The sequence below is a fragment of the Nocardia sp. SSK8 genome, assembly GCF_037034205.1.
Taxonomy (GTDB): domain Bacteria; phylum Actinomycetota; class Actinomycetes; order Mycobacteriales; family Mycobacteriaceae; genus Nocardia.
On record NZ_JBAGKD010000010.1, the window covers coordinates 115,343 to 172,132 of the forward strand.

The window sequence follows — 56,790 nt, forward strand, 5'->3', positions numbered from 1 at the left end:
GTCGGTCTGGTGCGCGTCGAACTTCTCCGGCTTGCGCACGGCCTGCGCGCTGTTGGCGGCCATCGGCATGCGGCCGGAGGAAACCTGGAAGTAGACCGCGGCCTCGCCGACACCGATCAGGCTCGGACCACGATCGGCGACACCCTGCAGGTTGGCACCGTGGCAGGTGATGCAGGAGGTGTCGTAGAGCTGCTTGCCCTCGCGGATCAGCGCGGAGGTGTCCTCGTGCGCGGTGGCGACCTGGGGCTCGGGGGTGAGCGCGGTGGCCAGGAAGCCGGCTCCGACCAGGCCGACCATCAGCGCGAGAGCACCCGCGATACGACGGCGGGCGCGACGCTGCTTACGCGTCTTGGCAGCCTGACCGGTGCCGGGGCCAGCGGGCTCTGGGGCCGACGGGGGAGATGAACTCATCTGTGTCCCTTTGGAGTAGACGGAACCGACTTGTGCAAATGCTGTGCGCCCGCGCGCTAGCGGACGAAGTAGATCGTGGCGAACAGCCCGATCCACACGATGTCGACGAAGTGCCAGTAGTAGGACACCACGATGGCGGCGGTGGCCTGGGCCGGGGTGAACTTGCTCAGCGAGGTGCGGATGAGCAGGAACACGAACGCGATCAGACCGCCGATGACGTGCAGACCGTGGAAGCCGGTGGTGATGTAGAAAACCGAGCCGTAAGAGCTGCCGGCGATCGAGGTTCCCTCGTGCACCAGGTGGTAGTACTCGTAGCCCTGGCCGAAGACGAAGAACGCGCCCATCAGCAGAGTGATCACGTACCAGCGGCGCAGGCCGAACACGTCGCCCTTCTCCGCGGCGAACACACCCATCTGGCACGTGAACGACGAAGCGACCAGCACGGCCGTCACCGGGACGGCGAGCTTCATGTTCAGCTCGGTCGGCTCCGGGGGCCAGTTGCCGTGCGCCTGCGCGCGCGCAACGAAGTACATGGCGAAGAGGCCGGCGAAGAACATCAGCTCGCTCGACAGCCAGATGATGGTTCCGACGCTGACCATGTTGGGCCGGTTCAGCGAATGCACACGCTGAGTAATGGCCGATCCTGGGGTGCCTACTGCGGTCGTCACGGGGTAAGTATGACTCTTCGTAGTACGACAGCTGTACCCGGGTACGAAAGTTTGTCGCGGGAATCGGAAAACCCACGTACAGAGGGGGTCCGGAACCGCCGTCGGCGTGTTGGCGGCTACCCCGCGACGACCCATTGTGACAGCGTTGGATGTGGAGAAGCTGAGACGAAGGAGGCGGCGATGGTCGTGGTGCGGATGTGGCGCAGGTTGTTCGGGGGACAGACCGAGTCGCTGGACCCGGCGCGGCCGGATCTGGTGGTGGTGGCGTCGAGCTTCGACGACGCCGAGTCGGCGTCCAGTGCCCTGGACCGGGCCGTCGAGCTCGATCGCGAGGCCGAGGCAGTGCTGCGTCATCACCTGCGCCTGCCCGCCGAACAGGTCGACGCCGCCGCCGAGATCGCCGGATACGACGGCTACCAGCGCGCCGACAGCGACCGCCCGGCCACCGGCGACCTCGTCCCGGTGCTGTTGCAGCGGGTGCAACAGCTCGATCCACTGAGCTGTTCGCAGGAACGCTCCCGGATGGCCGGGCTGGCCCAGCGCCACGACGGCGTCGCCGACGGCTGGGACGCGCTGCAGCCACCGCGCTCGGCACCGTAAACTCGCCTCCGGCGCAAATGTCCTTGCGCCAGCCCGGTGCGCCCGATCAGAGTTGCGTGCTGTGTCGTCGAACGGAGATGCGGAGCAGATGAGCGTGCGCAGCTGGCCCCAGGTCCTCGGAACCCTCGCCGACGGTGGCGACCTGGCCGCGGACGACACCACCTGGGTGATCGACGAGATCTTCACCGACAACGCCACCGCCGCCCAGATCGCCGCCTTCGGCGTCGCCATGAAGATCAAGGGCCCCACCCCCGCCGAACTGGGCGGCATGGTCGCGGGCATGCTCGGGCACGCGCGGCTGGTGCACGTCGACGGCGACGCGGTCGACATCGTCGGCACCGGCGGCGACCGCTCCGGTTCGGTCAATATCTCCACCATGTCCTCGGTGGTGGTGGCGGCCAGTGGGGTGCCGGTGGTCAAGCACGGCAACCGGGCGGCCTCGTCCAAGGCGGGCGGCGCCGATGTGCTCGAGGCGCTGGGCGTGAAGCTGGCGCTGGGCCCGGAATCGGTGGCGCGCTCGGTGCGCGAGGCCGGGATCGGCTTCTGCTTCGCCCCGCTGTTCCACTCCGGGCTGCGGTTCGCCGGTCCGGCGCGCAAGGAGATCGGCATCCCGACCGTGTTCAACGTGCTCGGCCCGCTCACCAACCCGGCCCAGCCGCGCGCCGGGCTGATCGGCTGCGCGTTCGCCGACCTGGCGCCGGTCATCGCGGGGGTGTTCGCCGAGCGCGGCGCGAGTGCGCTGGTGGTGCGTGGGCGCGACGGGCTCGACGAGATCACCACCTCCGATCGCACCGATGTGTGGATCGTCAGCGGCGGGCACGTCCGCCAGACCGTGCTGGACCCGACCACCCTGGGTATCCCCCGGGTGGATCTGGACGCCCTGCGCGGTGGTGACGCCCAGGAGAACGCGCGCATCGCGCGGGAGGTGTTCGCCGGGGCGCCCGGTGCGGTGCGCGACGCGGTGCTGCTGAACTCGGCCGCGGCGATCGTGGCCTACGACCTGTCGCGCGGGGTCGGCGACGCCGAGCTGGATCTGGACGCCGCGCTGCGCGCCGGGATCGAGCGCGCCGCCGCCGCGGTGGACAGCGGCGCGGCGGCGAAACTGCTGGGCACCTGGTCGGAGCTGACCCAGCTGCTCGACGAGGCCTGAGGCCGCGAAAGCCTCACTCCCCCAGCGAGAATCCGGCCTCCACATCGGCGCTGGAGTAGGACTTGAAGGCGATGTGGGTGGTGGTGCGGACGACGCCGGGCACCTTGTCGATGCCCGCGGTGACGACCTCGGCGATGCGCTCGTGGTCGCGCACCCGCACGATCGCGATCAGGTCCACGTCGCCCGCGCAGGAGTACACCTCGGCGACTCCGGCGGTGTCGGCGAGCGCCTGCGCGGTTTCGGGGATGCGAGAGTTCTCGGCCTGGATCAGCACGATCGCGGTAATCATGGGATCAGCCTAGAACTTCGTGCCGCTCGGTGGCCGCTTTGAACCGGCGCATCAGCTCGTAGCTCTTCACACCCGGCGCCGTTTCCACCGAACTGGACACGTCCACGCCGTAGGGGCGGTGCCGGGCGATGGTCTCGGCGACATTGTCCGCGTCGAGCCCCCCGGCCAGCACGACCTTGCCCGGCAGCGCGCGCACCCACTCCGGGAACTCCTCGAAGATCCCCGAGCCCGCGCTGGCGTCGTAGAAGAAGTATTCGCTGGTCTGTCCCGGTTCCGGGGGCGTCGAGGAGCAGAACGCCAGATTCGGCAGCTCGGCCCACCGATACAGCTGCACCACATCGAACGCGTCGGCCACCTCGGCCACCTCCCCCGGCTCCAGCGCCACCGCGAAGGTGGTGATCCGCCCCCGCGCGTACTCGGCCAGCGCCCTGGCTTGCTCCGGCGTGCGATACCGCTTGCTCTTGGTGGTGACCATGACCCCGATCGCCGAGTACCCGAGCTCCACGGCCCAGTCGATCTGCTCCTCGGTGGTCAGCCCACACACCTTCACGAACATCCGCCGTCGCACCCTTTCGTCCACACCATCCGCCACGATCCCGCGACATCCCCCATGATCCCGGATTCCTCCCCGCACGCCTCGGGCAGGCTCGACGCGCGCACACCGCGCGTTCCGGTCCGCCGGTGGCGGCGCCGGGTTTCGCCGACGAGTTCGTGGCGAGCGATGTATCGCACGGCGGACGCGGTGGGCGCACACCATGGCTTTCGCGTTCGGCCCACAATGTCGCCGCCCGGCGCCGCCGGGCACGCCGAGCCCGCAGTGGTCGGCGCGCGGTGTGTGTGCCGGTCAGCGCTCGGCGAGCGTGTTCCTCGCCTTCGGCGCGCAGTCGGTACTGGGGCGCGCAGTCGGTACTGGTCAGCGCTCGGCGAGGTATTCCTCGGCCTCGGTGCGCGCGGTGGCCGCGGCGCGGGCTCGTTGAGCCCAGGCGGCCCAGCGCGCGGCGCCGTGCCGGGGTTCGTAGTAGCCCTCGCTGACCCTGACGATGCGGGCGCCGGGGCTGGTGAGCGCACGCGCGATCACACCGGCTTCCTCGGGCGAGGCGCCACGCAACGGGGGCATGTCGTCCTCGGCGGGGTAGGTCAGGGCACCGCCGTCGAACAGCGCGACCGCCGCATCGGGAAGGGGCGGTGCGACCGCGCCGGGCGGGTGGGTGCCTGCTTCGGCGGGTGAGTCGGCGGCGGGTGTCGCGTCGCCCAGGTCGGGGACGACGGTTTCGGCGGCGGCGACGATCTGGTCGACGACGGCCATGGGTGGGGTGCCGCGGCGGGCGGTGCCCGCGGCGGCGAGGCGGCCGTGGCGGATGACCGAGAACTCCCAGCCGCCCGCGCCGTCGGGCAGGGCGACGATCAGTTCGGCGAGGCGGGCCAGGGCGGCCAGGCGCTGGGTGCGGTGCAGCGTGGTGACGAGGGTGGCGGTGCGGTCGCGCAGGCGGGCGGCGGCTTCGAAATGCTCGGCGGTGGAATGGGTTTCGATGCGGGCGAGCATGGCGCGCAGCAGGGTGTCGGAGCGGCCGGTGAGCAGGTCACGGACGGCGTCGACGGCGGGGCGGTAGCCGGGTGGGTCCAGGTCGCCGTCGGGGCGGGCCGCGGGGCAGCCGCCGACGGCGGCGGGTGGACAACTGTGACGGGCGCCGCGGGCCAGACGCGTGAGGCAGGTGCGCAGCCCGGCGAACTCGGCGATCGTCGCCCCCACATCGAGGGCGTCGGCGCGAGAGGTGAACGGCCCCAACGCTGTTCGGGCGGGTGCGCGCACGGTGGTGAACCGGGGGAACGGTTCGTCGGTGAGGGTGAGCCACCAGCCGCGGCGCGGGAACTTCGAGCGGCGGTTATAGGGCGGGGCGTGCGCGGCGAGCAGACGTAGCTCGCGCACGCCCGCTTCCAGGCCGTGCGCGCACACCACGTGATCGACCCGATTGGCCAGTGCCACCATCTCTTTCATGCGGCCGCGGGTCTCCGAGCCGGTGAAGTAGGTGCGGACGCGGCGGCGCAGATTCACCGCGGTCCCTATATAGAGGACTTCGTCGGACGGGCCGCGGAACAGATACACTCCGGGCGCGGCGGGCAGGTCGGCGGCGAAGGTGCGTTTGGCGCGCTGGGTACCGGTGACGCCGGGCAGGTAGTCGAGCAGCTCGGTCAGGCTGTGCACGCCCTGATTTCCGACGCGGGCGATGAGCGCGTGCAGGACGTCGACGGTGGCGCGGGCGTCGTCGAGGGCACGGTGGGTGGGCGTGGTCGAGGCACCGAGCACTCGCGCCAGCACACCGAGCCGGGCCGAGGGCGCCTCGTCCTTGGTGAGCACCCGGCGGGCCAGTTTCACCGTGCACAGCACCTGCGGATTCGGCCACTCGAGCTCCTGGCGCGCCGCGGCCGCCTTCAGGAAGGCGGTGTCGAAGCGGGCATTGTGCGCCACCAGCACCGCCCCGGCCGCGAACTCGAGAAACCCCGGCAGCACCGCCTCGATCCGCGGCGCCTCGTACACCATGGCCGTGGTGATCCCGGTGATCTGCACGATCGCGGGCGGAATCGCGAACCCCGGATTCACCAGGGTCGCGAACTCCCCCAGCACCTCTCCCCCGCGCACCTTCACCGCCCCGATCTCGGTGATCGAGTCCCCCTCCGGGCTGGTCCCGGTGGTTTCCAGGTCGACAACGACGAACGTGGTGTCGTAGAGCGGGGTCTCCAGTTCGTCGAAGGCCAGCTGACGGGCGGCAGCCGGAAGTACGGGCTCGGGCACGCCCGGCAGCGTAGGCCGGGGGTCCGACACACTCGCGCGAACTCAGCGATAGACCGGTGGCGTCCAGTTCGGTGGGGTGAGGCGGGGATACCCGCTCGGCCACGGGTGCCCGGTCGGCCAGGGATGCGCGGGGAAGGTGCGCGGCAACGGGACCGGGGACAGCGGCGGATAGTAGGAGGGCAGGGTGCGCGAGGTCGGACCGGTCGACGGCGAATCCCGGTCCGTGTTCCCGCCGACCCCCGCGACCACGAGCGCGAGGATCAGCGCGATGCCGATGGCGGCCCAGAACCCATTGCCCGCACCGGACCTCGGCGTGCCCAGGTACTCCGCGCGCCAGGCGTGGTCGCGCGCGGGCACGGGCGGCATCGGCGGATACTCGACCGCCGCCGCGGGTACCGGCGGCGGCGTCCGAGCGGCAGACGGTGGCGTTGGCGTCCGAGCGGCAGGTGGCGGCGTCGGCTTCGGCGGCGGAGGGGCCGGTGGCGGAGGGGCCGGTGGCGGCGTCGGCCGCTCCCGCGCCGCCGGGAACGCGTGCTCCCGCGCGTAGTCGGGGAACTTCGCCAGCAGCGACCGGACATCCGGACCGTAGGACGGGTCGAGCTCGGCAGCCCGCCGCAACCACGGCCCGGCCTCGGCCCAGCGCCGCCGCTGCACGGCGTGATTGCCGAGCAGGTACAGCGCCTGGACGTTGTCCGGGTCCAGCCGCAGCGCCTCCTCGATCGCCGCGCGGCCCGCCGCGGCCCGCTTCGAGCGCACCTTGGTGTCCTGCCACAGCACCCGGCCCCGCACCACGTGCAGCACCGCCAGCTCCGGTTCGAGTTCGAGGGCGGTGTCGATGGCGGCCAGCGCGGCCTCCCGATCGCGGTGGGTGAGAACGATCGCGAGGACCCGATAGCTCTCGGCCGACCAGGAATCCAGCTCGACACCGCGCTCGGCCGCGCGCACCGCCGCCTCCTCGTGGCGCAGGGCGGCCTCGCGATCCGATTCGTACAGGTCGGCGAGCAGCCCGTGTTCGCTCATCGCCAGCAGCGTCCAGGCGAAGACGTTGTCCGGGTCCAGGCGCAGCGCGGTGCGCGCGGAGTCGGCGGCGGTGGCGTTCTCGCCGGAACGCAGCCAGGAGTAGGCGAGCTGGGCGTGGGCGTCGCTGTTGTCGGGCTCGGCGGCCAGCAGCGGCGCCAGTTCAGCCCGGGCGGCGTCGAACCGGCCCAGGTCGATCAGGGTGGCGGCCCGGTCGAGATGTCGTTCGCTCATCGACGTGCGGTCAGCGCTGCTTCATCCGCTTCAGGTACCGGGCCAGGTCGTCATAGCTGCCGTCACCGTTGGCGAATTCCACCACATTGCGCGCGGATTCGAACCAGGCGCCGGTGCTCGGGCGCACCTGGGCCAGGGTGGCGTCCAGGTCGGGCATGCCGATCGGGCGCACCTGGCCGGTCCGCACGGAGTCGGCCATGGCCAGCTGGGTGGCCGCGGTGCACACGTGCGCGAGGTCGGCGCCGGACAGGCCGTCGGTGCGCGCGGCCAGGGCGGCCAGGTCGATGCCAGCCACCGGGCGGTCGCGCAGGTGGTAGTGCAGGATCGCCTGGCGCGCGGCGACGTCGGGCAGGCCGACGAAGATCATCCGGTCGAACCGGCCCGGCCTGCGCAGGGCCACGTCGACGTCCCACGGGTGGTTGGTGGCGCCGAGCACGAAGACGCCCTCGTTGCCGCGGGTGGCCGAATCCAGTTCGGTGAGCAGCTGGTTGACCACGGTGCGCATGGTCGAGGAGGCCTGCATCTGGCTGCGCTTGTGGCCGAGCGCGTCGACCTCGTCGAGGAACAGCACGCACGGGGCGTTGCGCCGGGCCATCTCGAAGACGCTGTGCACATTGCGTTCGCTGGCACCCGTATAGATATCGAGGATGTCGGTGATCTCGATCGGATAGAAGTTGGCGCCCAGCTCGCCCGCGACCGCCGAGGCCAGGAAGGTCTTGCCGCAGCCGGGCGGACCGTAGAGCAGCAGGCCGCCGCGCGCGGAGGTGCCGTAGGCGGCGGCCAGTTCGGGATTGCGCAGCGGGCCGAACAGGGTGAGGTCGAGCTGCTGCTTCACCTCGGCCATGCCACCCACATCGGCCAGGCGCAGGGTGGGGCGCGCGACGGTGGCGGCGTCGTCGTCGGTGACGAATTCGGTGGGCGCGGCGTCGACGAAGGCGGGGGCGATGATGTCACCGACCTGGTCCTCGGCGGCCGCCCAGTCGAAGCCGGTCGGCGCCTGCGCCGAGGAGACCACCGGCGTCGCGGGCGTCCCCGACAGGGCCGCCGTGCAGCGGGTCATCAGGCCCAGGACCTGCGCGTTGCCCGGTTCGGCGGCCAGCGCGATCCCGCAGTGCGCCAACCCGTCCGCGTAGCGCTCCCGCTCGAGGAGCAGCTCGATCACGCACACCCGCAGGGCGAGCACGCCCGGACTGCGCTCGAGCATGGTGAGCATGTCGGCCAGTACCTGATCGTCGGCCACTGTTTCCCCCTTCGAACTGCGATCTTTCCGCCCGTACCCTAACCGCCGCAACGTTTTTGCCGCCAGCGCGGGCGCTCGCGCGGGGGCCGCCGCCGCGTCCCCGGCCACCAGGCGTTTCGCCGCGCCGACGACTCCGCCCGGCGGCCATTCGCGGTGAGTGTTTCGTTCCGATGCGAACAAAATGACCGCGAGCATCGGTGAATGCGACCGGGCTCACAGTTTGCCGATCATCACATGACCGGAGCCGAAACGATCGGGTAAGCGGGGTTACCAGTCTCGGCATGCTGAAAGGCGCGGCGCGCCCGACATGTTGACGGTCGGCCAACGAGGTGTCATGCATGTCATCGATCACTGGCGACCTGGCACTTCACCCCCGGATGCCCCCGAAACCACCGGCACCGAGCCCGGGCGACGCGCCGGGTAGCAGCCCGGAAGCTCGCCGGAATCGACCTGGCGTTATCGTTTCGTGATTGGTGTGACGCAGCTCGCAGACATTCCACGGTTGGTCGACCGAATTCCGGTTACGGACGCTTGTCCGACTTTACAAACCACCGTGATGCCTTCGTAACCTTTTCGAGACCTCACGGAGTCCGCCGCATCGGAAACGACCGCAGCGCGATGAAGCCCGCCGAGTCATACGGACCCGGCGTCGTGGGGCAGATTGGAAGTACCCGCATCATGGCGACCAACACCGTCAAGCGTCAGGCGCAGCGAGCCGTTGCCGCCGGAGCCGTCGGCGCTGCCACCATCGGCGCGTTCCTCCTGCCGGCCGCCCCCGCGTCGGCGACGCCCGTGACCGTGCCCGGCATCGGCACCTTCGAGGTGCCCAACGAGATCCCGCTGCCCCAGGGTGTCCCCGGCATCGAGATCCCGGCCGCGCCGCAGACCTTCACCGCGCCGCGCGCCACCGCCGCCGACATCGCCCTCGACGCGGCGATGAGCAAGATCGGCTCCCCCTACGTCTACGGCGCCGCGGGCCCGAACGCCTTCGACTGCTCGGGTCTGGTCCAGTGGTCCTACGCGCAGGCCGGTGTCGACGTGCCGCGCACCAGCGGCGCCCAGCTCGGCGCGGGCACCCCGGTCTCCTTCGAGGACCTGCAGCCCGGCGACATGGTGTCGTTCTACGGCGGCGGCCACTCGGGTCTGTACGCGGGCGACGGCAATGTCGTGCACGCCTCCACCTCGGGCACCCCGGTGCAGCTGGCGCCGATCTCCTCGATGCCGTTCGCGGGCGCGCGCCGCTTCTGATCGACCGGACACGGTGCGCTGTTCGCGGGGAAGGGCGCACCGTGACCCCTCCGTGGCCTACTGGACACGGCCATAGGCGGTTCCGTAACCTGATCGAGACCTTCGTGGCAGACGCGGCGATCGAGCTCGGGTAATGCACGGCAGCCAGACATATCGACAGAACGGGGCACGGGGCACTGTGACGGCACACCACCGCAATTCGCGCGTAGCGCGTGGCTTCGCAGCAGTCCTGTCCGGCGCGGTCGTGGTGTGCGCCGCCTACAGCGCGGGCCCCTCGCTCGCCGATCCGATCGCCCTGCCGACCACGGCCACCGACGCCATCGCCCGGATGGTCGACCTCTCCCGCCAGGCCGAGCAGCTCAACCAGGCCGCGCTCAACGCCCAGACCGATCTGGACGCCAAGCTCGCGGTCCAGCAGGGCGCCGACGCGGAGCTCGCCGCGGCCACCACGGTCGCCGACGCGGCCCGCGCCGAGGTGCGCACGTTCCAGCCGATGATCGACCGCACCGCGATCGCCACCTACACCGGCGCGCGCACCGACCGCATGTTCGCGGTGCTGTCGAGCAATTCCCCCCAGCAGCTGCTGGACAAGATGTCGACGCTGGACGTGATCGCCCAGCAGACCGCCGATCAGGTGCGCGGGTTCAAGAAGGCCGTCGACGCGGCGACCGCGGCCGAGACGGTCGCCCGCACCGCCGCCGACGCCGCGCACACCGCCACCCAGGCCGCCGCGGCCGTGCGCGCCGATGTCGACCGCAAGCTGCGCGATCTGAGCACCGCCACCACCGAGGTCGTCCAGGCCTGGGGCGCGCTGTCCACGCGCGACAAGTCCACCCTGGCCGGTTCGCCGTTCCCGCCCGGTTTCGACCGGGACTCGCTGCTGGCGGGCCTGGTTCCCGGCAGCGGCACCAGCGCGCTGGCCGCCGCGCTCACCCGCATCGGCGATCCCTATGTCTGGGGCGCCACCGGCCCCGACCAGTTCGACTGCTCCGGCCTCGTGCAGTGGGCCTTCAAGCAGGTCGGCAAGGACGTACCGCGCACCAGTTCCCAGCAGGCGAACTTCGGCACCCCGGTGTCCCGGGACGATCTGCAGCCCGGCGACGTGGTGCTGTTCTATCCCGACATCTCGCACGTCGGCATCTACGCGGGCAACGGAATGATGGTGCACGCCTCCACCTTCGGCGTTCCGGTGGCCGTGGCCCCGATCGATACCACCCCGTACCACTCGGCCCGGCGATACTGAGCCGCCGGTGACCACCTCGTCTCGCGCCGGGCTGCGCTCCTGGTTCGCGGCCAACGGCCGCCTCGAGTTCTGCCTGACCCTCGCCTCGATCACCCTGCTGACCGGCGCCTGCGTCGCCCTGGTGCTGGTGCCCCGGCACGTCGGCCCCTTGCAGCTGGCCACCGACGAGGCCGAGGTACTCGACACCACCGAGGGCCTCGACGATCCGCGCCTGACCCCGGTCCGCCAGGATCTGCAGCCCTTCGGCCCGATCCTGGTGCGCCGCGTCCCGGTCGCCGGTTCGCCCGACGCGCTGCTGGTCGCCCACGCCGGGCACCGCGCCGATCTGGCCACCCTCGAACACGACCTCGGACCCGCGATCGACGCGGTCAGCGACGTGTGGGGCACCGACTGGAACCGCGCCCCGGTGATCGTGGTGGCGGGCAGCCCCGCCGAGTTCACCGCGCTGACCAGGTCGGCGGGCACCCCCGCCGCGGCCGACGTGGCCGCGGTCTCGCTGACCGGTTCCTATCCCCCGGGCGCCCGCCCCACCGACCAGCGCATCGTGTTCAACCCCGACGCGCGCCGCCGCGTCGGCGACGAGGGCCTGGCCACCCTGCTGCGCCACGAACTCACCCATGTCGCCACCCGCGCGGTCACCGGGGACGGTGCCCCGCTGTGGCTGCTGGAGGGCTACGCCGAATACGTCGCCCAGCGCGACCAGGGCAACACCTTCTCCCAGATCGCGCCGACGCTGACCACCCGGCTGCGCGCGAACACCCTGCCCACCGAGCTGCTCGACGACACCGCCTTCACCGGTACCGACGCCGCCTACGCCTACGAGGCCGCCTGGAGCGCCTGCGCCTTCCTGGCCGATCGCTTCGGCACCGACCGCCTCACCACTCTGTACCAGCGCCTGGCCGGTGGCCCGCAATCCGCCGCCGCGCAGGACACCGCCTTCACCTCCGTGCTCGGGATCTCGCACGCCGAGCTGCTCGACGGGTGGCGCGCGTGGTTACGCGCCCGCGCCGTCTGACCCCCGCGCGAGTCACACCGTGACACTCACCCACTAGGTTGTGCACTTATGGCCCGAACTCTGCTGGTTACCAACGATTTCCCGCCTAGGCCGGGCGGAATCCAGTCGTATCTGCAGGCGCTGTCGCTGCAGCTCCCGCCCGAGGACCTGGTGGTCTACGCGCCGCGCTGGCGCGGGGACAGCCACGAGAAGTTCGACGCCGCCCAGAAGTTCCGGGTGGTGCGCCACCCCACGACGCTGATGCTGCCCACCCCGGCGGTGGTCCGGCGGGCCCGCGCGCTGCTGCGCGAACACGAGTGCGACACCGTGTGGTTCGGCGCCGCGGCTCCGCTGGCGGTGATGGCGCCCGCGCTGCGCCGCGCCGGGGCCGACCGCATCCTGGCCAGCACCCACGGCCACGAGGTCGGCTGGTCGATGCTGCCGGGCGCGCGCCAGGTGCTGCGCTCGATCGGCGAGCACACCGACGTGGTCACCTACGTCAGCAAGTACACCCGAGGCCGCTTCGCCTCGGCGTTCGGCCCGCGCGCCGCGCTCGAGCATCTGCCGCCCGGCGTCGACCCGGGCGAGTTCCGCCCCGACCCGGCGGCACGCGCCGAACTCCGCGCCCGCTACGGCCTGGGTGACCGGCCCACCGTGCTGTGCCTGTCGCGGCTGGTCCCGCGCAAGGGCCAGGACATGCTGATCGTGGCCATGACCGAGATCCGCGAGCGGGTCGACGGCGCGGTCCTGGTGATCGCGGGCGGCGGCCCCTACGAGGCACGCCTGCGCGCGCTGGCCGAGGCGCTCGGCGTCACCGACAGTGTCGTCTTCACCGGCCGGGTGCCCTCGGGCGAGCTGGCCGCCCACCACACCATCGCCGACGTGTTCGCCATGCCGTGCCGCACCCGCGGCGCCGGGCTGGACGTGGAGGGCCTTGGCATCGTCTTCCTGGAGGCCTCCGCGACCGGGGTGCCGGTGGTGGCGGGCGATTCCGGCGGCGCCCCGGAGACCGTGCGCGAGGGCGAGACCGGCACCGTCGTGCCGGGCCGCTCGGTGCAGGCGATCACCGAGGCGCTGGTCGAGCTGCTCACCGACCGCGACCGGGCCGCCGAGATGGGCGCCGCGGGCCGCGCGTGGGTGCGGCGGAACTGGCACTGGGACCGCCAGGGCGCCCGCCTGCGGGAGCTGCTGCGGTGACACCCCGGCCCGCACCGGTGTGGCGTCCACTACGCTCAGCGAGGTGAGCAGTATCCAGGTCGCAGATCAGACCTTCCTCGCCGCGCCGCCCGCCGACATCGCCGACGTGCTGGCCGCCGCGAACAACTGGCGCCGCTGGTGGCCCGACCTGCGCCTCGACGTGCGCGAGGACCGCGGCGACAAAGGCATCCGCTGGACCGTGGCCGGTCCGCTGACCGGCACCATGGAGGTGTGGCTGGAGGCCGTCCCCGAGGGCGCGATCCTGCACTACTTCCTGCACGCCGAGCCCGCGAAGCCGCTGCCGCCGCGCGCGCTGGCCGCCGCGAACCGGGCCCGCCGGGTGGCGGGCAAGGACATGTCGTTCGAACTCAAGGCCAGGCTCGAGGCCGGTCGTCCCGCGGGTGTCGCGCCCGCGCACGCCACGGCGTCCTGACCCGCACGACCCGCACGAAAGGAACTGCGTTCTGTCATGGCCGACCGGACCCAGCGATCGATCGTCGTCGAAGCACCGGCCCAGCAGGTGATGGCTGTCATCGCCGATCTGGAGTCCTACCCCGAGTGGGTGGCCGCCGCGCAGTCGGTGGAGGTACTCGACCGTGATCCCGACGGCCGGGCGGTGACCGCCCGGTTCGTCCTGGACGCGGGCGTGGTCAAGGACACCTACGTGCTCAGCTACACCTGGCGCCCGGACGGCCGCGCGGTGCGCTGGCGGCTGCTCGAGGGCGATCTGCAGAAGGCCCAGGACGGCAGCTACGAGCTGCGCGAACGCCCCGACGGCAGCACCGAGGTCGTCTACGAACTCACCGTCGATCTGAACATCCCGATGATCGGCATGTTCAAACGCAAAGCCGAGAAGGTCATCACCGACACGGCGCTGAAGGAACTGAAGAAGCGAGTCGAGGGCTGAGCGCCCCGGGCGGTACCCGCGTCGAGCTGTTCGTCGGCAAGGGCGGCGTCGGCAAGACGACCCTGGCCTGCGCGAGCGGGATGAGCTACGCGCGCGCCGGGCAGCGGGTGCTGATCGCCTCGCTGGACCAGGCCCATTCGCTCGGCGACGCGCTCGGCTTCCGGTTCCCGCACGATCCCGGCACGGTGGCGGGCGTGGCCCGGGTGCTGCCCGGGCTCGAGGTGATCGAGATCGATTCCCTGGCCCTGCTCGAGGACCGCTTCCGCGAGGTGGTGCGGATGCTGCGGCAGGGCGGGCAGCACGACCACGGCATCGACCTCACCGCGCTGGACCCGGCCGAGCTCACCGGCCTGCCCGGCGTGCAGGAACTGCTCATGCTGGTCGAGATCGCCCAGTTCACCGAGGAGGACGACTGGGACGTCATCGTGGTGGACTGCCCGCCCTCGGCCGACATGCTGCGCATCGTCACCGCGCCCGACACCCTGCTCAACTATCTGGAGCGGATCTGGCCCCGGCACGAGCGCACCATGAGCGCCATCGGCCCCGACCTGCGCAAGGCGGTGCTCGCGGCCACCGTGGAACGGATCGTCAAGGCGGTGACGCAGGTTCGCGATCTGCTCGCCGACCGCGCCCGCACCAGCGCCCGGCTGATCACCGGCCCCGAGCAGGTGGCCGTGGCCGAGTCGCGGCGGGTACATTCGGCGGCCGCGCTGTTGGGTCTGCGGCTGGACGCGGTGGTGGTCAACAAGGTGCTGCCCGCGGTGCCGCCGCCCGGCGAACACGCCCACCCGGCCGTGTACTGGTACCTCAATCGCCGCGCCGAACAGCTCGAGGTGGTGGCGCGGCTGCACGAGCAGCTCACCGACGTCCCGATCCTGCTCGCCCCGCACGCGGGCGCGGAACCCGTGGGCACGAACGCGCTCTCGGCGTTCTCCTACGGGGTCGACACGCTGCCCGGCCCGCACGCACGAAGCGCGGATTCGGGCGAACCGATGGTTCGATGGGAGTCGGGCTCCGGGGTCGACTCCGTGTACGCGATGCGGATGCGGCTGCCGGTGGTCGATCCCGGCACTTTGCGGCTGGGCCGAGTGGAGGACGATCTGATCGTGGGAGCCGACGGGGTGCGCACCCGGGTACGCCTGGCACCGGTGCTGCAGCGCTGCACGGTGGCCGCCGCCGCGCTCGAGGACGGTCAGCTGGTGGTCCGCTTCCGGCCCGATCCGCGGGTGTGGCCCGCCGATCCGAACTACACGAAGGCCACCGCAGATGACCAGTGACAGGCAATCCGATCGCCACGGCCAGCACCAGGACGGTTTCGCGGAGTTCACCGAGGAGCTGCGGCTGCTTGCCGAGGTTCTGCTGGCCCGGGTCGAACCCGTGCTGCGCCGCACCGCCGCCGACGGCCAGGCCGACCTGGGTGGCTGCGCCTGGTGCCCGGTCTGCGCGGCCGCGGCCCTGGTCCGCGGCGACCACCACGACGTCGTCGCCGCCCTCGCCGACCACGGCACCGCCATGGTGACGGTCCTGCGCGAGGCCCTGGCGGGCGTCCCCGTCGACCCGCTGCTCCCCCCGGAGTGGCTGGATCACGCGGCAGGCCACCCGAATCCGGGCCAGAGCGGTGCCGCCACCGACACGCAGGCAGCGCACGACACCCGGGCCAGCGGCGACCACGACCCGGGAAGCACTCCCCGCGCCGAACCGGCGGGCCGATCCCGCGTCCGCTGGGACGGCGCCCGCAAGGACGCCACCGCGACCCCGCGACCCCGCCGCGTCGACGAATTCCCCGCACCGCGCGGGCGGAACGCCACCCCGCGCACCCCCGGCGTTCCCCCGATCCCGCCCGAGAGCGGCCCGATCCCGACGACGGCCGCGCACACCGACGAGTCCGCGACCACCACCCCGCGCGGCACCGGCGAACGTCATAGGTCCGCCCGTACCCCCCGCGCGCCGTACGTCGACATCCCGGTGACGATCCGGGGATGACCGGGCGGATCGACCCCCAGCACCTGCTCACGGTCGGGATCGACGTGGGCGGCACCAATATCCGCGCCTCGGTGGTCGACGCCGAGGGCGAGGTGCTCGACACCGTGCAGGCACCCACCCCGCACGCGGCCCGCGCGCTCGAGGACGCCATCGACCGCGCGGTCCGCGATCTGGCCCGCAGGCACCCGATCGCCGCGGTCGGCCTTGCCGTGGCCGGGTTCATCTCCGAGGACCGCTCCACGGTCCGCTTCGCCCCGCACCTGCCGTGGCGCGACGCCCCCGTCGCCCAGCGGCTCACCGCCCGCCTCGGCCTGCCGGTGCTGCTCGAACACGACGCGAACGCCGCGGGCTGGGCCGAATACCGGTTCGGCGCCGCCGCGGGCGGGCACACCGTGGTGCTGATCGCCATCGGCACCGGCATCGGCGCGGCCCTGCTCATCGACGGACAGCTCTACCGCGGCAGCCACGGCGTCGCCCCCGAACTGGGCCACCTGCAGGTGGTGCCCGCGGGCCGGGCCTGCCCGTGCGGCAAACGCGGCTGCTGGGAGCGCTACTGCAGCGGCACCGCCCTGGCCGACACCGCGATCGAACTGCTGGCCACCGACCCCGTGCGCTCGGTGCTGGCCCAGGACGTCCTGCGCGACCCCGGCTCGCTCACCGGCCGCCGGGTGGCAGGCGCCGCCCACGACGGCGACCCCCTCGCGGTGCGGGTGATGGCCGATTTCGCCCGCTGGCTGGGTCTGGGCCTGGCCTTCGTCAGCGATATCTTCGACCCCGATCTCGTCGTGATCGCCGGGGGCGTGAGCAGCTCGGCACCGCTGTTCCTCGACGAGGCCCGCGAGCACTACGCGAGCGCGGTCACCGGCGCCGGGCACCGGCCGCTGGCCCGGCTGCGCACCACCCAGCTCGGCGAGGCCGCGGGCATGATCGGCGCGGCCGAACTGGCCAGGGCGGCGATCGGCGCGCCGGTCGCGGGAACCAGCGGGAGATGAGCGTCACAACCATGCGCGGCGGCTACCGTCCTGGGTTGGTTGTGACCTTCGACCAGCGGTAAAGTCGATTCCCGACGGCGCTGCACCCCCCCATATCCGGTCCCCGAGGAAAGGACGCCATGTTCTACTGGCTGCTCAAGTTCATCTTCCCGGGACCGTTCATGCACCTGTACAACCGGCCCGTGGTGGAGGGCGTCGAGAACATCCCGGCCGACGGACCGGCCATCATGGCGGGCAACCACCTGTCCTTCTCCGACTGGCTGTTCGCGCCGCTGCTGAGCCCGCGCCGGATCAACTACCTGGCCAAGGCGGAGTACTTCAACACCCCCGGCGTGAAGGGCCGCCTGCAGAAGTTCTTCTTCAGCGGCACCGGCCAGTTCCCGATCGACCGCAGCGGCGCCTCGGCCGCCGAGGACGCGCTCAACGCCGCCCGCAAGCTGCTCGACGAGGGCCGCCTGGTCGGCCTGTACCCGGAGGGCACCCGCTCCCCCGACGGCCGCCTCTACAAGGGCAAGACCGGCATGGCCCGGCTCGCCCTGGAGACCGGCGTGCCGGTCATCCCGGTGGCCGTCATCGGCACCGACAAGGTGAGCCCGCCCGGACCGTTCACGTGGCGCCGTCAGCGCGTCACCCTCAAGTTCGGTGCCCCGCTGGACTTCTCGCGCTACGAGGGCATGAGCGGCAACCGCTTCGTCGAGCGCGCCGTCACCGACGAGGTGATGTACGAGCTGATGCGCCTGACCGGCCAGGAATACGTCGACGTGTACGCGCACAGCCTCAAGAAGGGCGTCAAGCCCAGCGACCGTCAGCTCGACGCCACCCGCATCCCCGACACCGCCGCGGGCTGACAAGCGAACCTTAAGCGGCATCGGTCAGACTGCTCGGCATGTTCAAGCAATTACTGGCCGCGGCCGGCGTCGGTGGTGCCGAGGTCGATACCGAATTGTGCACGCCCGGTGTACAACCCGGGGGACGCGTCGAGGGTGTGATCCGGCTGCGCGGCGGCCGGGCCGACCAGGCGATCGAGCGGGTATCGGTCGAGTTCAGCACCCGGGTGGAACGCGAATACGGCGACGGTGAGGAACACATCACCGAGCACGGCTTCGGCCGCACCCCGGTCGCGGGCGCGTTCACCCTGGGCGCGGGCCAGGTGACCGAATTCCGGTTCGCCGCACCGGTTCCGCTGGAAACCCCGATCACCTTCTTCGACGGCAGGCACCTGCCCGGCGCCGCGGTGGCCGTGCGCACCGCGGTCGACATCCACGGCGCCGTCGACCGCAGCGACACCGACCCGATCGGCATCGGTGCCCTGCCCGCCCAGCACGTCGTCCTCGATGCCGTGCGGCGCATGGGTTTTCCGCTGCTGCGCACCGATGTCGAGGCAGGCGGCATCCGCGGCCTGCCGCAGCGGCTGCCGTTCTACCAGGAGATCGAGTTCGGCCGCTCCCCGCACTTCCCCCGGGTGAACCAGCTCGAGGTCACCTTCGTGGCCGCCGAACACGGTGTGCACGTGGTGCTGGAGGCCGATATCGAGGGCGGCTGGTTCCGCGAGGACCGCGACGGCATCGGCATGTTCCTGGTCGAGCACGCGCGCGCGGGCAGCCAGGACTGGACCGCCGAGATCCACCGCACCCTGCACGGAATCGGCGCCCTGGGCTGAGTTCGGGCCGCTGACCCACGACAGGCCGCCCACCCGATTGGTAGCCTGCACAGGGCACGACGCCGACGGGCGGGCAGCCACACAGGTGGCTGGCGTCGGCGCGAGGGTGAGGTGGACATGGTCGGTCGCGATCCCGAGGGCCGGGTGATGCCGTTCACCCGGTCGGCGCCGCCACGGCGCATCGGTCATCCGCCCACCGGCCAGGTCGCGCGCAGTGCCCGGCTGGCCGCGGTCCCGGTCGCCTACGCGGGCCGCCGGATCGCCGGTTTCGGCAAGAAGGTGGCGGGCCGCGCGCCCGACGAGGTCGACCGCGATATCCGCGCCCGCACCGCCGAACACCTGTTCCAGGTCCTGGGCGAACTCAAGGGTTGTGTGGCCAAACTCGGCCAGCTGCTCGGCCTGCTCGAACTCGGGCTCGGCCCCGACCTGGCCGAACCGTACCGGCTGGCGCTTGCCCGCCTGCACGATTCGGCCCCGGCCATGCTGCCCGGCGCGGTACACACCGAGCTGGCCACCCACCTCGGTCCCGACTGGCGTTCGCTGTTCCTGGATTTCGAAGACCGCGCCTCCGCGGCGGCCTCGGTGGGCCAGGTGCACCGGGCCCGCTGGCACGACGGCACCCCCGTCGCGGTGAAGGTGATGTACCCCGGCGCCCGGCGCGCGGTGCTCGCCGACCTGCAGGCCCTGCGCCGGGCCACCCCGCTGTTCGCCGCGCTGCTGCCCGGCGCCGACACCCGCCCGGTGATCGAGGCGCTGTGCGAGGAGATCCACGCCGAACTCGACTACGCCCGCGAGGCCGCCAACCAGCGCGCCTTCGCTGCCGCTTTCGCCGACGACCCCGATGTGGTGCTGAGCCGGGTGATCGCCCAGCGCGGGGACGTGCTGGTCACCGAATGGCTCGACGGAGTCCCGCTGTCGAAGCTGATCCTGCGCGGCGAGGCCGCCGAACTCGACCGGCTCGGCGTGCTCATCCTGCGCTTCCTGTTCTCCGCCCCCGCCCGCGCGGCCCACCTCTACGGCGACCCGCACCCCGGCAACTTCCTGCGCATGCCCGACGGCAGGCTCGGCGTGGTCGATTTCGGCGCCTGCATGCCGTGGCCCACCGCCTTCCTCGACGTCGCCGGTGACGTGGGCGCCGCCGTGATCGCCGACTCCCCCGCCGATCTCGAGGCCGCCATGCGCCGCCACGGTTTCGTCGCCCCCGGCCGCGAACTCGACATCGCCACCGTGGCCGCCCGCCTGCAACCGGTCCGCGAGGCCCTCCTCGCCCCCACCTATCCGCTCTCCGGCGACTGGCTGCGCAAACAGGTCCGCCTGGCCACCGATCTGCGGCTGTCGAATGTGTTGCGCCAGCTCACCATGCCGCCGGACCACACGCCCATCCTGCGCTCGTTCCTCGGCGGGATCGCGGTGCTGTGCCAGCTGCAGACCGCGGTGCCGCTGCGCGCCGAGTGCACCCGCTGGTATCCGGAAACCGCGGCCGCCGCGGGACTCTGAGCTGTCGGACAGCGTTCACCCGCTGTTGCCGCCGCGACGGCCGCGCGTTGACTCCCGCGCTGCACGGTGGCGGGTATGGCAGGTTCGGCTTTCCCCGTGTCCCGGCGCACCGTGCTGCGCGCCGCCGCCCTCGGTCTGGTGACCGCGCCCGCGCTCGTGGCCTGCGGTCGCGGCGACGGCCCCGCGCTGGTCCGCGACCGGCCCACCCTCACCCACGGCATCGCCACCGGCGATCCGCGCGGCGACGGTGCCCTGATCTGGGCCCGCGCCGACCGCCCCGCCACCATGATCGTGGAGACCTCGGCCACCGAATCCTTCGCCGAAGTACGCCGTTTCACCGGCCCGCTGCTCACCCCCGCCGCCGACGGCACCGGGCGGCTGCGCGTCGACGGCCTGCCCGCCGGGCAACTCGTGCACTACCGCGTCCATCTGGAGGGCGAGAACGGCGTCACCTCCGAGCCGCTGTCCGGTGTCTTCCGCACCGCGCCCACCGCGCCCGCCGACATCCGCCTGCACTGGTCCGGGGACGTGGCGGGCCAGGGCTTCGGCATCAACCCTGATCTCGGCGGCATGACCGTGTTCACCACCATGGCCGAGCGCGACCCGCACCTGTTCCTGCACTCCGGCGACTGCGTCTACGCCGACAACGCGCTGGCCGAGTCGGTGACGCTGCCCGACGGCCGGATCTGGCGCAATCGCACCGCCGAGGCCAAGAACGCCCCTGCCGAGACCCTCGACCAGTTCCGCGGCAACTACGCCTACAACCTCACCGATGACAACTACCGCCGCTTCAACGCCGCGGTCGCCCAGGTGGTCCAGTGGGACGACCACGAGACCACCAACAACTGGTCACCGGGCGGCACCGTCGCCGCGAGCAAGAACTACACCGAACGCGATATGGACATCCTGGCCACCCGCTCGTGGCAGGCGTTCCACGAATGGATGCCGCTGGCCCCGGCCGAGGCCGTCGACGGCCGCCTCTACCGCAAGATCTCCTACGGCCCGCTGCTGGACGTGTTCGTCCTGGACATGCGCGCCTACAAGGACGTCAACGGGCCCAACACCGGCCCCGGCGGGCAGATCTTCGGCCCCGCCCAGACCCGCTGGCTCATCGAGGGCCTGCGGGATTCGCGGGCCACCTGGAAGATCGTCGCCGCCGATCTGCCGCTGGGCCTGATCGTCCCCGACGGCGACACCGCCTTCGAGGGCCCGGCCAATGCCGCCCCCGGCGCGCCATCGGGCCGGGAAACCGAAGTGGCCCAGGTGCTCTCCGCGATCAAGGCGAACAAGGTCCGCGATGTCGTCTGGCTCACCGCCGACGTGCACTACACCGCCGCGCACCACTACTCCCCGGCCCGGGCGGCCTTCACCGATTTCGACGAGTTCTGGGAGTTCGTCTCCGGCCCGCTCAACGCGGGCGCCTTCGGCCCCAACGACCTCGACCCCACCTTCGGGCCCGAGGCGGTGTTCGTGCACGCGCCGCCGGAACCCAACACCTCCCCGCTCGATCCGGACTACCAGCATTTCGGCGAGGTCCGCATCGACGGGGCCTCCGCCGTGCTGACCGTGGATCTGTGCGACGCGACCGGAAAAGTCCTGTTCAGCAAGCAACTCGCGCCCGCGGGGAAATAGGTGCGAAGTACCCTGCGCAAGAATGGCCCGGCTGTGGTTAGCTATGCGGTCATGGGCACGCCGCACACCGTCATCTCCGAAGAATATCTCCCCACCGACACCGCGGATGTCGTTCGCACTGTACGCGATTCGCGTGATCGTTCGGAACGGTTGACGGTGCGTGGCGGCGAACAAACCGACGAGTCCTTCGGATTGGCCGATCAGCGCGGGGTGCTGTCGCTGCGCAAGATGAACTCGGTGCTCGACATCAACCTGGGCAGGCGCACCGTGCGGGTGCAGGCGGGGGCCAAGCTGTCCGAGATCGACCGCAGGCTCGCCGCGCACGGTCTCGGCCTGCCCGTGGTGGGCGATCACCGCGACATCACCGCGGGCGGGTTCGCCTCGGTCGGCGGCGTGAGCACCGCCTCGCACCGCTACGGCATGTTCATCGACCAGATCGTGGATCTGGAGTACGTCGACCCCGACGGCCGGATCGGCACCTGCGGGCGCGGCCATCACACCGAGCGTTTCCAGCGCATCCTGGGTGCGGGCGGGCGCGCGGGCATCATCACCGCCCTGACCCTGGACGTGGTCGAGGTCGACAAGGACCACACCTGGCTGACCACCGACGCCGACCGCTTCCTGGACTTCGACTCGTTCGTCGAGCACGCCACCACCGAGATCACCAATCCCGGCAGCGCGGCCCTGCAGGTCGGGCGCTGGGTCGACACCGCGGCGATCAAGGTGGCCCGCCCGGTCGGCGCGGGTCAGGTGAATCTCGGCGCGGTCCGTTTCGGCCAGTGGTCGAGCCTGTACCCCACCGCCCCCACCCGCGGCCTGCGCGCCCGGCGCGAGGTCGGTACCCGCACCCGCAAGTCGCTGGGCGCCATCGCCTCGGCGGCCGGTGGCCGCGCGGGAATGCCGGTGCGCAACGCCGCCGCGGGCGCGCTGATGTTCGCACCCAAGGTGCTCACTATCCGCGACGCCGAATACCTCGCCGACACCGTCATCAACTCCTCCGAACGCGGCCCCGCCTACCGCGTCGGCGTGTTCGCCCCCCTGGCCAACTACGGCTCGGTCTTCTACGGCCTGCACGACCTGTTCGCGGGCCACCGCGAGCGCACCGGCTGCTTCACCGTCATCTCCGCCATGACCTACGGCGTCCGCTCCCCCTACCTGCGCGCCGAAGCCGCCGCCCGCGGCCTCACCCCCGCCGACTACGGCCTGATCACCTTCACCTGCCGCCTGCGCCCTTCGGCCCTCCCCTCGGAACAACTCCGCGAGATCGTCGCCCGCATCGACGACATCTGCCGCTCCGAACAGGCCCTCCGCTACAGCGTGTAGGCCACACGACGAGAAGGGCCCCACCGGATATCCGGTGGGGCCCTTCTCGTTGGTGGATCAGTGCTTTTCGGCGCCCAAGTAGTACTCGAAGACCAGTCCGGCCGAGGCGGCGAGAACCAGGGCCACGCCGAGGCCGATCAGCCAGAACTGGAAGAACGCCAGACCCAGCGCGGTCACCGAACCGGCGGCGGCCAGCAGGATGGGCCAGAAGCTACCGGGCGAGAAGAAGCCCAGGTCACCGGCGCCGTCGACGATCTCGGCCTCCTCGTAGTCCTCGGGCCGCAGGTCGATGCGGCGCGCGACGAACCGGAAGTAGGTGCCGATGATCAGCGACAGACCGGCGGTCAGCACGATCGCGGTGGTACCGGCCCACTCGATGCCGGTGCGCGACTGCGCGGTGAAGAAGCCGTAGACGATGCCCACCAGGATGAAGAACGCTGTGAGCAGTTCGAAGATCCGCGCTTCGATCCTCATATCAGAATCCTCACTTGCTCTCGTTCACCGAAGCGCTCTTGACATCACGCTTGGTGTTGAAGGGGTAGGTGGAGGTGGCCACCGGCGACTCGCCGATCGACTCGAGCGCCTCACCGTTGGTCTTGCCGTCCTGGCGCGCCTTCAGGTACTGCGCGAACTTCTCCGGCGAGACCGCCCGGACCTCGAAGTTCATCATCGAGTGGTAGGTACCGCACATCTCGGCGCAGCGGCCGACGAAGGCACCTTCCTTCTCGATCTCCGAGATCTGGAAGACGTTGTCGGAGTGGTTCTCCTTCGGGTTCGGCATCACGTCGCGCTTGAACATGAACTCCGGCACCCAGAAGGCGTGGATCACGTCGGCGGCGGCGAGCTGGAACTCGATGCGCTTACCGGTCGGCAGCACCAGGACCGGGATCTCGGTGCTGGAACCGTAGGTCTCGACCTTGTCGTAGTGCAGGTACGAGAGGATGTCGTTCTCCGGCTTGCCGTGCACCGGGCCCGGCTGCGGGTGACCCTCGTCGTTCTTGCGCTCCATGTACTCCCGGAGCTGCTCCTCGTTGAGGAGCTCGCGCTCGGTGTCGATGCCGTTCCAGGTCATCCCGCCGACGTTGTTCACGTTGCGGTAGCCGAACTTCCAGTTCCACTGGAACGCGGTGACGTCGACGGTCACATCGGGGTTGTCCGTCTTCTCGTGCACGTAGTTCTGCACGACGACGGTGAAGTAGAACAGCACCGCGATGATCACGAACGGGATCGCCGTGTAGGTCAGCTCCAGCGACACGTTGTACCCGGTCTGGCGCGGGAACTCCGGGGAGTCCCTGCGCTTGCGGTGCATGATGATGGTCCAGAAGGTCAGACCCCAGACCAGCACGCCCATGGCGAGCGCGGCCAGGACCGACCAGGTCCACAGCTCTCGCATCCGGGTGGCCTGCGGCGTGATGCCCGAGGGCCAGCCGAACCGCAGCCATACATTGTCGATCGAGCAGCCCGAGACGAGGACGGCGGTGATCCCCAAGGACACCGCCAGCCCGGCCCGCCGAAGGAGACGGCCCTGCCGACCCCGAACGGGTCGAGCCCCGATCTCTTCGCTCGCCTTGTGCGCCACGCTCACGCCTTCCTGGTCGCCACACATTCCGACACATCGCGTCGTCGCAGGCCGCGATTCGCCCGCGCCGACGCGTATTCAAAGCAGTTTCAGGCCGCCCTCGAGTATTGCCGCTGTGATGCCTGCACACCTGAGAAGGACCTGAGTACTACGCAGCGTAGACCAAAGCGGGCACTGTCTTGCCGCGGGGTCGCTTTCGACACTCCGCCGTGACCGCACCGATCACCCCGACCTGCGGTTTGACCGCCGTCACCGTCCCGCCGGGTCCCGGCGACCGGGTGAGCGCGGCGTGTCGGCGCCGGGTGCGGCATACTCGGACACAGCGTTTCGGCCCGATCGCGGCCACCCCATCATCGAACGAGAGAAGGTTGCCGACACCGTGTGCGGACTGCTCGGATTCCTGACAGCTGAGACGGCGACGACCGAGGTGGTCGATCAGGTGTACGACGCGCTGCACTGCCAGCGGCACCGCGGTCCCGACGAGAAGGGCACCTGGCACGACGAGCACATGATCTTCGGCTTCAACCGCCTGTCGATCATCGATATCGAGCACTCGCACCAGCCGCTGCGCTGGGGCCCCGCGGACAACCCGCAGCGCTACGCCATGACCTTCAACGGCGAGATCTACAACTACCTGGAACTGCGCGAGCAGCTGGCCGCCGAGCACGGCGCCGAGTTCCCCGAGGGCAAGATCTTCGCCACCGACGGCGATGGCGAGTCCATCGTGGCCGCCTTCCACTTCTGGGGCCCCGAGGCCGTGCGCAAGCTGCGCGGCATGTTCGCCTTCGCGATCTGGGACACCGAGAAGCAGGAACTGTTCCTGGCCCGCGACCCGTTCGGCATCAAACCGCTGTTCTACGCGACCGGCCCCGGCGGCACCGCCTTCGCCAGCGAGAAGAAGAGCGTCCTGGAACTGCTGAATCCGCTCGGCGTCTCCGACGACCTGGACCCGCGCGCCCTCGAGCACTACACGGTGCTGCAGTACGTGCCCGAGCCCGAGTCGCTGCACAAGAACATCCGCCGCCTCGAATCCGGCACCTACGCCACGGTGCGGGTGGGCCAGGCCCCCCAGGCCACCCGCTACTTCCGCCCCGATTTCCGGGTGCGCCCGTTCGCGGAGGGCGCCGCGCAGGGCCGCTACGCCGAGATCGCCGCCGCGCTCGAGGACTCCGTCGCCAAGCACATGCGCGCCGATGTCACCGTCGGCTCGTTCCTGTCCGGCGGCATCGACTCCACCGCCATCGCGGCGCTGGCCATGCGGCACAACCCGAAGCTGATCACCTTCACCACCGGGTTCGAGCGCGAGGGCTACTCCGAGGTCGACGTGGCCGCCGAGTCCGCCGAGCTGATCGGCGCGCGCCACATCGTCAAGGTGGTCTCGCCCGCCGAGTTCGCCGCCGCCATCCCCGAGATCGTCTGGTACCTCGACGACCCGGTGGCCGACCCGGCGCTGGTGCCGCTGTACTTCGTGGCCAAGGAGGCCCGTAAGCACGTCAAGGTGGTGCTCTCCGGCGAGGGCGCCGACGAGCTGTTCGGCGGCTACACCATCTACCGGGAGCCGTTGTCGCTCGAGCCCTTCGAGTACCTGCCCGCCGGGCTGCGCAAGCTCGTCGGCAAGCTCGGTGACCGCATTCCCGACGGCAAGCGCGGCAAGTCCCTGCTGCAGCGCGGCTCGCTCACCCTCGAGGACCGCTACTACGGCAACGCCCGCAGCTTCAACGACGCCCAGCTGCGTGCGGTGCTGCGCGAGTTCCGCCCCGAGTGGACCCACCAGGACGTCACCGCCCCGATCTACGCCCAGTCCGCGGGCTGGGACCCGGTCGCGCGGATGCAGCACCTGGACCTGTTCACCTGGCTGCGCGGCGACATCCTGGTCAAGGCCGACAAGATGACCATGGCCAACTCCCTGGAACTGCGCGTGCCGTTCCTGGACAACGAGGTCATGCGGGTCGCTCAGGGCCTGCCCTACGACCAGAAGATCACCAAGGAGACCTCCAAGTACGCGCTGCGCCAGGCCCTGGACGGGATCGTCCCCGATCACGTCCTCAATCGCGCCAAGCTCGGCTTCCCGGTCCCGCTGCGCCACTGGCTGCGCGGCACCGAACTCTACGACTGGGCCGAGTCCCAGATCGCCGAGTCCCAGACCGACCACCTCATCGACAAGGCCGCCGTCCTGCGGATGCTGCGCGACCACAAGGCGGGCCTGTCCGACCACAGCCGCCGCCTGTGGACCCTGCTCGTCTTCATGGTCTGGCACGGCATCTTCGTCGAAGACCGCATCAAGCCCGAGATCCAGGAACCCACCTACCCGGTCTCCCTGTAGGCCCCCACACGACGAACGCCCCCTCGATCGAAAGATCCAGGGGCGTTCGCTTTCCCGCCGCTAGAGCAGGACGGAGAGTTCGTCGGCGGCGTCGGCGCCGTAGGCCTTGGTGAGGCGTTCGACGGCCTCGTCCTTGTTCAGGGTCCACTCCTGGGTGCCGGTGGTCTCCAGGACCAGCACGGCGATCAGCGAGCCGAGCTGGGCGGCGCGTTCCAGGCTCAGGCCCGCGCGGTGGGCGGTGAGGAATCCGGCGCGGAAGCCGTCACCGACACCGGTCGGGTCGACCTTGGCCACCTCGGGCACCACGCCGACGCGCACCTCGGTGCCGTCGGCGTCGACCACCAGCACGCCCTCGGCGCCCAGCGTGGTCACCCGGATGCCGACCTTGGCGGCGATCTCGGCCTCGCTCAGGCCGGTCTTCTGCAGCAGCAGGCCCCACTCGTACTTGTTGGTGAACAGGTAGGCCGCGCCGTCGACCAGCTCGGCGGCCTGCTCGCCGTCCAGGCGGGCCAGCTGCTGGGAGGGATCGGCCGCGTAGGCGATGCCCTGCGCCTTGGCCTGGCGGGTGTGCGCCACCATCGCCTCGGGATCGTTGGCGCCGACCAGCACCAGATCCACCGCGTGCGCGGCGGCGATCGCGGCGACGTCGATATCGCGCGCCTCGCTCATCGCGCCCGGGTAGAACGACGCGATCTGCGCCATCGCCTCGTCGGTGGTGCAGACGAACCGCGCGGTGTGCGCCGTGGCCGACACGTGCACCGCCGAGCAGTCGACGCCGCTGTCCTCCAACCACTTCCGGTATTCGGCGAAGTCGGCCCCGACCGCGCCGACGAGCAGCGGCCGCTGCCCCAGCAGGCCCATCGCGTAGGCGATATTGCCCGCCACCCCGCCGCGACGGATCTGCAGATCGTCGACGAGGAAGCTCAGGGACACATGATCGAGCTGATCGGCAAGCAGCACATCGGCGAACTTGCCGGGGAATCGCATGAGGTGGTCGGTGGCGATGGACGCGGACACAGCAACAGACACGAGGCAGGGCCCCTTCGACGCTAGACGGAAAAACAGAAAAAGCCCGGGATCACCCGATCCCGGACTTCAACGGTAGCAAGCGCCACACCCCCCGCGGTTCACCTCCGCGCAACCACAACCAACCCACCCTCACGAGTGGACCACCCGCACCGCACGCCCCCACCTACGGACTCCCAAACCGACCACCACGTTTTCGGCCGCCCCGCAACCGAGGGGCGATACGTCACGGCGAAGCCGGAGTATCGCCCCTCGGTTGTGGGGTTACGAGGCCGAAAACCCGCGGCGCCAGCCGCCGATCAACACTGCTAATTAAAGCTATCGCCGCAGGCGCAGGAACCCGTGGCGTTGGGGTTGTCGATGGTGAAGCCCTGCTTTTCGATGGTGTCGACGAAGTCGATCGAGGCGCCCTGGATGTAGGGGGCGCTCATGCGGTCGACCGCGAGCTTCACACCGGAGAACTCGACGACGATGTCCCCGTCGAGGACGCGGTCGTCGAAGAAGAGCTGGTAGCGCAGGCCGGCACAGCCACCCGGCTGGACGGCGATGCGCAGGGCGAGGTCGTCGCGACCTTCCTGGTCGAGCAGCGCCTTCGCCTTGGCGGCGGCAGCGTCGGTCAGCGTCGCACCGTGGGTCTCGGTGGCGGTCTCGTTCTGCACAGTCATGGACACTCCTAGTTCGACTCAGCCCTCACGGACCTCAGGTGCACAGCGCACGACACGCATCAACGTCGCAGCGCCCGCTGTTATTCCTATTTTGCCACCCGCACGTCGACCGGTGGACACGCCCTGGGTGCTTCGCCCCACACTACGCCTGCGCGCGGCGTGATCCAGGTCGCAGTGCGGTGCCGATGAGACCGGGCACACCGCGGATCGGACCGCATTACCCGCCCGCGGGCCGCATCGAATAGCCTGGTGAACGTGAAATTGTTCCGTCGTGACGAGTCCAGCACCATCGACGAGTCCGTCGACCCCTCGGTGCCGGACGCAGATCAGTCCGCCGCCGCTTCCTCGTCGACCACTCCCGGTAAGGGCCGTCCGACGCCGAAACGGCGTGACGCGGAGGGCAAACGGCGTGGTCCGGTGGCGCCCGCCCCGATGACCGCCAAGGAGGCCCGCGCCCGCCGCAAGGCCGCCAAGGGCAACAAGGAAGACCGCAAGGCCGCCGCCGCGGATCGCCGCGCCGCCGTGCAGGAGCGCCGGGCGCGCATGCTGGCCGGTGAGGACAAGTACCTGCTGCCGCGCGATCAGGGTCCGGTGCGCGCGTATGTGCGCAATATCGTCGATGCCCGGCGCAACCTGGTCGGCCTGTTCATGCCGATGGCGCTGGTGCTGATCATGTCGATGTTCGTGGCCCCCGGCCTGCAGACCATCGTCACCCTGGCGATGCTGGTGATGATGGTGTTCATGATCATCGAGGGTTTCGTGCTCGGCAAGATCGTGAACAACCGGGTGATCGAGCGGTTCCCGGACACCACCGACACCGGTTTCAAGCTGGGCTGGTACGCCTTCGTGCGCGCCTCGCAGATCCGCAAGATGCGCGCCCCCAAGCCGCAGGTGGGTCCCGGCGACGCCGTCTGACCCCACCCGAGCAGCGCGAATGCCGTTCCACCGAGCCGGTGGGGCGGCATTCGCCGTGTCAGGAGTGTTCGCGCGGGGCGGTGGCGGTGTACCCGGCGATGGCGGCGAGTTCGGCGCCGACGCGCTGGGCGTCGCGGTCGACGAGGCCGGTGGACCCGGCGGTGCCGCGCCCGACGAGGACGGCGAGCGCGATCACGGCGGCGAAGACGAGCAGAAAAGTAACCATGGCAGAAAGTTTGCGCTCGCTCGTTTTCCGCCGAAAGTGGCTGTTCTGTCATTGTGCGCAAAGATTCAGCCAGATAGCATGGTCGCATGCTGTCGAAGGTCGCCGCGGTCCTCAACGACCAGCTCGCCATGTTCGAATTCGGCGTCGTCTGCGAGGTTTTCGGCCTCGACCGCACCGGTGACGGCCTGCCCGGCTTCGACTTCCGGGTGTGCGGCGTCGAGCCGGGCAAGCCCCTGCGCTCCACCACCCCCGGCGTCTCGGTAACTCCGGACTACGGCCTCGACCAACTCGCCCACGCCGACCTGGTCGCCATCCCCGCCTTCCCGATCCATGTCGACCACGCCTACGACCCGCGGGTCGTCGAGGCGGTCCGCGCCGCCTCGGCCGCGGGCGCCACCGTGCTCACGGTGTGCTCCGGGGCGTTCCTCGCCGGTGCCGCGGGCCTGCTCGACGGCCGCAAATGCACCACCCACTGGCGCTATGTCGAGCAGCTGGCCACCCAGTTCCCGGCGGCGACGGTGGACCCCGACGTGCTCTTCGTCGACGAGGGCGACCTGATCACCAGCGCGGGCACCGCCGCGGGCATCGACGCCTGCCTGCACCTGGTCCGCCGCGAGATCGGTTCCGCCGCCGCCAACGGCATCGCCCGGCGCATGGTGGTCCCGCCGCAGCGTGACGGCGGCCAGCGCCAGTTCATCGAGCAGCCCGTGCCCACCTGCACCACCGCGGGCCTGTCGGGCACGCTGAGCTGGCTCACCGAGAACCTGGCCGAGCAGCACACCGTCGACGAGCTGGCCGCCCGCGCGGGCATGTCCACGCGCACCTTCGCCCGCCGCTTCGCCGCCGAGACCGGCACCACCCCGGTCAAATGGCTCACCACCCAGCGCGTGCTGTTCGCCAAGGGCCTGCTCGAGGGCACCGATCTGCCGCTGGACCGGGTGGCCGATCGCTGCGGTTTCGGTTCCGGCGCGTTACTGCGCCACCATTTCCAGCGTCAGGTCGGCATCGCGCCCACCGAATACCGGCGTCGTTTCGGGGTGCGGCGGTGAGCGTCACGCGATCGTCATGTTCGCGTGAAAGCCCTGTGAGTCAACACAATCGGGTGCCTATCACGATTGTATCACGGGCGTGAACGCTTGACGGGGTCTGCCGATACTGATCAGCTGATCGGGTGTTCTGCGCTGGGCCCGGTAATTCTCGTCGGTCGATCAAATTCCTGAGTGTGGCCGTGGCCGCGATCGTCACCTCGGTGCTCGGCGTGGCCGTCGCCGTGGCCGCGCCGCCGGTATTGCGCACGCCCGCGGGCGGTCTCGAAGAGCTGGCGGTGCCCTCGTCGATGGGCCCGATCAAGGTCCAGGTGCAGTGGGCGGCCCGCGGCGGCGACGCGGCGCTCTACCTGCTCGACGGCCTGCGCGCGCCCGGCGACCACAATCAGTGGACCACCGACACCGACGCCCTGCGCCGATTCGCCGGTGACGATGTGACCCTGGTGTTCCCGGTCGGCGGCCATTCCAGTTTCTACACCGACTGGTACCGCCCGAGCAGCACCAACAATCAGCAGGTCACCTACAAATGGGAGACCTTCCTGACCCGCGAACTCCCGGATTTCCTCGCGCGGTACGGGGTTTCGCGCACCCGCAATGCCATCGTGGGCGCGTCGATGGGCGGCAATGCCGCGCTCGTGCTGGCCGCGCACCACCGCGACCAATTCCGTTTCGCCGGTTCGTTCTCCGGCTTCGTCAATCCGACCTATCCGATGTGGCACCAGGCCATGCGCGCGGCCATGATCGACGAGGGCAATTTCAACGTCGACGACATGTGGGGCCCGCCCGGCGATCCCGCGTGGGCCCGCAACGACGCCACCGTGCAGGCCGAACTGCTGCGCGGCCTGCCGATGTACGTCACCACCGGCAACGGCATGCCCGGCGCCCCCGACCTGGCCAACGGCTTCGGCAACACCGTCAACGCGATGGGCCTCGAGGCCATGACGGTGGTCGCCGCGGGCATCTTCCGCGACCGCGTCACCGAACTCGGCATCTCCGCCCGCGTCGACATCCTCAACGGCACCCACACCTGGCCGTACTGGCAGCAGGCCCTCACCACCGCCCGCCCGATGATCCTGGAAGCCCTGGGCACCCCCTGACGACCGGTCGGCTTGCTACCGTGCTCCCATGCCCGATGCCCACCGCACCCTCGTTCTCGGCGGCGCCCGGTCCGGGAAGTCGGCCTTCGCCGAGAACCTGCTGAGCGCGGAGCCCGCGGTGCGATATCTGGCCACCGCGGTGCTCGATCCGGCCGACGACGATTTCGCCGAGCGGGTCGCGGGGCATCGCGCACGGCGCCCGGCGCACTGGTCGACCGTCGAGAACACGAAGCCCGCAACGGTTCTCGCCGAGACGGGCCCGGCCGTGCTGCTCGACGACATCGGCACCTGGCTCACCGCCCGGCTCGACGCCAGGGCGGCCTGGGAGGCGCCGCGCGGCACCGTGACCCCGGACTGCGACACCCTGGTCGACGCCGTGGCGGCGCACCGGGGACGGCTGGTGATCGTCTCGCCCGAGGTGGGCCTGGGTGTCATCCCGGCGACCCGCTCGGGGCGGCTGTTCCGCGACGAGATCGGCACCCTCAATCAACGGCTCGCGCAGGTGTGCGACGAGGCGTTCCTCATCGTCGCCGGGCTGCCCGTCCGGCTGAAATGATCCGGGCCGGTCTGCGCGACGGCGCGCGATCCGGGCAAGATGAGCGTCGGACACCCGGCACCACTGTCGAAAGGCTTGCTAGTGACTCACGGATTCGACCCGGTCGCGGCCCCGGACGCGCGGGTGCGCGCGGCGGCCGAGCAGCGCCAGCGGCAGCTGACCAAACCGGCCGGATCACTGGGACGGCTCGAGGAGATCGGCAACTGGGTCGCGGCCTGCCAGGGCGTGTGCCCGCCACGGCAGTTCGAGCGGGCGCGGGTGGTGGTCTTCGCCGGTGACCACGGCGTGGCGAAGCACGGCGTCTCGGCCTACCCCAGCGAGGTCACCGCGCAGATGGTGGCCAACTTCCTGGCCGGGGGCGCCGCGGTGAACGCCCTGGCCGCGGTCGCGGACGCGACGGTACGGGTGGTCGATATCGCCGTCGACGGCGACACCGACCCCACCGTATCGGCGCACAAGGTCCGCCGGAGCAGCGGCGCCATCGACCGCGAGGACGCCCTGACCGAGGACGAGGTCGCCGCCGCGCTGGCCGCCGGTCGCGCCGTCGCCGACGAGGAGATCGACGCGGGCGCCGACCTGCTCATCGCCGGGGACATGGGCATCGGCAACACCACCCCCGCCACCGTCCTGATCGCCACCCTCACCGGCACCGAGCCGGTCGCCGCCGTCGGCCGCGGCACCGGCGTCGACGACGCGGGCTGGATCCGCAAGGTCGCCGCCATCCGCGACGGCATGCGTCGGGCCCGCCCGATCGCCAAGGACCCGGTCGACCTGCTGCGCGTCGCCGCGGGCGCCGACTTCGCCGCCATGGCCGGTTTCCTGGCCCAGGCCGCGCTCCGCCGCACCCCCGTGCTGCTCGACGGCGTGGTCGTGACCGCCGCCGCCCTGGTCGCCGAGGACCTCGCCGCGGGCGCCAAGGACTGGTGGCTGGCCTCGCACCGCTCCACCGAACCGGCCCACGACCTGGCCCTGAAGCACCTGCGTCTGGACCCGCTGATCGACCTGTCGATGCGCCTGGGCGAGGGCTCCGGCGCGCTCACCGCCCTGCCCGTCGTGCGCGCCGCCGTCGCCGCGCTGGCGGAGATGTCGACCTTCGCCGACGCGGGCGTGAGCACCGCCGACGACGAACCCGCCGCGCTCGACCTGACCAAGTGACCGTTCCCCGCGCGTCGACGCGGAGACTCCCGCGGAGCGCGATGATCGGTCGCCCGTCCGAGAGTGCGCGCGGCAATCGGTGGACAGACCGCCCACTGGTCGTCGCGGGCCGAGGCAGCGAGGCAGAACCCGCCGTCACGGCAGGGCTGGTCGAGCAGCCCGCGCGCGCCGATCGCCGTCGCCCGGACGTCCGCCGACCACGACGACACGGACACGCTTCCCCCGGCGGGAGGCCCGAGCAGACAACGTGGGCGGCGAGGCCGTACGGGGGCGCGTCGAGGTGGCAGCGTATGCCGGTGCCGAGGTGAACGCCGTGCGGTTGGCGCTCTCCTGGCTCACGGTCGCCCCGATCTCCGGGCCCGCGACCGTGGATCGCCGCAGTGCTGGGCGGGCGATCGCCCTCGCCCCGGCCGTCGGCCTGCTCCTCGGGGTGATCGCCGCGGCCGCGATGTGGGCATTCGGCAGGGCCGGGCTCGACACCTTGCTCGCCGGGCTGCTCACCGTCGGCCTGCTGGCCCTGCTCACCCGGGGCATGCACCTGGACGGCCTGGCCGACACCGTCGACGGGCTCGGCAGCTACGGTCCGCCGGAGCGGGCCAGGCAGATCATGAAATCCGGCGGTGCGGGCCCCTTCGGGGTGGCGGCGCTGATCTTCGCCATCGGCATCCAGGCGGTGGCCTTCGCGGCGCTGGCCGGACACGAGCGCTGGTGGGCGATCGCGCTCGCGGTCGCGCTGGGCCGGGTCGCGGTCGTCGCGGCCTGCCGCACCGGGGTCCCGGCCGCTCCCGAAGCCGGATTCGGCGCGCTGGTGGCGGGCACCCAGCCGCCCGTGGTGATCGCGGTCTGGAGCGTGTCCGCGCTCGCGGGGGCCGTGGCGGCGGTCCCGGCGACTCTCTGGCTCGGCCCGCTCGTCACCGTGATCGCCCTCACGGTGGCCCTGGTGATCGTGCGGCACTGCGCGCGCCGCTTCGGCGGCCTGTCCGGCGACGTCCTCGGCGCGGTGCTCGAGATCACGGTTTCGCTTGCCGCCGTTGGCTTTTCGCTGATGGGCTGACCGGCGCCCCGAGCCCCGGCAAACCCCGAATGGTCACAAGAGGCACATCGGGCGCTTGTGCCGTGACACAGACCGTCCGCTCATCGGTACTCGGTTGCCGCCCCAGCACACCGGTGGCAATACAGTGGACGCCATGTCATCCGAGCGCCTCTATTTCCGCCAGCTGCTGTCCGGCCGGGACTACGCCGTCGGCGATCCGATCGCCACCCAGATGCGCAATTTCGCGTACCTGATCGGCGATCGGGAGACCGGGGATACCGTGCTGGTCGATCCGGCGTACAAGGCCTCGGACCTGGTCGAGGTCGCCGAGGCCGACGGCATGCGGGTCAGCGGCGTGCTCGCCACCCACCACCACCCCGACCACGTCGGCGGCACCATGCTCGGTTTCACCCTCGGCGGCGTGGCCGAACTGCTCGAGAAGACCAGCGTCCCCGTGCACGTCAACAAGCAGGAACTGGACTGGGTCGCGCAGACCACCGGCATCGCTCCCAGCGAACTGACCGGCCACGACAACGGCGACAAGGTCACCGTCGGCGCCTTCGAGATCGAGTTACTGCACACCCCCGGCCACACCCCCGGCAGCCAGTGCTTCCTGTTCGACAACCGCCTGATCTCCGGCGACACCCTGTTCATCGACGGCTGCGGCCGCACCGACTTCCCCGGCGGCGACTCCGACGAGATGTTCCGCAGCCTGCGCCGCCTGGCCGCCCTCGACGGCAACCCCACCGTCTACCCCGGCCACTGGTACTCCGAATCCCCCAGCGCCGCCCTGGGTTCGGTCAAGGACAACAACTACGTCCTGCGCCCCCAAACCCTCCAGCAATGGCAGGCCCTGATGCCCGGCTGACGAGGCGTCCCACCGCACTACCAGCCACCTGGCACCACTGAAGTCCGCCATGACCGCACTCCCAGCCCCGCACCCGCGACCCCGAGGAGCGGCGGCCACGAAGTGGCCGGTCGCGGCCGGGTCGCCGGTCAGCGCTCGAAGCGCAGGCGCCGCAGGCGCGAGTCTCGAGCGCTGACCGGCGGCCCCTAGGGGCCGCGACTCGAGCGCGCCAGCGCTCCAATAAACACAGCGCTCACCGCCCGGGGCAGGTCAACATCGGCTGTTCCGCACGCCCTAAAGGTTGCGCATCCAGCCGTGAGTGTCAGCGAACGTCCCCCGCTGGATACCGGTGAGCGTGTCACGCAACGCCATCGTCACCTCACCCGGCTCCCCACCACCGATACTGAACTCACCCTCCGCCGAGCGCACCCAGCCGACCGGCGTGATCACCGCAGCGGTCCCGCACGCGAAAACCTCACTGATCTCACCGGATTCGGCCCCCTTGCGCCATTCCTCCACCGAGACCTTGCGTTCCTCGACCGGGTACCCCGAGTCGGCCGCCAGCGTCAGCAGCGAGTCACGAGTGATGCCGGGCAGCAGCGAACCGGACAGCTCCGGAGTGACGAGGCGGGCCTCGGAGCCGGTGCCATAGACGAAGAACAGGTTGTTGGTCCCCATCTCCTCGACATAGCTGCGCTCGCACGCGTCCAGCCAGACCACCTGGTCACAGCCCTTCTCGGTGGCCTGGGCCTGCGCGAGCAGCGAGGCCGCGTAGTTGCCCGCCACCTTCGCCTCGCCGGTGCCGCCGGGGGCCGCGCGCACGTACTCGGTGGACAGCCACACCCGCACCGGCTTCACCCCGCGCGGGAAGTACGCACCGGCGGGCGAGGCCAGCAGCAGGTACTTGTAGGCCGAGGCGGGCTTCACGCCCAGGCCCGCCTCGGTGGAGAACATGAACGGACGCAGGTAGAGCGACTCCTCGCCACCGGCCGCGGGCACCCAGTCGGCGTCCACGTCGAGCAGCTGACGCACCGATTCGACGAAGAGTTCCTCGGGGAGTTCGGCCATCGCCATCCGCGCCGCCGAGCGGCGGAACCGCGCGGCATTGGCGTCGATGCGGAAAGTGGCGATGCTGCCGTCGGCCTGCCGGTAGGCCTTGAGACCCTCGAAGATGGCCTGACCGTAGTGGAACACCATGGTGGCCGGGTCCATCGACAGCGGGCCGTACGGTTCGACGCGCGCGTTGCCCCACTCGCCGTCGGCGTAGTCGATCGAGACCATGTGATCGGTGAAGAAGCGCCCGAACCCGGGGGCCGCCAGTACCTCTTCCCGCTGCTGCGCCGAGACGGGCGCGGGATGCGGAATACGAGTGAACTGTGCAGCGACTGTCATGATGCGATCCTATCCGGCGGGTGCGGTCACTTCGTGTTGGTGTCGACGAACGGCGGCTTGACCACCGTCGCGCGCAGCTTGCGCCCGCGCACGTCGACCTCGACCTCGTCGCCCGGTGCCAGCTTCGCCTCGGTGTCGAGCAGCGCCAGCGCGATGCCGACCTTGAGGGTGGGCGAGAAGGTGCCCGAGGTGGTCTCCCCGACCGGCGCGCCGTCGCGCAGCACGGTCTGGCCCTGGCGCAGCACGCCGCGGTCGATGGCCGCGAGGCCCATCAGCAGGCGGCGCGGTCCGTCGGCCTTCTCCTGCTCGAGCGCGGCCTTGCCCCAGAACTCGGGCTTCTTCCAGCCGACCGCCCAGCCGGTGCGGGCCTGGTTGGGGGTGATGTCGACGGAGAGTTCGTGGCCGTGCAGCGGGTAGCCCATCTCGGTGCGCAGGGTGTCGCGCGCGCCCAGCCCGGCGGGCTGGCCACCGGCCGCCTCGACCGCGGCGACCAGGGCACGGAACACCGGCGCGGCGTCGTCCCATCGCGGCAGCAGCTCGTAGCCGTGCTCGCCGGTGTAGCCGGTGCGGCACACCCGCACCGGGCGGCCCTGCCATTCGGCGTCGGCGTAGGCCATGTACTCCATGTCGGTGGGCAGGCCGAGCGCGGCGAGCACCTCGGTCGACTTCGGGCCCTGCACGGCGAAGACCGCGTAGTCGCGGTGCTCGTCGGTCACCGTGATCCCGGCGGGCGCCGCCTTGCGCAACTCCGCGACCACGGCGGCGGTATTGGCGGCGTTGGGGACAAGGAACACCTCGTCGTCGGCGACGTAGTAGGCGATCAGGTCGTCGATCACGCCGCCCTCGGGGGTGCAGCACAGCGTGTACTGCGCCTTGCCCGGCCGGATCCGGCCCAGGTCGTTGGTCAGCGCCGAGTTCACGAACTCCACCGCGCCCGCGCCGCGCACGGTCGCCTTGCCCAGGTGGCTCACGTCGAACAGGCCCACGGTGGTCCTGGTCGCGGTGTGCTCGCCCACGGTCCCCGCGTAGGAGACCGGCATGGCCCACCCTCCGAACGGCGCGAAGGTGGCGCCGAGCTCGACGTGGACATCGTGGATCGGGCCCTGCAACAGGTGGGAGTCGGTCATGGCCCGAGCTTATCGCCGACACCGCGCGGATCGGGTCCGAGGTACCGGCCCACCCGGCGCCCGCGCCGATCAGCGCCATCGGCCGAGGCCGCCCCTGCCCAGCCCCGCGATCGAGATCGTCCGCGCTCCGGGTGGCCGCCGCCAGCTGCGTGATCCGCGGGCAGATACGGTCTGTCCCACCGCGATTCGGTGTCGTCACGGTGCTGCCGACCGCGCCGCCACCGGCGGGAGACGCGGTAGGGTCGGTGCCGTGAGTGAGTTGCCCGGTCGCCGGTTCCGGAATGTCGCCCGGATGGACGCCGCGACGAGCCGGGCGGTGTCCCGGATTCCGGAGTCGCGCCTGGACGGCGGGATGCTCCGGCTGACCAGGTCGGCCAATACCGGCGGATTGTGGCTGGCCACCGCCGCGGCGCTGGCGGTCACGCCCGGCCCGCCGCGCCGGGCCGCGCTGCGCGGGGTGATCGCGCTGGCCGGGTCGAGTTTCGTGGTGAACCTGGTGCTCAAGACGCTGATTCCGCGCAGGCGCCCGCCCGCCGAACTGATGCCGCTGGGCCGCAGGCTGATCGAGGCGCCCGCGTCCTCGTCGTTCCCGTCCGGGCACAGCGCCAATGCCGCCGCCTTCGCCACCGCCGTCGCGCTGGAGAGCCCGCGCACCGCCCTGGCCGTCGCGCCGGTGGCCGCGGCCGTCGCCTACTCGCGCATCCACACCGGCGCGCACTGGCCCTCCGACGTGCTGGTCGGGGCCGCCGTCGGCACCGGCGTCGCGCTCACCACCCGCCGCTGGTGGCCGATCCGCGAATCCGACGAGGCCGAGGCGCACGCCGTCCACGATGCGCCGGTGCTGACCGACGGCACCGGCCTGCTGCTGCTGATCAACCCCCGATCCGGCGACGCCGCCTACGACCCCACCGCCGATATCGCCGCCGCGCTGCCCCGCGCCACCCTGCTGCACACCGCGCCCGGCCGCGACGCCGCCGAGCAGCTCCAGCAGGCCATCGATCCCTCGATCGTGGCCGTCGGCGCCGCCGGGGGCGACGGCACCATCGCCGCCGCCGCGGCCGTCGCGGTGCGTAACAAACTGCCCCTGGTCGTCGTCCCCGCGGGCACCCTCAACCACTTCGCCCGCGACCTCGGCGTCTACGACCTGCGCGAGGTCGTCGACGCGACCAGCACCGGCGAGGCCGTCGAAGTCGACATCGCCGCCGTGGAATTCGAGACCCCCGAGGGCACCCGCACCCACCACCTGATCAACACCGCCAGCATCGGCGCCTACCCCGATCTGGTGCGCCTGCGCGAGAAATGGCAGGACCGCTGGGGCAAATGGCCCGCCTTCGCCGCGGCCCTGATCGTCACCCTGCACCGCTCCGAACCGATCCGGATCCGCATCGACGACCGCTGGCACGACCTGTGGTTCCTGTTCGTCGGCAACGGCCCCTACCACCCGCACGGCGCCGTCCCCGCCTTCCGCTCCCGCCTCGACGAGGGCCTGCTCGACGTGCGCTGGCTGCGCGCCGACGTCCACTTCTCCCGCACCCGCGCGGTGCTGGCCCTGATGCTGGCCGCCATCGGCCACAGCCGCGTCTACGGCGAACGCCAGATGCACGAACTCACCGTCGCCACCCGCACCCCCCAGGCCGTCGCCGCCGACGGCGAGGTCGTCGGCACCGCCACCACCCTCCGCTTCACCGTCGCCGGTCGCGTCCCCGTCTACCGCCGCGACGAGGACAACCCCCGCTGGGAGAACCGCGCCCGCCCCCACCACCGCCGCCCCCTCGCCTGGCTCACCGACCGCCGCCGGCGAACCGGGCAGTAGCATCAGCGGGCGTGTCACCCAGTGCGAGACCCAGATTCGCTGCCGAGCGTAATGATCGATGGGCGACGTTTCCGCACGAACGGGCAGTACTCGCGGTGGTCCACAACGCGACCGCCTCGACACGGCTGTTCGACACGCTCCCGATACTCGCGTCCGACCCGCGCGTCCGGATCGTCTTCACCCGCACCGGATCCTCGGCCTTCGACCGTGGCACATCCGAATTTCTGGAACGCCGCGGCGTCGCGGAAATCAGCTGGGACGACGCCACCCGCTATTCGTTCGACCTCGCCCTGTCCGCCAGCTACGGGGGCGACCTACAGGAAATAGCAGCACCCCTTTTCGTTATTCCCCACGGAATGGGATACAATAAGTTTCTAAACAAACAAACAAACAAACAAACAAACAAACAAACAAACAAACAAACAGTGCGGTGTTCGGATTGTCGGCCGAGTGGCTGACCCATGACGGTGCCCTGATTCCCACCGCGATCGTCCTGTCCCACACCGAACAACGCGACCGCTTGGCCGCCACCTTGCCCGCCGCGCTCTCCCGGGTTCTCATCGCCGGTGACATCTGCTTCGATCAGCTTTCCGCCGGTCTCCCCTTGCGCGCGAGCTACCGCCGCGCCTATGGCTTGCCGACCACCCGAAAACTGATCGTGGTCTCGTCGACATGGGGAGAACCCGGCCTACTCGGACAGCACCCGGATCTACCACTCCGGCTCGCCGAAACCCTCTCCTCGGATGAATTCAGCATTGCCGTCGCACCCCACCCGAATATTCTCGCCGAGCATTCCGAATGGCAATTCCGCGAATACCTCGCGGCGGCTACCCGAGCGGGTGCCCATATCATCGACGATATCGACGGCTGGAAATCAGCGATCGTCGCCGCGGACCTGGTCGTCAGCGACCACGGTTCGGTGGGCTTCTATGCCGCCGCGCTCGGTATCGCCCCGCTCCTGGCGGTCGCGCCCGGGCACACGGTCGACCCGGCCTCACCGATCAGCCGGTTCCTCTCCGCCGCGCCACGCCTCGACCCGGACAGTGATATCGCGGCCCAGGTCGAGGCCGCCATCACCGGCCACTACGCCGCGCGGTACGCGGGCGCCACCGACCTGACCACGTCGTACCCGATGGCGGGCGCGGCGATCCTGCGGACCGCGATGTACGCGACGATGAACCTCACCGAGCCGACCGGTTCACCGGAGATTCCCACCGCCCCGCTCCCGCGCGCACCGCTACCCCGGGTCGATTCCCATCTGGTGCTGGTGGATTCGCCGCGGATCGGCCGCGCGGCCGTGACACGCTATCCAGCCGAGCGGCTCCGCGCGGGCCGCGATCTTCCCCGTGGCGCGCACCTGGCGGTCGGGGTGCGCGAGCCCCTGCACCGCTGGTTACGGTTGGCCGACATCATGATCGGCACGCCGGGCACCGACACCAGCACCTGGATCACCGAAACGCTGCGCGCGCTCCCCGGCTGCCGCCTCGCCACCGCACCCCATCGACCCGGCGAATGGTTGCTCGGCACGGACAGGGCCGTGCTGTCCGTCCACGGGGACGACGAGGCGTGCCGCCTGTTCTCCTCAGCCGCCCAGCACCATCTCGTTCGCGGTGCCACCCTGCCCGATCTCGTCGGTGAATGGGCTATCGACTGCGGCGGACTCGCCCACAGTGTGACGGTCCTGGCGTGATCACAGTCCCCACTGCTCGATCCTCGCCCGGGCATGCGCCGCATCGGCGGTGAGTCCGGCCTGCTCGAAATGGCCGACCGCCCGCAGCAGGAAATCGCGCGCATCGGCGGAATCACCGAGGCTGTGGGCGACTTCCCCCGACGCTTCGGCGATCTTCCCGAGATCGAACGATCGACTCCGCGATTCCATGGCCGTGTACGCCTGCGCGAGCTCGGCCGCCGCGCGCGGGTAATCACCGATGAGCGTGAGCTTGCGGCCTCGCCAGTACTTCGTCTTGGCCAGATTGTCCGCTTCGTCCGACGGCAACGTGCGCAGCCCGGCCTCCACACCATCGAGTAGCGCCAAGGCCGTCCGCGGCGATTCCACCTTGGCGAGATGGAACTCGGCGATCAGGATCCGGCGCGGATCCCCGATCTCCCTGGCCAGCCGGGCGTTGTCCCGCAGGAGTTCCAGCGCCTCATAGCTTCTGCCCTGGTCGAGCCGGACGAGCCCGAGTCCTTCGATCGCACTGGCCTTGACGTCCGGCCGTATCGCACCGGCGATCGCCGACTCGAATTCCGCTGCCGCCGAATCGAGTTCACCTTCCCAGAGCATGCCGAACCCGTACTGCAGACGCAGCAGGGCCAGCAGGTCGGGCTGCGCGGCCCGCTCGGCGGCTGCCACGCCCCACGTGTACAGGAGCGCGAGATCGCCGAGAATCTTCTCCTGTTCGTGGAACGCCCACAGCAGCACCGCCCACCGCTGCGGGTAGCGGTCGTCGCCGACGCTGTCGAGGAATTCCGCGGCCGCGAGAATCGCGGTGCGTTCCTCCCACAACCAGGCTCGTGCCTGCTCGACGCTGCCGAACAGCGTGGTATCGGGCGCGGATTCACCCAGCAGCAGCCGCCGCCACGGGCGTCCGGGCGCGATCAGGGCATCGGCAGCGGCGATGCGCGCATCGTAGAATTCGACAAGCCGCCATTCGTCGGCGTTGCGCTCGGACATGGTGCGCTCGTCCACCTCCTCCGCATGTCTGCGAACCAGTTCCCGCACCCGGTAGCGCGGGGCATCGACGCGCGAGACCAGCCACATATCAGCCAGGTCGATCAGCAATTCGGCCGCCGCGCCCACCGAGAGGCCGAGCACCGCCGCCATGGCCTCCGCGCTGACCTGGCCGCCATGAGCACGGAGCCCGAGCGCGCGATAGCACTGCTTGGACCGGACGGAGAGCAAGCCGTACGCGGCCCCGTAGACGCGCGCCAGCGCGAACGCGGTTCGCCTACGCACGGGATCCCGCAGCCGGTCGGCGGTTTCGGCCAGCGGACGCGCGGCTCGCCCGTTCGCGCTCCGGCACACCATACTCGCGACGATGCGGATGGCGTGCGGAACATTCCCGCACTGGCCGAGCAGAGCGTCGAAAGCGGCCGGTTCCGCCTCGCTCCTGCTCCTTCCGATCAGCTCTCCGAGAAGGTGCCGTGCCGGGGCGTCGTCCAGCTGGTCGACCACGAACGCCCGCATCCCCACGGCATCGAGTGGCGTGGCCGGTCTGGCTTCGGTGACGATGACCAACGACGACCCCTCCGCGGGCAGCAAGGCCCGGACCTGAGCCTCCGTCACGACGCCATCGAGGAAGATCACCCTGGATCCCCCGGCGGTGAGCGACAGATACAGGCCACGCCGATCGCGTCCGGCCGGAATGTCGGCGGCAGGATGTCGCAACCCCCGCAGGGCCAGCCCGATCACATCCTCGGGATGATCGGCCTGATCGACCCCACCGAGTTCGAGGAACAGCATGCCGTCGGGGTAGTAGGCCCGCAGCTCGTGCGTGAGTTCGATGCCCACCGCGGTCTTCCCGATCCCGGGTTCCCCGGTCAGCACGACGACGCGATTTCCCGGGCCACTCGTCAAGACGTACTTCGTCACCTCGTCGAGCAGCGCGACATGGTTGACGAACGGCCGAACCCGTTCCGGCAGCGCGTAATCCGAGTGCATCACCCAACCCCCATCGACGACTCCGCATAGTACAGTGCGGACAACGACCCGGCACGACGTCGAGGAGTCTGGACAGTGTCGATGAGAGTACGACCGACCCTCACCGCCCTCGGCATCGCCGCGGGGGTGGTCCTGTTGATCCTGGCGATCTACCGGCTGCCGCTGATGCTCGCGCCGGAGAGCTTGCGCGAGCTGACACCCAAGGAGCGTCTCGACGCCGCGGTGGCCCAGCGTGGCCAGTTCGCCGCGCTCATCGGGACTCTCATCGCCTTGGCCGGGCTGTTCTATACGGTGCGCAAGTTCCTGCTCGACCGGGCGAAACAGGACGTCGACCGGTTCAGCGCGGTAGTGGGACACCTCGCCGACGACGATCCGGTGACCCGCTCCGGTGGGGTCTTCGCGCTGCAACGGCTCATGGAGGACGCGCCGCGCGAACGGGAACGTGGTCTGCGACTCCTGGCCAGGCTGCTCCAGCGCCGCACCGCCAACGGCGAATTCGGCACCGGCCCCGGTGATCTCGTCGACGCGGTGGCGGTCCTGCGCGGCAGGCTCGCGGGCAAGCACAGCGTGACCGGACTCGATCTCAGCGGTGCCCGGCTGCCCGGAGCGGATCTGCGCGGTGTCCGATTGCCCGGCGCCCGCCTGGCGCGGACGGATCTGTCGGCCGCGGATCTCCGTGGCGCCGATCTCCGCGACGCGGACCTGTCCGAGGCGACCTTCACCGGTGCCGACCTACGGGCAGCCGACCTGCGCGGCGCGGTGCTGCGCCGTACCCGCCTCGACACCGCGCGTCTGTCCGGCGCCGACCTCGCCGATGCCGACCTCACGGGCACCGTTCTCACCGGCACAGACCTGACCGGTGCCCAGCTGCACGGCGTGGACACCACCACCGCCCTCGGGCTGCCCACCGACGCCGCACTCCCCGCGCCGAGCCCCTGACCACGACCACGGCGGCACGGCCACGCAGTGGCCGATGTCCGTGCACACTTCACGAACCCGTCTCACCTGCGTCACCATTGCTCACAACGCGGGCGCACCGGTAACGGTGGGCGACCATGATGGAGGCATGAGCTCTCCGGACGGTGGACGGTCGATCAGTGCCGCCGAAGCCGATCGGCGGTGGGATGCCTGGACGCCCGGTGTGGTGGCCGAACGGCTGGATGGGTGCGGGGTGCCGTGGGCAGTGGCGGGCGGCTGGGCCCTCGACCTGTTCGCCGGGACGATCTCGCGCGCCCACGCCGACCTCGAGATCACCGTTCCCCGTGCCGATTTCCCACAGATCGCCGCCGCCTTCCCCGACCTCATCCACACCACCTGACCAGCACGATCTCGCACCTGCTCGATGTCCCGATCGTTGCCGGATCCCCGCCTGGCAGCTATACAGGAATATTGGAACACGTTGCGTGCGAACGGATCGCCTATGCTCACCGAACTCCTGCTCGGCATCATCGCCGGCTTGATCACCTCGGGACTGCTGACGCAGTTCTTCCGATTCCGGCGAATGGGCGGCCTACAGAAGATCCGCGTCTTCGAACCGAAAGACGGACAATTCAATACCGCCTTCTACGCGTACTTCATCGACCAGCTCGGCCGTGCCACCGAGGAAATCGTGATCACCGGCGAGGGCTTCACCTATCGGGGTCCGGAAGGGCAACGGCTGGCGGACCTGTATCACTCCGCGACCAGGGACGCGCTCGCCCGCGGTGTCCATGTGATCCGGTTCCAGACGTTCAACCACGTCCATCCCCGCTGGTGTGATCGACTGCGCGAACTGGTGATCCAGTATCCGCAGCACTTCCATCTCTACCTGGTGAATCACGTCGAGGACATGCGCGACCTGGCCCATGTCTGTGTGATCGATGCCGCCCGCAGGAACAATGTCATGGAGATGTCGCTGTCCACCGACCGCGATCTGGAAGACTCCAGCGTGCGCATCGCCGATACCGCGATCTTCATTCACGGCCGGCGAGATCTCGCAGCCGCGGTCAGGTCGAATGTCATGTCCATGAAGCGGTTCGGGAACGTCACGCTGGTCACCTCCGCCGACCAGCTCACCGCATCGATAGAGGAGGTCTAGATGGTGCTCTACTTCGCCTACGGCTCCAATATGTCCGCTGCCCAGATGCAACGTCGTTGCCCGAGCGCTTCCCTGCGCGGCACCGGCACCCTCGAACGATTCCGGCTGGCATTCAACCGGACCGGGTCCTATCGCCCCGGCGCGGTCGCCAGCGTCGAACCGTCGCCGGAACCGTCGAGCCAGGTGATCGGGCTGGTCTGGGAGATCTCGGACAGCGATCTGCGCGAGATGGACGCGATCGAGGACCCCGAGGCGTACCTGCGCATCGCCGTCCCCGTGCACACCGAGCAACACGGCACCGAGTACTGCTGGGCCTATATCTCCTACCCGGACAATCGCGGATCGGCCCCCGACCAGGAGTACGTCCAGATCCTGATCGACGGTGCCGTCGAGGCACAGCTGCCCGGCGACTACATCTCCGAACTGCGGGCGTGGTTGTCACCCGCGGGCGATTCGGCACTGGCCGGCTCGCGGCCGTGAGCTGCCGGGCCGCGGTTCAGGCCGGGGTTCGGACCCAGCCCCGGCGGTAGTCGGTCCAGTCCTGGGGTGTGGCGGCGAAATCGACGTAGAGGGCGATGCCGAAGGTGGTGCGGGTGGGGGCGGTGCGGGTGAGGCCGAGGCGGATGCCGCGGACGGCGGCGGCGACGGTTTCGGCGGCGCCGTGGTGGCCGGGGTCGTCGGCCCAGAAGGCGGGGGCGCCCAGGAGGAGGTCCACGTGGGACGGGGTGACCTCGAGGGCGAGGGTGGTCTGCTGGGCGACGTAGCCGCTGTAGAGGGCGCGGGTGGGCATGGCGGTGTCGTAGGTCATGACCGCGACCTGGTCGACGCGGCGGGCCACGTCGGCGAAATAGGCTTGGCTCCACCACTTTCCGTGGTCGGCGACGGCCAGGCCGACCGAGTGCAGGCCGGGGAGCGGGTCGATCACGGGGGCCGAGACCGACAGCGGGACCCCGGCGGCCGCGGTCACCGCGCGGGTGGCGTCGAGCAGGGACAGGAACCCGGATGACCCGGAGCGCACGGGTTCGAGGTCGTAGTGCACGCCGTCGAAGCCGTAGTCCAGCACCCGGCGGGCCGAGGCGACCACCCGTGCACGGGAGTCCGCCGATTCCAGGTCCAGCCCGTCGAATTCGGGCTGCACGACATCACCGAGCCAGGACTGCACCCGGAGGCCGGGCAGTCTCGCGTGCACGGCGTCGACGAACCAGCGGGCGCGCGGTGCCAGTTCGTCGCGCAGGCTGCCGTCGTGTTCCAGCGGACCGGTGTGCACGTACAGATCCCGGACTCCGGTACCGGCCAGCAACGTCGCCAGCGCGGCCACATCGGCGTCGGTCCGGCGCCCGTCGACCCACGCGTGCCCGAGCCACACCGCGTCGCGCCCCCTGGTGCGCGCCTGCTCGGACTGCTCGCCCACATTGTGCGCCAGCAGCGCGCACAACACCCCGATGACCGGCGCGAACACGACCGCGAGCACCACCCCCACGACGAACGCGCTACGCCCACGCCACGACCAACGACGCCACTTCCCCCGCACGGAACCTCCCCGGTATCAACGAACCACCCAGTTTACCGGCAGGTACCGATCCGCAGATTTCCGGCAAACCACCCATGCGTGAAACACTGTGCGCCGCTGTACAACTGAAACGGAGCACCATGAAACTCGCCGTCACCCTCGCCGCCTCCGCCGTCGCGGCCTTCGCCTTCGCGATCGCGTCCCCGGCCGTGGCCACCGCGCAGCCCTCGAACTGCCACAGCTCGTACACCCCCTGCCTGCCGATCGTCAGCGATGTCGACTGCGAGGGCGGCAGCGGCAACGGCCCCGTCTACACCGGCCCGGTCCGCGTCATCGGCCCCGACGACTACGGCCTGGACCGCGACGGCGACGGGTACGGCTGCGAGTAACCCAGGAAAAAGGGCGTGCGCATCGATCGCGCACGCCCTTTTCTCTTGCCTGTCAGCGGTTTTCGGGACCACCCTGGTCGCCCGGCTTACCCAGATCGGGTCCGGATTCCGGGCCGCCATAGCCCGGGGTTCCGCCGCCGGGGCCGCCGTAACCCTGACCACCCTCGGCGGGACCGCCGTAACCCGGTCCGCCGTAGCCCTGACCGCCCTCGCCGTAACCCGGCTGACCACCGAATCCGCCTGCGGGACCGCCGTATTGCTGCGGATAGCCCGGCTCGGGGGTGGCCGCCGCTCCGGCGACCGGTCCGCCGGTGACCACGCGGTAGGCGTAGGTCGAGGCGATGATCGTCAGCGGGATCGTCACCAGCAGACCGAGACCGCACGGAATCGCGCCCAGCACATTGATGCCGAACAGCGCCAGCGCCAGCAACAGCAGTGGCCCGGCATTGGCCGAGATCGCCGAGAAGCTGGATTTGATCGCGGTGACCGCGTCCTGGTCCCGGTCGATCACGAATTGCATGGTCCACCAGGTGAAGAACGCGATGACGATACCCGGCAGAATGCACAGCAGCAGACCGATACCGGTCGCCAGCCCCACCAGCAGACCGGCCAGAATGATCACGCCGACTTTGCTGAACTGGAAGAAATCACCGAATGCCGGTTTGCGCCCGTCGGTTTCGTGCAGCGCGCCGCGCACCAGCGCCGCCGAGATCAGATAGCCGACGATCGTGGTGACGATGGTGCCGAGCAACTGCCAGATCCCGAACCCGATCACGAGGGCACCGTCGTCGTCGGTATCGGTGTTGCCGAGCCCGAAGATGAAATTCAGCGCCACCTGGATCAGCACCGCGACCAACACGATGGCGATCCACACCACCGCGTTGTCCTTGAATTTGTTCCACCCGTATCCGATCGCGTCGCCGACGCCGAGCTTCGGTCCCGCCGGCGGATAGCCGGGTTGCTGCTGTCCATACGTCATTCGAATCGCACCCCTCATCGACGGGACGGCCGGGGCCGCCTATTCCTGAGCAGAACACTGCCGATCATGGCATATGGACATCAGTGGGCGTGGTGACTCAGTTGTCGGCGTTTTCCCGCTTGGGCAGTTTCCAGCCGGGGCGCGGGAAGTGGCAGGTGTAGCCGTCGGGGTAACGCCGCAGGTAGTCCTGGTGTTCGGGCTCGGCGTCCCAGAAGGTGCTGGCCGGGGTCACCTCGGTGACGACCTTGCCCGGCCACAGCCCGGAGGCGTCCACATCGGCGATGGTGTCGAGAGCGACCCGGCGCTGGTCCTCGTCGAGATAGAAAATGGCCGATCGATAGCTGGAACCGATGTCGTTGCCCTGCCGATCGCGGGTGGTGGGGTCGTGGATCTGGAAAAGGAACTCGAGCAGCGCCCGGTAATCGGTCTGCGCGGGGTCGTAGACGATCTCCACGGCCTCCGCGTGCCCGGGATGATTGCGATAGGTGGGGTGGTCGTTGCGGCCCCCGGTATAGCCGACCCGGGTCGCGAGCACGCCCGGTTGCCTGCGGATCAGCTCCTGCATTCCCCAGAAGCAACCACCGGCCAGAATCGCCATACGGGTTTCGGTCACGTCTCCTCCTCGATGAGAGCCACGGTTGGCGGACTTCGGCCACAACCGTCTCCAGGACAACTCCCGATGCCCCCGGCAAAATTCCCGACAGTAAGGTTGCCGCCCGAGCGTTACCTCACCGAGGAAAAACCGAGGAAAAGGAGGGAAACGGCGCATGCCACGGTTCGGCGTTATCCGGAGTTCGGCGATCGGCTTGCTGGCGGCAGTTCTGATCGGGACCGCGATGGGGGGTGCGCACGCGCACCCCGGCCACGACGACTCGGTCGCCCAGAAATCGACCTGCGGGCTACCCGGCCAGCCCCGCCAGGACGACCTCCAGGCGCGCGCCCCCAGCCCGACCGCCATCGGCCAGATCGACGCGGTGCTCATCACCACCGGCACCCGGCGGCCGATCCCCGGCGGCAAGGTGGTGCTGACCGGCTTCGACTCCTGCGGCGACACCGTGCACCGGCGGCTGACCACCGGCGTGGACGGGCAGGTCAGCTTCCGCGCCCTGCAACCCGGCCGGTATCAGGTCACCGCCTATGCCAGCGACGCGGCGGTCCGCTCGATCTCCTCGGCCGAGATCGACCTCACCGTCTCGACCCGCAAGACCCTGCGGTTCACCGCGGGCACCGAGGACTTCGGCACGGGTACCGCCGACTGAGCGTTCGGGGCCGGGCGGACCGGCCCCGAAACCCGTTGACACCCAGCACGACCCGATCGGCCGTGATACAAATCACCCAGAAGTGGAAAGGGTGGTTTCGGTATGGCACCGACAGCCGGACAGCGGGCCGCACTGGGCACGATCTGCGACACGTTCCTCCCCGGCGACGGCCTCGGCCTCCCCGCCGCGACCGAGCTCGGCGTGGTCGACACCATCCTCGAGATCCTGGACCGCAACCCGCGCGAGGCCGACCGCAAGCAGCTCGCCCTGCTGCTCGGCCTGTGGGATTCCCGGCTGGTCGGCCTGCTCACCGGCAGTGGTCCGCGCCGATTCTCGGCATTGCCGCAGGACCGCCGCGAGGCCGCCCTGCTGCGCCTCGGCGATTCCCGCCTGGCGCCCGCCCGCGCGGTCTTCCAGGCGCTCAAGCAGGCCGCCCTGCTCGCCTACAACGTCACCCCAGGCCCGACCGGCGAGAACCCACTCTGGCAGCGGATCGGCTATCCCCCGCCGCCGGGCCGCCTGGCGAGCGCCCCCGCGCCCGCGCTGTCCCCGCAACGGTTCACCGCCCCCACCACCCTCGACTGCGATGTGGTGGTGGTCGGCTCCGGTGCCGGTGGCGGCGCCGCGGCGGCGGTGCTGGCCGAGGCCGGGCTCGACGTGGTGGTGCTCGAACGCGGCGGCTACTACGACGACCGGGACTTCGGCGACGGCGAGCTCGCCGCGCTGACCAGCCTCTACGCGCCGGGTCCCCCGGCCACGGCGGAGGGTCAGCTCACGCTGGTGGCGGGCAGCTGCCTGGGTGGCGGCACGGTGGTCAACTGGAGCACCTCGCTGCCGACCCCCGAGCGGGTGCGCGCCGAATGGGCCGAGACCGGTGTCCCGCAGTTCGCCACGGACGAGTTCGGCGACGCGCTCGCCGCCGTGGGCCGCCGCATCGGAGTCACCGACCGCAAGTCACCGCTCTCGGCCCGCGACGGGGTGCTCGAACGCGGTGCCCGCGCGCTGGGCTGGGAGGTCGACACCCTGCCGCGCAATGTCGGTGACGCGTGTGATGCCGGAATCGAGTGTGGGCGGTGCGGTTACGGCTGCCGCGTGGGCGCCAAACAGTCGACGACCAAGACCTGGCTGGCCGATGCCGCGGCGCACGGCGCCCGGCTGGTGGTCGACGCCGATGTCCGGTCGATCACCGTGACGGCGGGGGTCGCCGAATCGGTGACCGCGCGTACCGGTGACGGCGTGGAGATCACCGTGCGGGCCCGCGCGGTGGTCGTGGCCGCGGGCGCGATCCAGACCCCGGCGCTGCTGCTGCGGTCCGGGTTGCGGAACAAGAACATCGGGCGGCATCTGCGCCTGCATCCGGCGGCGGCCGTGTTCGGGGTGTTCGAGGAGGAGATCCGCCCGTGGGAGGGCGCGCTGCAGGGCCGGATCAGCAGGCAGCACGCCGATCTGGACGGGCACGGATACGGCGTCATCTACGAGACCGGACCCGTGCATCCCGGTCTCGCCACGGGGTTCATGAACTGGCGGGGCGCGGCCGAGCATCGCGCGGCCCTGCTGGATTTCGCGCGCACGAACTCGATCGGCGTGATCACCCGCGATCGGGATCCGGGCAGCGTCTCGGTCGACCGCGGTGGCGAACCGGTGGTGAAGTACCGGCTCTCCGGCTACGACGCGGCGCACCTGCACACCGGGATCGTCGGCGCCGCCTCGATCCTCGAAGCGGCGGGCGCGCAGCGGATCTACTCCGGGCACCAGGCCGGGGTCTCGTTCGAACCCGGCGTACGCGGGTCGCTCGCGGAGTTCGACGCGGCTTGCCGGACAGCAGGATACGGGCCGGGCCGGTGCTCGATGGGCGCGCTGCACATCATGGGTTCGGCGCGGATGGGCGGCGCGCCGACGCTGTCGGCCACCGATCCCGACGGCGCCACCTGGGAGGTGCCCAATATCGTGGTCGCGGACGGCTCCAGCTTCCCGACCGCGCCGGGCGTCAACCCGATGGTCACCATCGAGGCGATCGGGTACATGAACGCGCGACGGCTGGTGGCCCGGCTGGCCTGACGGTGTGACCGGCTAGGCTGCCGGGGTCACGGCACGGAGCAGGGAGGGGGACCCGGTGACCGCAGTGGAGGACACTTTCGCCGGATATCGGATCGAGGGCACCCTCGGTCAGGGCGGGATGGGCACGGTCTACCGGGCGCGGCACCCACGGCTGCCGCGCACCGTCGCGCTCAAGCTGCTCAACCGCGCGGTCTCCGACGATCCCGAACTGCGCCGCCGCTTCGAGCAGGAGGCCGATATCGTGGCGGGCCTGGATCATCCGGGCATCGTCGGCGTCTACGACCGCGGCACCCACGACGGGCACCTGTGGATCTCCATGCGTTTCGTCGAGGGCGCCGACGCCACCCGGCTCCCCCGCGAAACCCCGCCCGAGCAGCTGCTGCGCTATGTGGCCGAGACCGCCGACGCGCTGGACTACGCGCACCGCCACGGCGTCCTGCACCGCGACGTGAAACCCGCCAACATCCTCATCTCGTCCCCCGAGGGCGGCGAATCCCGCGCCCTGCTCACCGATTTCGGCATCGCCCGCCTCGTCGAGGCCGACACCAAGCTCACCGCCACCGGCACCTTCACCGCCACCCTGGCCTACGCCTCCCCCGAGCAGCTCTCCGGCGAGGTGGTCGACGCCCGCGGCGACCAGTACTCGCTGGCCTGCACCCTCTACCTGCTGCTGGCCGGTCAACCACCGTTCCCGGCGACCAATCCGGCCCAGGTGATCGCCGGTCATCTCTCCCAGCCGGTACCCCCGCTGAGCGGGGTGCGGCCGGGACTGCCCGCCGCCCTGGACGCGGTCCTCACCCGGGCGATGGCCAAGGCCCGCGAGGATCGCTTCGCCAGCTGCCGCGAGTTCGTCTCGGCGGCCCAGGATGCCTTGCTGCACAATACTTTTCCCGCATCGCCGGGACCCACTCCGGGGAGCGGCCAGGCGGGCTACCCAGCCGCCGGACACACCCCTCCCGGCTCATCCGCGACGCCGCAGGGCTACGTGCAGTACTCCGGGCACACCCCCGCCGGGCACGCACTATCGCAAAGCGCACCGCAGAGCCCCGGCCACACTCCGGGCGCCGGACACGCGCTCGCGCCGGGCTACGCGCAGCACCCCGACACCCCGGACAGCGGACACGCGTCGCAGGCCCGCTACGCACAGAACCCCGGTCCTGGCGCCGCCGGTGGCCACGCTCCGGGCGCCGGGTACGCCTACCACCCAGGTTTCGCCGCCGGACACGGATACGCCCCGGTCCCGAAGGTGCCCGGGGGCGATGCCAAGACGGCCGCCGTTCTTTCCCTCGTGATCGCCGTGGCCAGCGGCTATGTCGGCCTCGCGATGGTGGCCCATCTGATGACCATGCAACCGACCGACACCAGCTACAGCGGCCGCGACGCGATGACCTACACCGAGGATCTGTGGTTCACGATCGGCGCGGTGATCCTGCTGGTGCCGCCCGCCATCCTGTCGTTCGTGGGTTCGATCGCGCTGTTCATGCGCCGCGCGGTGGGCCGGATCTTCGCACTGCTCGGTGCGACCCTGGTCCTGTTGTTCGCCTTCGTCATGGCGGGGATGAGCCTGGTCGACGGCGACACCGCCTGGATCATCGCCGGGCTCTGCGTCGCGATCGTGCCCGCCGGAACCATCCTGGCCGCCCGCTCCAAGGGCACCAAGCGCTGGCTCGACCAGCCCCGCTACTGACCGGCCGCCGCGCGCACCCGGTGCTGGGCCAGATGACTCAGCACCGCCTGATTCGCCTCCCAGCCGTCGGGGAACTTCACCGGCACACCCAGGTGCACCGGCTCGGCCGACGGGTGCGCGTCGAGCAGTTCGGGAATCCCCGCCCGCCCGACCACGATGCAGGCGTGCCGGTGCCGGGAGGCGAGCACGCACAGCCGTCCGGCCTCCAGGTGGAAGGCGCTGGCGTCACGCCGTCCGGACAGCGGATGCAGCACGAGGGTGACGTCGTACTCCCGGCCCTGCAACCGGTTGGCGGTGTCCACCGTGACCGGTTCGGCCGCGGTGCCGCGCAGCGCGGCGCGCACGGCCTCGGCCTGGTCGCGATGGGCGGTGCCCACGGCCACCCGGTCCACGGTGACCGGCCTGCTGCCCGCCTCGGAATGCGCGGTGGCGCCGCGCTCGATCAGCCGGGCGGCGATCTCGGCGATGGCCAGCACCGCCTCGCGGTCGGTGCGCAGGGTGTGCCGGGCCGGGAGTTCGTACCAGCCCCAGCCGGTCTCGGCCGCCTCCTCGAGAACGGCGTCGATCGGGCCGCCCAGCCCGCGCGTGCCGAATTCCATCCGGCGGTCGCCGAATCCGGTGCCGGACTCGAATTCGGTAAAGGGATAGAACGCCTTCGACACCACTGGGGCCGCGGTAGCGGGTAGCCGCCAGGAGACCGGCAGGCGGTGGGTGGGGATGTTGTCGTTGTTGGCCAGCATGACGCTGACCGCGCTCATGGTCGGGTCCCAGGTGAGCCCGGCCCAGCGCGCGGACTCGACGGTGGCGAACGGGTCGAGCTGGCCCGGGTCGCCCACGAACAGCCCGCGATCGAAGCGATTCGCGATGCGCAGCAACATATCCGAGCGCATCTGATAGGCCTCGTCGATGATGGCGTGCGACCAGCTGCCCTCGGTGACGGTGGCCCACTTGGCCGCCGTGCCGATGACGATGGTGCGATCGGCGAGGTCGGCGGGCTTGGTGGCCACCCGCACATTGCCGTGCTGGTCGACGCGATCGCTCACCACATAGGCCGCGCTGGACAGCCTGCCGATGCGCAGCGCCGGGTCCGCGCCGGCCAGCCGGTCGATGAGGTCGTCGACCTGTTCGTTGGTCTGCGCCACGATCATCCGCTGCTCGTCGTCCTCGGCGAGCTGTCGGGCCGCGCGCACCACGAGCGTGGATTTGCCCGCGCCGGGCGGGGAGTCGACCACCAGCGCGCGATGACTCGCGTCGCGCAGGTCGGTGAGGATGTCGGCGACGGCCTGGTCCGGGCTGGTCACTGCGGGTCCTCCCCGTCGTCGGAGTGGTCGGGGTCGTATTCCGGGGGCGGGCCGCCGTGGGTCCACGGGGTGTCCTCGCGCGCGGGCAGATTCAGCTGACCGGTGAACGGCGAGGGAGTGAACCGCGCGAAGCCGAGCTCCTCGTCGACGTCGGGCACACTGCCCGGTTCGGGAATCAGCTTGCGGCCCATGCCGCCGGAGAGTTCGAGGACCAGGGTGTCACCGTCGATCTCCACGACCACCCCGGATTGTTTGGGCCGTTCCACGCAGGTCAGCTCCTCGCCGAGGACGGCGGTGAACGGGTCCGCGGTGCGCAGGTGGATGTGCGGGCGCAGCTTCGGGCGGGCGCCGGAGCGGTCCAACCGCTCGGGTTCGCTGTGCACCACGGTGCCGCGCACGGCCGCCCCGGCCACGCGATGTTCGAGCATGAGCAGCGGATCGTCGAAGGCGCACTGGGCCTGCAAGGCCTCCAGGGCGCGTTCGCGTTGCAGCAGTTTGCGCACCGCGCGCACGGCCGGGTCGCGGCGCGACTGCGGGGTGCCCTCGGCGAGTTCGGCGGCGAAATAGGAGAAGGCGCCGCGATCGTCGGTCCAGCGGGTCGCCACGCTGGCGCCTTCGGGCAGCGCGCGCAGCAGCTCGATGCCGCGCCACATGAGCCGCCAGGTGGGCTCGAGCTGACCGCGCAGCGACCGTTCCAGCCGTTCGGCCGCCACCGACCGGGCCGTGTCGTCGACGGCGGCGTTGTAGGCGGCGATCAGCGGGGCGAGTTCCTCGTTGTCGAAACCGGGGTCGGTGGCCGGACCGGCGGGCGGCGAGCGCAGCGGGTCCTCGGCCAGCGCGGCGGCCTCGGCGCCGGTGAGTCCGCGCGGCGGGTCGATCCAGCCGAGCAGCGCGGCGAGATTGCCGTCCTCGAGGGAGGATTGGCCCGAAGCCCAGTGCGCGGCCAGCACCGAGGTCATCGCGGGCAGCACCGCCGAACCGGGGTGTTCGGCGCGGTCGCCGAACCAGGTGAGCCAGCGGCCCAGCAGCGGAACGGCTTCCGGCACCGGGTTGTCGCCGTCGGCGCGATGGAAACGCACCGAACGGCCCAGCAGTTTCAGGAAGTTCTGGCCGCCGGGATTGGGCGTCCACAGTTGCGGGGCGTCCAGGCAGCGGGTGTAGGTCTCGCCCGCCTTACTGGTCAGCTCCTCGACGTCGCCGAGGAACGACGCGAGATACGGCAGGATCACATCGGCGAGCTGCTCGATGAAGCGCAGCCGCAGCACCCGGTCGCGCGGCTGCGGCACCGTCAGCACGTTCTGGTCGCCGGACGCGGTGCCGATCATGACCGCCAGCGGTGCGGCGGCCTCGCCCGCCAGCCGCAGCGGGATCGCCACCAGCGGCCGCTCGGCCAGGTGCACGTGACGCACGGTCGCGGTCGGCTGCGCGCGGCCCGAGCGCACGGCCTCGGCCTTGGCCAGCGCCGAGAGCACGCTCATCCGGCGATCTCCAGCCGCAATCGGTGCGCGGTGCGCAGGACCGCGGTGATGTCGGCGTGTTCGGGCCCCGGTTCCAGGGTGCCCTCGGCCAGGCCGAGCACGGTGTGCAGATTGTCGATGCCGCCCACCTCGTCGCAGACCCCGCGGCCCAGCGCGTCCAGCGAACCGCAGGTGCGGGCCTCGTCGCGGCACGCGAAGGCCAGCTCGCAGCTGGACATGCACTCGGGCGCGTAGCGGGCGGGAATGGCCGCGACGGTCTTCTCCAGCCCCTCGCCCGGGGCGAAGGTGGCCTCCGGCGGCAGCAGCTCGAGCAGATCGGGAATCGCGGTGAGGCGGGTGAGCTGCCTGCCCACCACGGCCAGCTGCTTGCGCAGATCGACCAGCTCGGCGGTGGGCCGGTTGCTGAAGTCCTTGGCGCACACCAGGATCACCGTGTGCGAGACCAGCTCCGGTGACTCCCCGATCGCGCGCATCAGCTCGCGCAGCGCGATCACGTACACCGCCGACTGCCGCGC

The 56,790-nt window shown here is 70.7% G+C and carries 56 protein-coding genes (2 of these 56 only partly in view); 35 read left to right on the top strand and 21 right to left on the bottom strand.

Translation table 11 applies throughout. The features are described from left to right. Positions 1–411: the 5' end (the start) of a cytochrome bc1 complex diheme cytochrome c subunit gene (gene qcrC / locus WA675_RS19320; RefSeq protein WP_336086032.1), read on the bottom strand. Its footprint begins 453 nt before the window's first position; only the first 411 of its 864 coding nucleotides appear in the window; the start codon lies at positions 409–411; its stop codon lies off the left edge, out of view. A 56-nt stretch (positions 412–467) separates the two neighbouring features. Continuing rightward, a complete protein-coding gene (ctaE, locus tag WA675_RS19325) occupies positions 468–1,079 on the bottom strand; it encodes an aa3-type cytochrome oxidase subunit III (protein WP_278265523.1) in 612 nt (203 codons plus the stop codon). Positions 1,080–1,259: 180 nt separating this feature from the next. Between ctaE and WA675_RS19330 the strand changes: the two genes are divergently transcribed. Together WA675_RS19330 and trpD are read left to right on the top strand one after the other, a co-directional pair. After that, the gene (locus WA675_RS19330; RefSeq protein WP_336086033.1) at positions 1,260–1,679 is read left to right on the top strand and encodes a hypothetical protein; all 420 of its coding nucleotides are present in this window, start codon (positions 1,260–1,262) and stop codon (positions 1,677–1,679) included. 88 nt (positions 1,680–1,767) lie between these two features. Next, a complete protein-coding gene (gene trpD / locus WA675_RS19335) occupies positions 1,768–2,829 on the top strand; it encodes an anthranilate phosphoribosyltransferase (protein WP_336086034.1) in 1,062 nt (353 codons plus the stop codon). Between the two features lie 13 nt (positions 2,830–2,842). On the opposite strand, the gene WA675_RS19340 is transcribed toward trpD, so the two are convergent. The 5 genes from WA675_RS19340 to WA675_RS19360 all read right to left on the bottom strand — a co-directional run bounded on the left by WA675_RS19340 (position 2,843) and on the right by WA675_RS19360 (position 8,400). Continuing rightward, positions 2,843–3,118 carry an Lrp/AsnC family transcriptional regulator gene (locus WA675_RS19340; RefSeq protein WP_336086035.1) on the bottom strand — a complete coding sequence of 92 codons (276 nt, stop codon included), beginning with the start codon at positions 3,116–3,118 and terminating at the stop codon, positions 2,843–2,845. Positions 3,119–3,122: 4 nt separating this feature from the next. Beyond that, entirely contained in the window at positions 3,123–3,674 is a 552-nt protein-coding gene (locus tag WA675_RS19345; RefSeq protein WP_336086036.1) for a phosphoribosylanthranilate isomerase, read from the bottom strand. A gap of 357 nt (positions 3,675–4,031) precedes the next feature. After that, positions 4,032–5,909, bottom strand: a complete 1,878-nt coding sequence (locus WA675_RS19350) for a DEDD exonuclease domain-containing protein (protein ID WP_336086037.1) — start codon at positions 5,907–5,909, stop codon at positions 4,032–4,034. A gap of 42 nt (positions 5,910–5,951) precedes the next feature. Beyond that, a complete protein-coding gene (locus WA675_RS19355) occupies positions 5,952–7,160 on the bottom strand; it encodes a tetratricopeptide repeat protein (protein ID WP_336086038.1) in 1,209 nt (402 codons plus the stop codon). A gap of 10 nt (positions 7,161–7,170) precedes the next feature. Next, positions 7,171–8,400 carry an ATP-binding protein gene (locus WA675_RS19360; RefSeq protein ID WP_336086039.1) on the bottom strand — a complete coding sequence of 410 codons (1,230 nt, stop codon included), beginning with the start codon at positions 8,398–8,400 and terminating at the stop codon, positions 7,171–7,173. A gap of 678 nt (positions 8,401–9,078) precedes the next feature. Between WA675_RS19360 and WA675_RS19365 the strand changes: the two genes are divergently transcribed. From WA675_RS19365 to WA675_RS19430, 14 genes are all read left to right on the top strand, one after another. Next, on the top strand, positions 9,079–9,648 hold the full coding sequence (locus WA675_RS19365; RefSeq protein WP_336086041.1) for a C40 family peptidase: 570 nt from the start codon (positions 9,079–9,081) through the stop codon (positions 9,646–9,648). 178 nt (positions 9,649–9,826) lie between these two features. Then, on the top strand, positions 9,827–10,891 hold the full coding sequence (locus WA675_RS19370; RefSeq protein ID WP_336086042.1) for an NlpC/P60 family protein: 1,065 nt from the start codon (positions 9,827–9,829) through the stop codon (positions 10,889–10,891). 7 nt (positions 10,892–10,898) lie between these two features. After that, positions 10,899–11,906 carry a peptidase MA family metallohydrolase gene (locus WA675_RS19375; protein ID WP_336086043.1) on the top strand — a complete coding sequence of 336 codons (1,008 nt, stop codon included), beginning with the start codon at positions 10,899–10,901 and terminating at the stop codon, positions 11,904–11,906. Positions 11,907–11,954: 48 nt separating this feature from the next. Next, the gene (locus WA675_RS19380; RefSeq protein ID WP_336086044.1) at positions 11,955–13,082 is read left to right on the top strand and encodes a glycosyltransferase family 4 protein; all 1,128 of its coding nucleotides are present in this window, start codon (positions 11,955–11,957) and stop codon (positions 13,080–13,082) included. Between the two features lie 43 nt (positions 13,083–13,125). Next, positions 13,126–13,515, top strand: coding sequence for a polyketide cyclase / dehydrase and lipid transport (locus WA675_RS19385; RefSeq protein WP_336086045.1), 390 nt, complete (start codon positions 13,126–13,128; stop codon positions 13,513–13,515). Between the two features lie 36 nt (positions 13,516–13,551). Further along, complete coding sequence (locus tag WA675_RS19390; RefSeq protein WP_336086046.1) at positions 13,552–13,989, top strand: SRPBCC family protein; 438 nt, start codon at positions 13,552–13,554, stop codon at positions 13,987–13,989. Between the two features lie 26 nt (positions 13,990–14,015). Further along, positions 14,016–15,266, top strand: coding sequence for an ArsA family ATPase (locus WA675_RS19395; protein ID WP_336086157.1), 1,251 nt, complete (start codon positions 14,016–14,018; stop codon positions 15,264–15,266). Next, positions 15,256–15,972, top strand: coding sequence for a hypothetical protein (locus WA675_RS19400; protein ID WP_336086047.1), 717 nt, complete (start codon positions 15,256–15,258; stop codon positions 15,970–15,972). The genes WA675_RS19395 and WA675_RS19400 overlap by 11 nt, the downstream gene beginning before the upstream one ends. Further along, positions 15,969–16,964, top strand: coding sequence for an ROK family protein (locus tag WA675_RS19405; protein ID WP_336086048.1), 996 nt, complete (start codon positions 15,969–15,971; stop codon positions 16,962–16,964). The genes WA675_RS19400 and WA675_RS19405 overlap by 4 nt, the downstream gene beginning before the upstream one ends. A gap of 119 nt (positions 16,965–17,083) precedes the next feature. Then, the gene (locus WA675_RS19410; RefSeq protein ID WP_336086049.1) at positions 17,084–17,812 is read left to right on the top strand and encodes a lysophospholipid acyltransferase family protein; all 729 of its coding nucleotides are present in this window, start codon (positions 17,084–17,086) and stop codon (positions 17,810–17,812) included. A 38-nt stretch (positions 17,813–17,850) separates the two neighbouring features. After that, a complete protein-coding gene (locus tag WA675_RS19415; protein WP_336086050.1) occupies positions 17,851–18,624 on the top strand; it encodes a sporulation protein in 774 nt (257 codons plus the stop codon). 117 nt (positions 18,625–18,741) lie between these two features. After that, on the top strand, positions 18,742–20,121 hold the full coding sequence (locus WA675_RS19420) for an AarF/UbiB family protein (RefSeq protein WP_336086051.1): 1,380 nt from the start codon (positions 18,742–18,744) through the stop codon (positions 20,119–20,121). Between the two features lie 75 nt (positions 20,122–20,196). Beyond that, on the top strand, positions 20,197–21,753 hold the full coding sequence (locus WA675_RS19425) for an alkaline phosphatase D family protein (protein ID WP_336086052.1): 1,557 nt from the start codon (positions 20,197–20,199) through the stop codon (positions 21,751–21,753). A 51-nt stretch (positions 21,754–21,804) separates the two neighbouring features. Beyond that, the gene (locus WA675_RS19430) at positions 21,805–23,076 is read left to right on the top strand and encodes an FAD-binding oxidoreductase (RefSeq protein WP_336086053.1); all 1,272 of its coding nucleotides are present in this window, start codon (positions 21,805–21,807) and stop codon (positions 23,074–23,076) included. A gap of 57 nt (positions 23,077–23,133) precedes the next feature. On the opposite strand, the gene WA675_RS19435 is transcribed toward WA675_RS19430, so the two are convergent. Then, positions 23,134–23,550, bottom strand: coding sequence for a cytochrome c oxidase subunit 4 (locus WA675_RS19435; RefSeq protein WP_336086054.1), 417 nt, complete (start codon positions 23,548–23,550; stop codon positions 23,134–23,136). Between the two features lie 10 nt (positions 23,551–23,560). Next, complete coding sequence (gene ctaC, locus WA675_RS19440; RefSeq protein WP_442945674.1) at positions 23,561–24,682, bottom strand: aa3-type cytochrome oxidase subunit II; 1,122 nt, start codon at positions 24,680–24,682, stop codon at positions 23,561–23,563. Between the two features lie 352 nt (positions 24,683–25,034). Here ctaC and asnB point away from each other — a divergent pair, with 352 nt between their 5' ends. Next, positions 25,035–26,978 (top strand): asparagine synthase (glutamine-hydrolyzing), encoded by a 1,944-nt coding sequence (gene asnB / locus WA675_RS19445; protein WP_336086055.1) that lies wholly within the window; start codon positions 25,035–25,037, stop codon positions 26,976–26,978. A 60-nt stretch (positions 26,979–27,038) separates the two neighbouring features. On the opposite strand, the gene WA675_RS19450 is transcribed toward asnB, so the two are convergent. Then, positions 27,039–27,965 (bottom strand): carbohydrate kinase family protein, encoded by a 927-nt coding sequence (locus WA675_RS19450; RefSeq protein WP_442945681.1) that lies wholly within the window; start codon positions 27,963–27,965, stop codon positions 27,039–27,041. A 347-nt stretch (positions 27,966–28,312) separates the two neighbouring features. Next, positions 28,313–28,669: an iron-sulfur cluster insertion protein ErpA gene (gene erpA, locus WA675_RS19455; protein WP_067496006.1), complete on the bottom strand. Its 357-nt coding sequence runs from the start codon at positions 28,667–28,669 to the stop codon at positions 28,313–28,315. Positions 28,670–28,981: 312 nt separating this feature from the next. On the opposite strand from erpA, the gene WA675_RS19460 reads away from it, so the two are divergent. Beyond that, the gene (locus WA675_RS19460; protein ID WP_336086159.1) at positions 28,982–29,584 is read left to right on the top strand and encodes a DUF3043 domain-containing protein; all 603 of its coding nucleotides are present in this window, start codon (positions 28,982–28,984) and stop codon (positions 29,582–29,584) included. Between the two features lie 58 nt (positions 29,585–29,642). Here the strand turns inward: WA675_RS19460 and WA675_RS19465 are convergent, their stop codons facing one another. Then, positions 29,643–29,810 (bottom strand): hypothetical protein, encoded by a 168-nt coding sequence (locus WA675_RS19465; RefSeq protein WP_336086057.1) that lies wholly within the window; start codon positions 29,808–29,810, stop codon positions 29,643–29,645. Between the two features lie 86 nt (positions 29,811–29,896). Between WA675_RS19465 and WA675_RS19470 the strand changes: the two genes are divergently transcribed. The 6 genes from WA675_RS19470 (at position 29,897) to WA675_RS19495 (ending at position 35,565) form a co-directional block, all read left to right on the top strand. Further along, positions 29,897–30,859, top strand: coding sequence for a helix-turn-helix domain-containing protein (locus tag WA675_RS19470; protein ID WP_336086058.1), 963 nt, complete (start codon positions 29,897–29,899; stop codon positions 30,857–30,859). 173 nt (positions 30,860–31,032) lie between these two features. Next, positions 31,033–31,953 carry an alpha/beta hydrolase gene (locus WA675_RS19475; protein WP_336086059.1) on the top strand — a complete coding sequence of 307 codons (921 nt, stop codon included), beginning with the start codon at positions 31,033–31,035 and terminating at the stop codon, positions 31,951–31,953. A gap of 28 nt (positions 31,954–31,981) precedes the next feature. Continuing rightward, a complete protein-coding gene (locus WA675_RS19480; protein ID WP_336086060.1) occupies positions 31,982–32,509 on the top strand; it encodes a bifunctional adenosylcobinamide kinase/adenosylcobinamide-phosphate guanylyltransferase in 528 nt (175 codons plus the stop codon). 39 nt (positions 32,510–32,548) lie between these two features. Further along, on the top strand, positions 32,549–33,664 hold the full coding sequence (gene cobT / locus WA675_RS19485) for a nicotinate-nucleotide--dimethylbenzimidazole phosphoribosyltransferase (RefSeq protein ID WP_336086062.1): 1,116 nt from the start codon (positions 32,549–32,551) through the stop codon (positions 33,662–33,664). A 304-nt stretch (positions 33,665–33,968) separates the two neighbouring features. Then, positions 33,969–34,718 (top strand): adenosylcobinamide-GDP ribazoletransferase, encoded by a 750-nt coding sequence (locus WA675_RS19490; RefSeq protein WP_336086160.1) that lies wholly within the window; start codon positions 33,969–33,971, stop codon positions 34,716–34,718. 133 nt (positions 34,719–34,851) lie between these two features. Further along, on the top strand, positions 34,852–35,565 hold the full coding sequence (locus WA675_RS19495; RefSeq protein WP_336086063.1) for an MBL fold metallo-hydrolase: 714 nt from the start codon (positions 34,852–34,854) through the stop codon (positions 35,563–35,565). 273 nt (positions 35,566–35,838) lie between these two features. Here WA675_RS19495 and WA675_RS19500 read toward each other — a convergent pair whose 3' ends face one another. Together WA675_RS19500 and gcvT are read right to left on the bottom strand one after the other, a co-directional pair. Further along, positions 35,839–36,936 (bottom strand): branched-chain amino acid aminotransferase, encoded by a 1,098-nt coding sequence (locus WA675_RS19500; RefSeq protein ID WP_336086064.1) that lies wholly within the window; start codon positions 36,934–36,936, stop codon positions 35,839–35,841. A gap of 26 nt (positions 36,937–36,962) precedes the next feature. Next, positions 36,963–38,063: a glycine cleavage system aminomethyltransferase GcvT gene (gene gcvT, locus WA675_RS19505; RefSeq protein WP_336086065.1), complete on the bottom strand. Its 1,101-nt coding sequence runs from the start codon at positions 38,061–38,063 to the stop codon at positions 36,963–36,965. Positions 38,064–38,313: 250 nt separating this feature from the next. Between gcvT and WA675_RS19510 the strand changes: the two genes are divergently transcribed. The 3 genes from WA675_RS19510 to WA675_RS19520 all read left to right on the top strand — a co-directional run bounded on the left by WA675_RS19510 (position 38,314) and on the right by WA675_RS19520 (position 41,566). Beyond that, the gene (locus tag WA675_RS19510) at positions 38,314–39,876 is read left to right on the top strand and encodes a bifunctional phosphatase PAP2/diacylglycerol kinase family protein (protein ID WP_336086066.1); all 1,563 of its coding nucleotides are present in this window, start codon (positions 38,314–38,316) and stop codon (positions 39,874–39,876) included. Positions 39,877–39,971: 95 nt separating this feature from the next. Continuing rightward, on the top strand, positions 39,972–40,334 hold the full coding sequence (locus WA675_RS19515; RefSeq protein ID WP_336086067.1) for a hypothetical protein: 363 nt from the start codon (positions 39,972–39,974) through the stop codon (positions 40,332–40,334). After that, positions 40,307–41,566, top strand: coding sequence for a hypothetical protein (locus WA675_RS19520; protein ID WP_336086068.1), 1,260 nt, complete (start codon positions 40,307–40,309; stop codon positions 41,564–41,566). The genes WA675_RS19515 and WA675_RS19520 overlap by 28 nt, the downstream gene beginning before the upstream one ends. On the opposite strand, the gene WA675_RS19525 is transcribed toward WA675_RS19520, so the two are convergent. Continuing rightward, on the bottom strand, positions 41,567–43,537 hold the full coding sequence (locus WA675_RS19525; RefSeq protein WP_336086069.1) for a hypothetical protein: 1,971 nt from the start codon (positions 43,535–43,537) through the stop codon (positions 41,567–41,569). A gap of 81 nt (positions 43,538–43,618) precedes the next feature. Between WA675_RS19525 and WA675_RS19530 the strand changes: the two genes are divergently transcribed. The 4 genes from WA675_RS19530 to WA675_RS19545 all read left to right on the top strand — a co-directional run bounded on the left by WA675_RS19530 (position 43,619) and on the right by WA675_RS19545 (position 46,094). Further along, positions 43,619–44,476, top strand: a complete 858-nt coding sequence (locus tag WA675_RS19530) for a pentapeptide repeat-containing protein (RefSeq protein ID WP_336086071.1) — start codon at positions 43,619–43,621, stop codon at positions 44,474–44,476. Between the two features lie 127 nt (positions 44,477–44,603). After that, complete coding sequence (locus tag WA675_RS19535; protein ID WP_336086073.1) at positions 44,604–44,855, top strand: nucleotidyltransferase domain-containing protein; 252 nt, start codon at positions 44,604–44,606, stop codon at positions 44,853–44,855. 102 nt (positions 44,856–44,957) lie between these two features. After that, positions 44,958–45,614 (top strand): hypothetical protein, encoded by a 657-nt coding sequence (locus tag WA675_RS19540; RefSeq protein WP_336086074.1) that lies wholly within the window; start codon positions 44,958–44,960, stop codon positions 45,612–45,614. Continuing rightward, complete coding sequence (locus tag WA675_RS19545) at positions 45,615–46,094, top strand: gamma-glutamylcyclotransferase family protein (RefSeq protein WP_336086076.1); 480 nt, start codon at positions 45,615–45,617, stop codon at positions 46,092–46,094. 16 nt (positions 46,095–46,110) lie between these two features. Here the strand turns inward: WA675_RS19545 and WA675_RS19550 are convergent, their stop codons facing one another. Continuing rightward, complete coding sequence (locus WA675_RS19550) at positions 46,111–47,094, bottom strand: hypothetical protein (RefSeq protein ID WP_336086078.1); 984 nt, start codon at positions 47,092–47,094, stop codon at positions 46,111–46,113. Positions 47,095–47,264: 170 nt separating this feature from the next. Between WA675_RS19550 and WA675_RS19555 the strand changes: the two genes are divergently transcribed. Further along, positions 47,265–47,513 (top strand): hypothetical protein, encoded by a 249-nt coding sequence (locus WA675_RS19555; RefSeq protein WP_336086079.1) that lies wholly within the window; start codon positions 47,265–47,267, stop codon positions 47,511–47,513. Between the two features lie 52 nt (positions 47,514–47,565). Here WA675_RS19555 and WA675_RS19560 read toward each other — a convergent pair whose 3' ends face one another. After that, on the bottom strand, positions 47,566–48,492 hold the full coding sequence (locus WA675_RS19560; protein ID WP_336086080.1) for a hypothetical protein: 927 nt from the start codon (positions 48,490–48,492) through the stop codon (positions 47,566–47,568). 97 nt (positions 48,493–48,589) lie between these two features. Then, entirely contained in the window at positions 48,590–49,090 is a 501-nt protein-coding gene (msrA, locus tag WA675_RS19565) for a peptide-methionine (S)-S-oxide reductase MsrA (protein WP_442945682.1), read from the bottom strand. Positions 49,091–49,259: 169 nt separating this feature from the next. Here msrA and WA675_RS19570 point away from each other — a divergent pair, with 169 nt between their 5' ends. From WA675_RS19570 to WA675_RS19580, 3 genes are all read left to right on the top strand, one after another. Next, positions 49,260–49,751 (top strand): carboxypeptidase-like regulatory domain-containing protein, encoded by a 492-nt coding sequence (locus WA675_RS19570; RefSeq protein WP_336086082.1) that lies wholly within the window; start codon positions 49,260–49,262, stop codon positions 49,749–49,751. 102 nt (positions 49,752–49,853) lie between these two features. Then, a complete protein-coding gene (locus WA675_RS19575; RefSeq protein ID WP_336086083.1) occupies positions 49,854–51,809 on the top strand; it encodes a GMC family oxidoreductase N-terminal domain-containing protein in 1,956 nt (651 codons plus the stop codon). A 55-nt stretch (positions 51,810–51,864) separates the two neighbouring features. Then, on the top strand, positions 51,865–53,496 hold the full coding sequence (locus WA675_RS19580; RefSeq protein WP_336086084.1) for a protein kinase domain-containing protein: 1,632 nt from the start codon (positions 51,865–51,867) through the stop codon (positions 53,494–53,496). Here WA675_RS19580 and WA675_RS19585 read toward each other — a convergent pair. The 3 genes in view from WA675_RS19585 to WA675_RS19595 are tightly spaced (each overlapping or abutting the next) and all read right to left on the bottom strand, a layout consistent with a single transcriptional unit that may run on beyond the window. After that, complete coding sequence (locus tag WA675_RS19585; RefSeq protein ID WP_336086085.1) at positions 53,490–54,797, bottom strand: AAA domain-containing protein; 1,308 nt, start codon at positions 54,795–54,797, stop codon at positions 53,490–53,492. The two genes, WA675_RS19580 and WA675_RS19585, sit on opposite strands and share 7 nt — an antisense overlap. Further along, complete coding sequence (locus tag WA675_RS19590; protein ID WP_336086086.1) at positions 54,794–56,275, bottom strand: hypothetical protein; 1,482 nt, start codon at positions 56,273–56,275, stop codon at positions 54,794–54,796. The genes WA675_RS19585 and WA675_RS19590 overlap by 4 nt, the downstream gene beginning before the upstream one ends. Continuing rightward, on the bottom strand, positions 56,272–56,790 hold the final stretch of the coding sequence (locus tag WA675_RS19595; RefSeq protein WP_336086087.1) for a hypothetical protein. It continues 567 nt past the right edge of the window; 519 of the gene's 1,086 nt are visible here — the last part of the coding sequence; its start codon lies off the right edge, out of view; its stop codon occupies positions 56,272–56,274. Before WA675_RS19595 ends, WA675_RS19590 begins: the two co-directional genes overlap by 4 nt.

Bases quoted from the DNA above. Each gene is read 5' to 3' on its own strand.
- WA675_RS19575 (WP_336086083.1), top strand. From the start codon at position 49,854: ATGGCACCGACAGCCGGACAGCGGGCCGCACTGGGCACGATCTGCGAC.
- WA675_RS19570 (WP_336086082.1), top strand. From the start codon at position 49,260: ATGCCACGGTTCGGCGTTATCCGGAGTTCGGCGATCGGCTTGCTGGCG.
- WA675_RS19495 (WP_336086063.1), top strand. From the start codon at position 34,852: ATGTCATCCGAGCGCCTCTATTTCCGCCAGCTGCTGTCCGGCCGGGAC.
- WA675_RS19390 (WP_336086046.1), top strand. From the start codon at position 13,552: ATGGCCGACCGGACCCAGCGATCGATCGTCGTCGAAGCACCGGCCCAG.
- WA675_RS19530 (WP_336086071.1), top strand. From the start codon at position 43,619: ATGAGAGTACGACCGACCCTCACCGCCCTCGGCATCGCCGCGGGGGTG.
- WA675_RS19345 (WP_336086036.1), bottom strand. From the start codon at position 3,674: ATGTTCGTGAAGGTGTGTGGGCTGACCACCGAGGAGCAGATCGACTGG.
- cobT (WP_336086062.1), top strand. From the start codon at position 32,549: ATGAGCGTCGGACACCCGGCACCACTGTCGAAAGGCTTGCTAGTGACT.
- WA675_RS19480 (WP_336086060.1), top strand. From the start codon at position 31,982: ATGCCCGATGCCCACCGCACCCTCGTTCTCGGCGGCGCCCGGTCCGGG.
- gcvT (WP_336086065.1), bottom strand. From the start codon at position 38,063: ATGACCGACTCCCACCTGTTGCAGGGCCCGATCCACGATGTCCACGTC.
- WA675_RS19435 (WP_336086054.1), bottom strand. From the start codon at position 23,550: ATGAGGATCGAAGCGCGGATCTTCGAACTGCTCACAGCGTTCTTCATC.
- WA675_RS19545 (WP_336086076.1), top strand. From the start codon at position 45,615: ATGGTGCTCTACTTCGCCTACGGCTCCAATATGTCCGCTGCCCAGATG.
- WA675_RS19420 (WP_336086051.1), top strand. From the start codon at position 18,742: ATGGTCGGTCGCGATCCCGAGGGCCGGGTGATGCCGTTCACCCGGTCG.
- erpA (WP_067496006.1), bottom strand. From the start codon at position 28,669: ATGACTGTGCAGAACGAGACCGCCACCGAGACCCACGGTGCGACGCTG.
- WA675_RS19415 (WP_336086050.1), top strand. From the start codon at position 17,851: ATGTTCAAGCAATTACTGGCCGCGGCCGGCGTCGGTGGTGCCGAGGTC.
- WA675_RS19535 (WP_336086073.1), top strand. From the start codon at position 44,604: ATGAGCTCTCCGGACGGTGGACGGTCGATCAGTGCCGCCGAAGCCGAT.
- WA675_RS19405 (WP_336086048.1), top strand. From the start codon at position 15,969: ATGACCGGGCGGATCGACCCCCAGCACCTGCTCACGGTCGGGATCGAC.
- WA675_RS19410 (WP_336086049.1), top strand. From the start codon at position 17,084: ATGTTCTACTGGCTGCTCAAGTTCATCTTCCCGGGACCGTTCATGCAC.
- WA675_RS19555 (WP_336086079.1), top strand. From the start codon at position 47,265: ATGAAACTCGCCGTCACCCTCGCCGCCTCCGCCGTCGCGGCCTTCGCC.
- WA675_RS19400 (WP_336086047.1), top strand. From the start codon at position 15,256: ATGACCAGTGACAGGCAATCCGATCGCCACGGCCAGCACCAGGACGGT.
- ctaC (WP_442945674.1), bottom strand. From the start codon at position 24,682: ATGTGTGGCGACCAGGAAGGCGTGAGCGTGGCGCACAAGGCGAGCGAA.
- WA675_RS19425 (WP_336086052.1), top strand. From the start codon at position 20,197: ATGGCAGGTTCGGCTTTCCCCGTGTCCCGGCGCACCGTGCTGCGCGCC.
- WA675_RS19450 (WP_442945681.1), bottom strand. From the start codon at position 27,965: ATGCGATTCCCCGGCAAGTTCGCCGATGTGCTGCTTGCCGATCAGCTC.
- WA675_RS19470 (WP_336086058.1), top strand. From the start codon at position 29,897: ATGCTGTCGAAGGTCGCCGCGGTCCTCAACGACCAGCTCGCCATGTTC.
- WA675_RS19465 (WP_336086057.1), bottom strand. From the start codon at position 29,810: ATGGTTACTTTTCTGCTCGTCTTCGCCGCCGTGATCGCGCTCGCCGTC.
- trpD (WP_336086034.1), top strand. From the start codon at position 1,768: ATGAGCGTGCGCAGCTGGCCCCAGGTCCTCGGAACCCTCGCCGACGGT.
- WA675_RS19540 (WP_336086074.1), top strand. From the start codon at position 44,958: ATGCTCACCGAACTCCTGCTCGGCATCATCGCCGGCTTGATCACCTCG.
- WA675_RS19380 (WP_336086044.1), top strand. From the start codon at position 11,955: ATGGCCCGAACTCTGCTGGTTACCAACGATTTCCCGCCTAGGCCGGGC.
- msrA (WP_442945682.1), bottom strand. From the start codon at position 49,090: ATGGCGATTCTGGCCGGTGGTTGCTTCTGGGGAATGCAGGAGCTGATC.
- WA675_RS19430 (WP_336086053.1), top strand. From the start codon at position 21,805: ATGGGCACGCCGCACACCGTCATCTCCGAAGAATATCTCCCCACCGAC.
- WA675_RS19590 (WP_336086086.1), bottom strand. From the start codon at position 56,275: ATGAGCGTGCTCTCGGCGCTGGCCAAGGCCGAGGCCGTGCGCTCGGGC.
- WA675_RS19365 (WP_336086041.1), top strand. From the start codon at position 9,079: ATGGCGACCAACACCGTCAAGCGTCAGGCGCAGCGAGCCGTTGCCGCC.
- WA675_RS19340 (WP_336086035.1), bottom strand. From the start codon at position 3,118: ATGATTACCGCGATCGTGCTGATCCAGGCCGAGAACTCTCGCATCCCC.
- WA675_RS19560 (WP_336086080.1), bottom strand. From the start codon at position 48,492: ATGACGTATGGACAGCAGCAACCCGGCTATCCGCCGGCGGGACCGAAG.
- WA675_RS19525 (WP_336086069.1), bottom strand. From the start codon at position 43,537: ATGCACTCGGATTACGCGCTGCCGGAACGGGTTCGGCCGTTCGTCAAC.
- WA675_RS19500 (WP_336086064.1), bottom strand. From the start codon at position 36,936: ATGACAGTCGCTGCACAGTTCACTCGTATTCCGCATCCCGCGCCCGTC.
- WA675_RS19355 (WP_336086038.1), bottom strand. From the start codon at position 7,160: ATGAGCGAACGACATCTCGACCGGGCCGCCACCCTGATCGACCTGGGC.
- WA675_RS19330 (WP_336086033.1), top strand. From the start codon at position 1,260: ATGGTCGTGGTGCGGATGTGGCGCAGGTTGTTCGGGGGACAGACCGAG.